Source organism: Pseudomonas sp. SCB32 (genome assembly GCF_009189165.1).
GTDB lineage: Bacteria > Pseudomonadota > Gammaproteobacteria > Pseudomonadales > Pseudomonadaceae > Pseudomonas.
In genome coordinates, this window is sequence record NZ_CP045118.1 from 167462 (window position 1) to 222741 (window position 55280).

A 55280-nucleotide genomic window follows, 5' to 3' on the forward strand; every position below is an offset into this window, starting at 1 on the left:
AACCTGTAGGAGCGCCCCATGGGCGCGAATCGCGGGCATGGCCCGCTCCTAAAGGTGAGCTCCGGAGAGGAATAAAAAAGGCCGCTCACCCCTGCCTGAGTAATGGGTGAGCGACCTTGAAGCTTGCCTTGTTGTGGAAGTCCCGTTGTACACCCGCTCTATTTCAAGGGTTTTACAGCCACCTCAGCGTGCGGTGATCACCGCCAGCCTGGTAATTCCCGCTTTCTCGATGGAGGCCATGGCCTTGGCCACCTGCCCATAGTTCACGCCCTCGTCGGCCTGCAGTTGCACGCGCAGCTCGGCGTCCTTCGCCTTGGCCGCCGCCAGGTTGGTCTGCAGCTGTTCCGGCTGGACCTCGTCCTTGTTGATGAACCACTTGCCGGCGCCGTCGATGCTGACCACCAACGGGTCCTTCTGCTCCGGCGGGGCGACTGCTTCGGTCTTGGGCAGGTTGATCGGAATGGCGTTGGTCAGCAGCGGCGCTGTGACGATGAACACCACCAGCAGCACCAGCATCACGTCCACCAGCGGGGTGACGTTGATCTCGGAGAGAACCTCGTCGCTGTCCTGGGTCGAGAAGGCCATGTCAGCTCGCCTCCTTCACGTTGGCGCCAGCGGCTGGTTTGCGCGCGGCGGTGGGCAGGGCGATGACGCGGAAGGCGCTCTTCTGCGCGAGGCTGTAGAAGTCGTGGGCGAAATCGTCGAGGTCAGCCGCGGTGAGCTTCAGGCGGCGGAGGAAGTAGTTGTAGACCAGCACCGCCGGCACGGCGACGGCGATGCCCACGCCGGTGGCGATCAGGGCGCTGCCGATGGGACCGGCGACGGTCTCCAGGCTCGCCGAGCCGGCCGCGCTGATGCCCTTGAGCGCTTCCATGATGCCCCACACAGTGCCGAACAGGCCGATGAAGGGCGAGGTGGAGCCGATCGAGGCGAGCACCGCCAGGCCCGATTCCAGGGAGCGCCGCTCGCGCTGGATCTGCTGGCGCAGGGCGCGCTCGAGACGGTCCTGGTGGTTGATCGACTGGGCAAGGTCCGGCTGGCCGTTGTCCTGCACCTGGATGGCGGCGAAGCCGGCCTGGGCGACGCGGGCGCCGGCGCCGGGCTTGCCGGCGGCCTGGTCACCGGCCGATTCGAGGCTGGTGGCGCTCCAGAACTGCTTCTGGAAGCGCTTGTCCTGGGATTTCTGGCGGGTGAACTGGACGCCCTTCACCAGGGCCAGGGCCCAGGTGGCGACGGAGAAGCCGACCAGCAGCCAGATGGCTGCGCCTTCGACGGATTCCAGGGGACTTACGGGCAGACTCATGGTTTTTCTCCTTCCGCGATTCTCGTGCGGCTGATCTGGGCAAGTTGAATCAATGCAATTTGAAATCGATGGGCACGCTGACCCAGCCGTCCTGGGCCACGTCGCCGCGCTTGGCCGGCACGAAGCTCCAGCGCTTCACCGTGCGGATCGCGGCTTCGTCCAGGGCGTCGCGGCCGCTGGTCTTCTGCACCTGGATCTCGCTCGGGCTGCCGCTGGCGAGAACGTGCACCCGTAGCAGCACGGTGCCTTCCCAGCCGCGGCGCTGGGCCAGTGGCGGGTATTCCGGTGCCGGGTTCTTCAGGTAGCCGGCGTTGGCCGAGGGCGCTGTCAGCGGTGCCGGAGCCGGGGCTACCGGGGCGGGCGGAACCGGTTGCGGCGGCGGGGTTTCGGCCTTGGGCGGCGTCGGTTGCTCAACCGGCTTGGACACGGGCTTGGGCTTGGCCACCGGTTTCGGCTTGGGTTTGGGGATCGGCTTGGGCGGCGGCGGTTGCACCGCGTTCTCGTCCACCACCGGAGGCGGCGGCTCCTGCACGATTGGCTCGGGGATCGGCTCGGGCGGCGGCGGCTCCACGACTGGCGGAGTCGGCGCGGTGAATTCGATGGTCATCGGCGGTACCTGTGGCGGCACCTCCGGCAGCTTCGGCGTGGGCTGCTGGCTCAGCCAGTAGATCACCGCGCCATGCAGCGTCAGGGCGAACAGGCCGAGCAGCACGGCTTCACGGCGGCTCAGCGCGCGGGCTTTCGCCGGCACATGGCGGCCCAGCTCCAGCGCGTGGCGCAGCGGACGGCCGAGATCGACCAGGTCGCCGCCGGGCACGTGGCGCAGGAAGGCATCCGGCGCGAGGGCATGCTGGGGTTGAGCCATGAACGATCTCCTTGCAGGTCTGCGCGGCTCTAAGTCGCGCTTGGAACGGACCTGCATGATTGGCGGAGCGTCTTAGCTCTTGAAGTGATTGTTTCTGTTATTTAAATAACTTTATGGACTATGTGATTTGACAGGATCGCTGCAGGCCACGGCGTACGCGGCTTTGCGCAACGCCGGGAAAGTCCGATGCCTTTGCGGCATGGAAAATATGCGGGGAAGGTTGCTGAGAAATTACCCAAAGTGCCGGAATAGAGCTTTCTGTAGGAGCGAGCTTGCTCGCGAACCCGCCCAGCTCCGGCGCGACCGTCGAAACTCTGTTCGCGAGCAAGGACTAGGCGTCCCCCTCGGTCCTACGAAGAGCGAAGAGCCGGAAACAAAAAAGCCCGGTCATTCGACCGGGCTTTTCCAGAGCGTCAGCTTCGCGGTGATCAGAACGCCGGAACCACGGCACCCTTGTACTTCTCGAGGATGAACTGCTTCACCTCGGGGCTGTGCAGGGCGGCGGCCAGCTTCTGCATGGCGGCGCTGTCCTTGTTGTCCGGGCGGGCAACCAGGATGTTCACGTAGGGCGAGTCGGAACCTTCGATGGCCAGGGCGTCCTTGGTCGGGTTCAGCTTGGCTTCCAGGGCGTAGTTGGTGTTGATCAGGGCCAGGTCGACCTGGGTCAGCACGCGCGGCAGGGTGGCCGCTTCCAGCTCACGCACCTTGATGTTCTTCGGGTTCAGGGCGATGTCCTTCGGGGTGGCGGTGATGGACTTGTTGTCCTTCAGCTTGATCACGCCAGCCTTGTCCAGCAGCAGCAGGGCGCGGCCGCCGTTGGTGGCGTCGTTGGGGATCACCACGGTGGCGCCCGAAGGCAGCTCTTCGAGCTTCTTGAACTTGGTGGAGTAGGCGCCCAGCGGCTCGATGTGCACGCCGGTCACGGCTACCAGGTGGGTGCCCTTGGTCTTGTTGAACTCATCCAGGTACGGCTGGTGCTGGAAGAAGTTGGCGTCCAGGCGCTTCTCGGCCACCTGGGTGTTGGGCTGCACGTAGTCGGTGAATTCCTTCACCTTCAGTTCGACCCCTTCCTTGGCCAGGATGGGTTTGACGAAGTTGAGGATCTCGGCGTGCGGCACCGGGGTCGCGGCGACGGTCAGGCTGTCGGCAGCCTGGGCCAGTGGGGCGGAGAGTGCTGCGGCGGCGGCGCAAGCGGCGAGCAGTTTTTTCATTGTTGGCTCCTGGAAAGGCCCGCGTCCGGCGGGCCGTGCGGTTACTTGCGGGAATAGTGGACCACCAGCTTGTCGCCGACGGTCTGGAGAATCTGTACGAGCACCAGCAGCATCACCACGGTGACCACCATGACGTCGGTCTGGAAGCGCTGGTAGCCGAAGCGGATGGCCAGGTCGCCCAGGCCGCCGGCACCGACCACGCCGGCCATCGCGGTGTAGGACACCAGGGTGATGGCGGTGACGGTAATGGCCGCGATGATGCCCGGACGGGCTTCGGGCAGCAGGGCGTTCCAGATGATCTGGCGGGTGCTGGCGCCCATCGCCTGGGTGGCTTCGATGATGCCCTTGTCCACCTCGCGCAGCGCGGTTTCCACCAGGCGCGCGAAGAACGGCGTGGCACCCACCACCAGCGGCGGAATGGCCCCGGCGACACCCAGCGAGGTGCCGGTGATCAGCACCGTGAAGGGGATCATCACGATCAGCAGGATGATGAACGGCAGCGAGCGCAGCACGTTCACCACGAAGGACAGCAGGGCGTAGACCGCGCGGTTCTCGAACATCTGCTTGGGGCCGGTGAGGAACAGCAGCACGCCCAGCGGCAAGCCCAGCACGATGGTGAACAGCAGCGAACCGCCAAGCATCCAGAAGGTGTCGATGCTGGCCTGGAGGATCTCGGACCAGTCGATATTGGAAAAGAACTCGTTCATGCGCGCAGCACCTCGACGTGGACTTCGGCGGCGTTCAGCTGCGCCATGGCGGCCTCGATGTCACCGCCCACCAGGGACAGGGTGAGCTGGCCGTAGGGCTGGTCCTTGATGCGGTCGATACGCCCCGCGAGGATGCTGTAGTCGACGCCGGTCTGGCGCGCCACGGTGCCCAGCAGCGGCGCGTAGGTCGCTTCGCCACGGAAGGTCAGCCGCAGGATGCGGCCCGGTACGTGGGCGAAGTCGTCGTGCTGTTCATCCTCGTCCACGCGCTCGGCCTCGAAGACGAAGCGGCGGGTGGTTTCGTGCTGCGGATGGAGGAACACGTCGGCGACGTCGCCCTGCTCGACGATGCGCCCGGCGTCCATCACTGCCACCTGGTCGCAGACGCGGCGGATCACGTCCATCTCGTGGGTGATCAGGACGATGGTCAGCTTCAGCTCGCGGTTGATTTCCGCCAGCAGCTGCAGGACCTGCCCGGTGGTCTGCGGGTCGAGGGCGCTGGTGGCCTCGTCGCAGAGCAGGATCTTCGGCCGGCAGGCGAGCGCACGGGCGATGCCGACGCGCTGCTTCTGGCCGCCGGAGAGCTGCGCCGGGTACTTGCGGGCGTGGTCCTTGAGGCCCACGCGATCGAGCAGTTCGTCCACCCGCGCGGTGACTTCGGCGGCGCTGTAGGTGCCGGCGAGCTTCATCGGCATGGCGATGTTGTCGGCCACGGTCTTGGAGGCCAGCAGGTTGAAGTGCTGGAAGATCATCCCGACGCGCTGGCGGAAGCGGCGCAGGCCGTCGGCGTCCAGGGCGGTGATGTCTTCGCCGTCGATGACGATGCGTCCGCCGCTGGGCTCTTCCAGGCGGTTGATCAGACGCAGCAGGGTGCTTTTACCGGCGCCGGAATGGCCGATCAGGCCGAAGACCTGGCCGCCTTCGATGGTCAGGCGGGTCGGCTGCAGGGCCGGGATATCGCGTCCGGCGACGCGATAGGTCTTGTGGACGTCGTGGAATTCGATCACGTAGCGAACCTTGTGGGTACGAGGAGACGCTGCCCGATGCCGGAGCTGTTTTATGAACGAGTGCTGGCAACGAGCGTAGGCGGTCAGCCAAAACCGCGCATTTTAACCTGCTTTTTTATGGCTGATTAATCTTTGTTCAGATAAGGGCAGAACAAAAGGTAATAAGGGGCGCCGCGAACGGGCGCCGCGAACGGGCGCCCGTGGGGGCTTACGGGGTGCAGGTCGGCTGGCTAGCCGGTGTGGCGGGCTTGCGCAGGCCACTGACATCGGCGGCGACGCCGGGGGCGCGCGGCATCAGCGAACGGGCGCGGCTCAGGTTCGCGCTGGCGCCGTTGACGTCGCCGTTCTGCAGCGCCTTGCGGCTGCGCTCGAGGTAGGCGTCGGCCAGGCGCTTGCGGCGCTCGGCGAGCTGGGCGGCGTCTTCGTGCTCGGAGCCCAGCGCGAGCTGCGCGGATTCCAGACGACCGGCGGCCAGTTCGGTTTCGAAGCCACTGCTGCTGGCCGGGGTACTCGCGGTGCTCTGGCAGGCCGTCAGGGCCAGTGCCAGTGCCATCAGCGAGAACAGGCGGATGACGAACGACTTCATGCGTCAGGGTCTCTTTTGATCAAAAAATCGCCAAAATTCTACACCGTCCGGCGCGGCAGGACAAAACTCAGCAGGAACAGGGCTGCCGCGCTGACCACGATGGAGGGACCGGCGGGGGTGTCCTTGAACCAGGACAGCGACAGCCCGGCGCACACCGCTATCAAACCGATCAGACTCGCGCCGAAGGCCATTTGTTCAGGACTGCGGGCATGCCGCTGGGCGGCGGCGGCGGGGATGATCAGCAGCGAGGTGATCAGCAGTACGCCGACGATCTTCATGGCCACGGCGATGACGATGGCGATCAGCAGCATCAGCGCCAGGCGGATGGCGGTCACCGGCAGGCCTTCGACCCGCGCCAGTTCCTCGTGCACGGTGATTGCCAGCAGCGGCCGCCATAGCCAGCAGATCAGGCCCAGTACCAGGGCGCTGCCGGCGACTATCCACAGCAGGTCAGTCTGGCTGACGGCGAGCAGGTCGCCGAACAGGTAGGCCATCAGGTCGACGCGCACTTCCTTCATGAAGCTCAGGGTCACCAGGCCCAGCGACAGTGTGCTGTGGGCGAGGATGCCCAGCAGGGTGTCGGCGGCCAGCGGCTGGCGCTGCTGCAGGGTTACCAGCAGCACGGCGAGCAGGATGCAGCCGACGGTCACCGCAAGCGTCGGGCTGACGTCCAGCAGGAAGCCGAGGGCCACCCCCAGCAGGGCGGCGTGGGACAGGGTGTCGCCGAAGTAGGCCATGCGTCGCCAGACGACGAACGAACCTAGGGGCCCGGCGACCAGCGCCAGGGCCAGCCCGGCGAGGAGGGCGTTGAGCAGGAAATCAGCCATGGTTGCAGTCGGGGCCGTGCTGGTGGACCGGAGTGAAGCGTGTGCCGGCGGGGAAGGCGGGTTTCACCACCTCGCCGTGCAGGTCGTGGGAATGGTCGTGGTGGTGGTGATAGACCGCTAGGCTGCGGGCGTCCTGGCCGAACAGCTCGACGAAGGCCGGGTCGCCGCTGACCTGTTCCGGGTGGCCGGAGCAGCAGACGTGGCGGTTCAGGCAGACCACCTTGTCGGTGGCGCTCATCACCAGGTGCAGGTCGTGGGAGACCATCAGCACGCCGCAACCGAGGCGGTCGCGCAGGCGGCCGATCAGGCGGTACAGCTCGGCCTGCCCGGCGACGTCGACGCCCTGCACGGGCTCGTCGAGCACCAGCAGTTCAGGCTTGCGCAGCAGGGCGCGGGCCAGCAGTACGCGCTGCAATTCGCCGCCGGAGACGCCTTGCAGGGGCTTGTCGATGACGTGGGCGGCGCCGACTTCCTTCAGTGCTTCCAGAGCCTGGGAGCGCTGCACACCGGGCACCAGGCGCAGGAAGCGCAGCACGGTGAGCGGCAGGGTGGGGTCGACGTGGAGCTTCTGCGGCATGTAGCCGATGGACAGCTTCGGCCGCCGCCAGACGCTGCCGCTGTCGGGCTTGAGCAGGCCGAGCACGCTGCGCACCAGGGTCGTCTTGCCGGCGCCGTTGGGGCCGATCAGGGTGACGATTTCGCCGGGGGCGATGGTCAGGTCGACGTTCAGCAGTACCGCCTGGCCGGCATAGCTGACACCGACGCCTTGCAGGCGGATCAGGGTGTCGCTCATCAGGCCTCCCGTTTGCCGGGGGCGCAGGCGCCGCAGAGGCCGACCACCTCGACTGTCTGGGTTTCCACCGAGAAGCCGACGCTCCTGGCGCCCGTGACGATGGCCTCGCTGATGGCCGGCTGCTCCAGCTCGATGGCGGTGTGGCAGGTACGGCAGATCAGGAACTGACCCTCATGGGCGTGCTCCGGATGGGCACAGCCGATAAAGGCGTTGAGCGAGGCGATGCGGTGTACCAGGCCGTTTTCCAGGAGGAAGTCCAGGGCGCGGTAGACGGTCGGCGGCGCCGCCTTGCGGCCGTCTTCCTCGCTCAGTACGGCGAGGATGTCGTAGGCGCCAAGCGGCCTGTGGCTCTGCCACACCAGCTCCAGCACGCGCCGGCGCAGTTCGGTCAGGCGCACGCCCTGACGCGCGCACAGCGCATCGGCGTCGGCTAGGGCGCTGGCCACGCAATTGGCGTGGTCATGCGGACGGCAGGCCAGCGGAGTTTTGGGGGCGATCTTGTACATGCGGCAGCGACGCTCGTGTATAGAGACGTTATTATATTACTCTTTCATCTCTCCACTGTGTGAGTGCCGCCGTGTCCTTCCGTCCCGCCGCTCTGCTGATCACTTGCTGCGCCCTGCTGCTCAGCCTCCCCGCCCGCGCCGAGGTCAGCGTGCTGACCAGCATCAAGCCGCTGCAGCTGATTGCCGCCGCCATCCAGGACGGCGAAGGCACCCCGGATGTGCTGCTGCCGCCGGGCGCCTCGCCGCACAGTTACTCGCTGCGTCCGTCGGATATCCGCCGGGTGCGTGATGCGCAGCTGTTCTACTGGGTCGGTCCGGACCTGGAGAACTTCCTGCCCAAGGTGCTGGAAAGCCGCAAAGGCCCGAGCGTGGCCGTGCAGGATCAGGCCGGCATGCACCTGCGCAAATTCGCCGACTTCAGCGAGTCCAACCATCCGGACCAGGGCGATGACACTGACCATGACCACGACCACCGCCCAGGGATGATCGATGCTCACCTCTGGCTGCTGCCGGCCAACGCCCAGGTGATCGCCGCGCGCATGGCCGAGGACCTGGCCATCGCCGATCCGACCAATGCCAGCCGCTACCAGGCCAACCTGAAGGCCTTCGACGAGCGCATGGAGCAGCTGGACGCGCGCCTGAAGCAGCGCATCGATCCGCTCAAGGGCAAACCGTACTTCGTCTTCCACGAGGCTTTCGACTATTTCGAGGAAGCCTACGGCCTGCGCCACACCGGGGTGTTCGCCGTGTCCGCCGACGTGCAGCCGGGCGCCCGTCACGTGGCGTCCATGCGTGCGCAGCTGCAGAAGGCCGGGCCTTCCTGCATCTTCAGCGAACCGCCGATTCGCCCGCGTCTGGCCGATACCCTCAGCCAGGGGCTGCCGGTGCGCCTGGCCGAGCTGGACGACCTGGGCGTGGGCGTGAAGGTGGATGCCCAGGGCTATGAGAACCTGCTGGGCAATCTGGCGGGTGAGTTCGCGGGGTGCCTGGAGAAGCTCTGATAGGGCCCATCCGCCCGGAGTCCCGCTGTAAGAGCAACTGTCTTTTGGGCTCCCGCGTTCGCGGGAGTGACGATGTTGTGCACCGCGCTCCGCAATCGTCTTCCCCGCGAATGCGGGGACCCAGAAAGCAAGGTAGAAGCGGGCCTATGAGGTGTCCAAGTATATGCGCCGATGCTTGGACGTAGGGCGTATAACGTTCGACGTTATACGCCGTTAAACCCTGCTATCAGGGCGCTCCGGCCCTGACCTCAACGCTGGCGACGTGCCAAGGTGCATCGGCGTACAACCGCGAACGGTTGTACGCCCTACGATGCGAAGACTCACGTTTCCCCGCGCCCGATCGTCGCATCACCTTCCTCCAGACGCGCCCGCTTCCCCCTCCCGATCCTGCCGATCGTCTGGAATTCCGGACCCGGCACGGCCGCCGCCGTCCAACCGTCTATTGTGTGTCTTTGTGGGTAGGTGGCACTACATATTGATGCTGGTCAGCTTTCGGCAGCTACATATTGGGTTTACTCGCGCTCCATTGCGCCTGCCAACCCAACCAACAGGAGGTTATTTCCCGGATGGCCAAGACCGATGCGCGCCCCCGTGGCGCCGACCAAGGAGTCCTTGCCCTGCAACCCGCCTCGCAGGATATCTGGGACAGCAAATACCGCTTGAAGCAAAAGAGCGGCAAGCCCATCGACGGCAGCGTCGACGAGACCTGGCAGCGCGTCGCCCGCGCCCTGGCGGACGTCGAGGCGGACAAGGCGTTGCGCGAGCACTGGTACGAACGCTTCCTCTGGGCCCTGCGCAATGGCGCAATCCCGGCCGGGCGGATCATCTCCAATGCCGGCGCCCAGGGGCACAAGCCGGCGACCTCGACCATCAATTGCACCGTCTCCGGGATCATCCGCGACTCCATGGACGACATCCTGCAGAAGGTCCACGAGGCCGGGCTGACGCTGAAGGCCGGCTGCGGCATCGGCTACGAATTCAGCACCCTGCGCCCGCGCGGCGCCTACGTTTCCGGTGCCGGCGCGCACACCAGCGGGCCGCTCTCGTTCATGGATATCTACGACAAGATGTGCTTCACCGTCAGCTCCGCCGGTGGGCGGCGCGGTGCGCAGATGGGCACCTTCGACGTCAGCCATCCGGACGTGCGCGAGTTCATCCGCGCCAAGCGCGAGGACGGCCGCCTGCGCCAGTTCAACCTCAGCCTGCTGATCACCGACGACTTCATGGCCGCAGTGGAGGTTGACGAGGACTGGCCGCTGATCTTCCCGGTCCACCAGAAGGAGCGCGACGAAGTCGATCTGGACGACGCCGAGCACGTGGTCTGGCGTGACTGGCCAGTGCACGACGAATACCTGGTGCGCGAAGACGGCCGCGTGGCCTGTCGGGTCTACGGTCGGGTCAAGGCGCGGCACCTGTGGGACATGATCATGGTCTCCACCTACGATTACGCCGAGCCGGGCTTCATCCTCATCGACCGGGTCAACGAGCTGAACAACAACTGGTGGTGCGAAGCCATCCGCGCGACCAATCCCTGTGGCGAGCAACCGCTTCCGCCCTATGGCTCCTGCCTGCTGGGCTCGGTGAACCTGACCTGCTTCGTGAACGACGCCTTCGGCGCGCACGCGCGCTTCGACTGGGAGCGCTTCCGCGAAGTGGTGCGCGTCTTCACCCGCATGCTCGACAACGTGGTGGAGATCAACGGCCTGCCGCTGGAGCAGCAGCGCGCGGAAATCCTCGGCAAGCGCCGCCACGGCATGGGTTTCCTCGGCTTGGGCTCGGCACTGACCCTGCTCAAGCTGCGCTATGGCAGCCCGGAGGCCTGCGTGTTCACCGAGGAAGTAGCACGGGAAATGGCCCTGGTGGGCTGGGAAGTGGCCCTGGAGCTGTCCCGCGAGAAAGGCCCGGCGCCGGTCTTGGCGCAGGACTACGACGTGACCGCCGAGATGCTGCGCAAACGCCCAGAGATGGTCGACGATGGCTACAAGGTCGGCGACAAGGTGGCCGGCCGGGTACTTCACGCCAAGTACTCGCGCTACATGCAGCGGGTCGCCGAATACGCGCCGCAGCTGGTGGAAGAGCTGGCCGAGCAGGGTGCGCGCTTCACCCACCACAGCTCCATCGCACCCACCGGGACCATCAGCCTGAGCCTGGCCAACAACGCCTCCAACGGCATCGAGCCAAGCTTTGCCCACCACTACTCGCGCAACCTGATCCGCGCCGGTCGCAAGACCAAGGAGAAGATCTCGGTCTACAGCTACGAACTGCTGGCCTACCGCGCCCTGGTGGACAACCACGCCGTGCCGGACGCGGAGGAGGAGAAGCACCGCCTGCCGGAGTATTTCATCACCGCCGACGACATCACCCCGCAGCAGCACGTGGACATCCAGGCGGCGGCGCAGAAGTGGATCGACTCGTCGATCTCCAAGACCGCCAACGTCCCCACCGACTACCCGTTCGAGGACTTCAAGGACATCTACCTCTACGCCTGGCGCCAGGGCCTGAAGGGGTGCACCACCTTCCGCTTCAACCCGGCGGCCTTCCAGGGTGTGCTGGTGAAGGAGTCGGACCTGGAGAAGACGGTGTACCGCTTCGAGCTGGAAGACGGCAGCGTGGTGGAGCTCAAGGGCAACGAGGAAGTGGAGTACGACGGCGAGATGCATACCGCCGCCAACCTCTTCGACGCCCTGAAAGAAGGCTATTACGGCAAGTACTGATACCCCTGGAGAGACGTGATGAGTGTCAAGATCAACCAGAAGATCAAAGGCTTCCAGGTGGTGGACGTGGCCGAGGAAAAGGCCCGCGCCGAAGCCGCCCAGGCGGCCGCGGTGGTGAAGATGGACGAAACCCTGCAGCGGCCGGAGATGCTGGTGGGCGCCACCTACAAGATCAAGTCGCCGCTGTTCGAGCACGCGCTGTACGTGACCATCAACGACATGGTGCTCAACCCGGACACGCCCTACGAGCAGCGCCGGCCCTTCGAGATCTTCATCAACTCGAAGAACATGGACCACTTCCAGTGGATCGTCGCACTCACCCGCATCATGTCGGCGGTGTTCCGCAAGGGCGGCGACTGTACCTTCCTGGTGGAGGAGATGAAGGCCGTGTTCGACCCGCGCGGCGGCTACCTCAAACGCGGGGGCGTCTACATGCCGTCGATAGTCGCCGAGATCGGCGCGGTGGTGGAGCGCCATCTGGTCGCCATCGGCCTGATGGAAGGTGCGCAAATCGACGAGGAACAGCGGCTGTACCTGGCCGAAAAGCGCGCCGCTTACGAGGCTGCCCAGGGCATCAACAAGGCCGAACCCGGCGAAGGCTTCCCCGCCGGCGCGCAGCTGTGTGGCAAGTGCAACACCATGGCCGTGGTGCAGATGGATGGCTGCGCCACCTGCCTGAACTGCGGGCATTCCAAGTGTGGGTGAGCGGGAGGCTCTGCGACGCATGCGTCGCCCCGCGAACGACTGGCCATGGATGGCCAGGCTGGGGTTGACCTTGAGCAGCGGAGCAACGGCAGGGATGCCGACTCCGGGTTAGATCTTCACTCCCGCATGCGTCGCGCCGAATTGCTCTCGTAGGAGCGGACTCCGTCCGCGATCCGGCCTGCAGGCCGGTGCCACGGCTATCGCGGACGGAGTCCGCGCCTACGTTGTTTTCTGGGTCCCCGCGTTCGCGGGGATGACGTGTGCGGAAGATTGTGCATAACACCGTCACTCCCGCGAACGCGGGAGCCCAATAGACAGTTGCTCCTACGGGATCAGCACAGCCGTCGCGTCACAGCGCAAACGGCAAACGAATCTCCACCTTCTGCCGCTTCTCCAGCCGCCGCTCGAACTCGCTCGGATCGTGGATCAGCACGTCCTGCCCGGCAAAGGCTTCGGCGGCGATCAGGCGCGACAGCCAGAAGCGCACGCAGGCCACCCGCAGCATTTCCGGCCACAGCTCGGCTTCCAGCGCGGTGAACGGCCGCTTGGCCGCATAGGCCGCCAGCAGCGCGCGGGCGCGCGGGCCGTCGAGGGCGCCGTCTTCGGTGGAGCACCAGTCGTTCACGGCGATCGCCAGGTCGTAGAGCATCCAGCCCGAGCAGGCGTTGTAGAAGTCGATCAGCCCGGCGAGGTGCGGGCCGTCGAACAGCACGTTGTCGCGGAACAGGTCGGCGTGCAGGTTGGCGCGCGGCAGCGCCGGCTGCTCGGCGAGCAGGCGGGCGATCTCTTCCAGCGCATCGGCCAGCAGCGTTGCGGCGGTGCCGGACAGGTGCGACTGGAAGGCTTGGCCTTCATGCAGCATCCAGCTCAGGCCGCGATCGCTGGGACGCTCGATGATACGTCCGCGGGTCGCCAGGTGCAGGCGGGCCAGCAGGTTGCCGACTTCCTGGCAATGGTGGTTGTTCGGTGTGCGTTCATGCCGGCCCGGAAGGCGCGGCTGCAGCAGTGCCGGCTTGCCTTCGAGCTGGCGCAGGGCTTCTCCGCCCTGGGTGCGCAGGGCATAGGGCACCGGCAGGTCGGCTTCGTGGAGCACGTCGAGCAGTTCGATGAAGAACGGCATTTCCTGCACCGGGCCGCGCTCCACCAGGGTCAGGACGAACTCGCCCTGTTCCAGGCTGACGAAGAAATTGCTGTTTTCCGACCCCTCGGCGATGCCACGGAAATCGTGCAGGCGACCGAGGCCGTAGGGGGCGAGGAACTCTTCGAGAACAGGACGTTCCAGAGGTGTGAATACCGACATGCTCAATCCTCTGGAGCGTCGTGGGTGGAAGGGTTTACCAGCTGAAGATCTGCCACTGCGGAATCAGCTTGTCCGGCTGGTCCGAGCGGATGAAGTTGCCGTCGCTGCCGTCCTGGCGCACCAGGAAGTATGGCTTGCCGTGCTTGGGGGTGACCTTGATGGCGTAGAGGAAACCGTTCACACGGTATTCCTGGATGGTCTTGTCGCTCTCCTGGCGGATGGTTACATCCGGCTCGGCGTTGGGGGCATCGTCCGCCGCCATCACGGAGTTCGCGCCCAGCCCCAGCACAGCGGCGAGCAACAGGCGGTTCAACGTACGCATGATAACCTTGTCCCTTTGTCGAATTGGCTACGGACAGTTTAGCCCGAGCCCTTCTGAAAAGGTTGATTCCCCTCATGAGCCAAGCACCTCTCGTCCTCGTGGACGGCTCGTCCTACCTGTATCGTGCCTTCCATGCCCTGCCGCCGCTGATGACCTCCACCGGCATGCCGACCGGCGCGGTGAAGGGCGTGCTGAACATGCTCAAGAGCCTGCGCAAGCAGTACCCGGACAGTCCCTTCGCCGTGGTCTTCGATGCCAAGGGCGGGACCTTCCGCGATGAGATGTTTGCCGAATACAAGGCCAATCGCCCCTCGATGCCGGACGAACTGCGCGTGCAGGTGGAGCCCCTGCACGCCAGTGTGCGTGCCCTCGGCCTGCCACTGCTCTGCGTGGAAGGCGTGGAAGCGGATGACGTGATCGGCACCCTGGCCCGACAGAGCGCGGCCGGTGGCCGCCCGGTGGTGATCTCCACCGGCGACAAGGACATGGCGCAGTTGGTCGACGGGCACATTACGCTGGTCAACACGATGACCGGTAGCGTGCTTGATCCCGATGGCGTTAAGGAGAAATTCGGTGTCGGTCCTGAGCTGATCATCGATTACCTGGCGCTGATGGGCGACAAGGTCGACAACATTCCGGGCGTGCCCGGTGTCGGCGAGAAGACCGCCCTTGGACTGCTCACTGGCGTTGGTGGTGGCCTGGATGTGCTGTACGCCAGCCTGAACAAGGTCCCCGAACTGCCTATCCGCGGCGCCAAGGGCCTGCCGGCCAAGCTCGAAGAGCACAAGGACATGGCCTACCTGTCCTACAAGCTCGCCACCATCAAATGCGATGTCGAACTGAACATCGAGATCGATGCCCTGCACCCCGGTGAACCGGACCGTGAGGCCCTGACCGAGCTGTATCGCACCCTGGAATTCAAGACGGGGCTGGATGATCTTCAACGCCAGGCGGCCAAGACCGGAAGCCCACAGCTGGCGCTGGAAGAGGCTCCGGCTGCTGCAGCGGAGAAGCTTTACGAGATCGTCCTGGAGCAGCCTCAGTTCGACGCCTGGCTGAAGAAGCTGGACGCCGCGGACCTGATCGCCTTCGACACCGAAACCACCAGCCTCGATCCGCAGCAGGCGCAGGTGGTGGGTGTGTCCTTCGCCGTCAAGGAAGGCGAAGCCGCCTACGTACCGCTGGCGCACAGTTATATGGGCGTACCGGCGCAGCTGGACCGTGACGCCGTGCTCAAGGCCCTCAAGCCGCTGCTGGAGGACCCGAAGAAGCGCAAGGTCGGCCAGCACGCCAAGTACGACATGAATGTCCTGGCCAACGCCTCGACGCCCATCGCCGTGCAGGGCATCGCCTTCGACACCATGCTCGAGTCCTACGTGCTGGACTCCACCGCCACCCGTCACGACATGGACAGCCTGGCGCTCAAGTACCTCGGCCACAGCACCATCCGCTTCGAGGACATCGCCGGCAAGGGCGCCAAGCAGCTGACCTTCGACCAGATCGCCCTCGAGCAGGCCGGCCCCTACGCGGCCGAGGATGCCGACGTGACGCTGCGCCTGCACCAGACCCTGTGGGCCAGGCTGCAGGCCATCCCCTCGCTGGAGAGGGTGCTGACCGAGATCGAGATGCCGCTGGTGCCGGTACTGGCGCGCATCGAGCGCAACGGCGCGCTGGTCGATGCCAACCTGCTGGGCAAGCAGAGTGTCGAGCTGGGCGAGAAAATGGTCGAGCTGGAGCGCAAGGCCTATGACCTGGGGGGGGAAGAGTTCAACCTCGGTTCGCCCAAGCAGCTCGGCGCCATCCTTTATGAAAAGCTGGGCCTGCCGGTACTGTCGAAGACCGCCACCGGCCAGCCGTCCACCGCCGAGAACGTCCTCGCCGAGCTGGCCGAGCAGGACTACGAGCTGCCCAAGGTGATCATGCAGTACCGCTCCCTGAGCAAGCTCAAGAGCACCTACACCGACAAGCTGCCGGAGCAGATCAATCCGCGCACCGGGCGTATCCACACCAGCTACCACCAGGCCGTGGCGGCCACCGGGCGCTTGTCTTCCAGCGACCCGAACCTGCAGAACATCCCGATCCGCACCGCCGAGGGCCGGCGCATCCGCCAGGCCTTCGTCGCACCCAAGGGCTACAAGCTGCTGGCGGCGGACTACTCGCAGATCGAGCTGCGCATCATGGCCCACCTGGCCAAGGACGAAGGGCTGCTGGACGCCTTCCGCCACGACCGCGACGTCCACCGCGCCACTGCTGCCGAGGTGTTCGGCGTGTCGTTGGAAGAGGTGACCTCCGACCAGCGCCGCAGCGCCAAGGCGATCAACTTCGGCCTGATCTACGGCATGAGCGCCTTCGGCCTGGCCAAGCAGATCGGCGTCGAGCGCAAGGAGGCCCAGGCCTACATCGATCGCTACTTCGCCCGTTATCCCGGCGTGTTGGCCTACATGGAGCGCACCCGCGCCCAGGCCGCCGAGCAGGGTTTCGTCGAGACGCTGTTCGGTCGCCGCCTGTACCTGCCGGAAATCGCCTCGAAGAACGCCGCCATGCGCAAGGCCGCCGAGCGCACCGCAATCAACGCGCCGATGCAGGGCACCGCCGCGGACATCATGAAACGCGCCATGGTGGCTGTGGATAACTGGTTGCAGGAGAGTGGGATCGACGCCCGCGTGATTCTCCAGGTGCACGACGAACTGGTGCTGGAGGTCCGCGAGGATCAGGTGCGGCAGGTCAGCGACGCGATCCGGCCGCTGATGAGCGGTGCTGCACAGCTGGATGTGCCGCTGGTGGTCGAGGCCGGTGTGGGTGCGAACTGGGACGAAGCACACTGACGAACGGTCGAGGGGCCCGTGTGGCGGGCCCTTCAGCCGACCTGTCAAGGTCCGTGCAGGGGGGCGTGAAAAATATTTTTGTGACCTGCTGAACTTTCCTGCAAAGGCCCCAGTCAGAACACGTGAATGGCTGGTGAAGCCCTTCGATGCTCCTTTGCAGTGTTTAGTGTTGGCAGATTACTGGACCCCGCCCTAGCGGTCCGGACTTAAACCCCGAACTTCCCCCTCCCCATACGAAGCTCGGGGTTTTTTTTGCCTGCGATTCAGCCTCAGGCTTCCTCGCCGGCCTCCTTTTCCTCGTCATCCAGCAGCCCCAGCCAGCCGGCCAGGACCATCTGTGCCTCTTCCACGCCCTGACGCTTGGGGGCGGAGAACAGCTGCAGGGTGGCGACGTCGCCCCAGCCCTGCTGGATTTCCTTGCGCACCTTGAGCAGCGCGTTCTTCGCCGCGCCGAAGGCGAGTTTGTCGGCCTTGGTCAGCAGCACGTGGATCGGCAACCGGCTGGCCTGGGCCCAGTCGAGCATCAGGCGGTCGAAATCGGTCAGCGGATGGCGGATGTCCATCAGCAGCACCACGCCGGCGAGGGCGTTGCGGCTGCTCAGGTAGGCCTCCAGGTGCTGCTGCCAGTGCAGTTTCAGCGGGATCGGCACCTTGGCGTAGCCATAGCCGGGCAGGTCGACCAGGCGGCGTTCGTCATCCAGGCGGAAGAAGTTCAGCAGCTGGGTGCGACCCGGGGTCTTGGAAGTGCGGGCCAGGTTCGCGTGGGTCAGCGCGTTCAGCGCGCTGGACTTGCCCGCGTTGGAGCGGCCGGCGAAGGCGACTTCCAGGCCGGTATCCTCCGGGCACTGGTTCACCTTGGCGGCGCTGATGAGGAACGTGGCCTGTTGGCACAGGCCGAGAATCGGGTTTTTCGCAGGGTTCATGGGGGACATTGGCATATTCGCAGAGGGGTGCGACCAGGTGTCGCGGGGAGCGGGCTCGTTTCCGTTTCGGCATTGGAAGTATATAATGCCGCGGATTTTGTGTGCGCTTTATCCCCCAGGGTCGGGCGCAACGGGAACCCCAGAAGTCTGCGCATCAGAACGCGGACGTTCCCATGACGATGAGGACAATCATGAAGAAACTGCTGTTCGCAGCCATCGTTGCCGCGCTGGCCTCCAGCGCCCAGGCGGCCCAGGATCCGGAAGCCGTGTTCAACCGAGCCTGTGGCGCCTGCCACAGTGGTCAGTTGCCGATGGCGCCGAAGAAGGGCGACGCCGCCGCGTGGAAACCGCGCCTGGACAAGGGCATGGACACGCTGGTGCAACATGTGACCAACGGTTTCAACGCGATGCCGCCTCGCGGCCTGTGCACCGACTGCAGCGCCGAGGATTACCAGGCCATCATCCAGTGGATGTCCAAGTAATCCCGGAAGCCCTACTCTTTCACCCTTAGCCGTTATTGGATTAGCTGATGAACAAATTGATCGTGAGTCTGCTGTTGACCCTGGGCCTTACCGGCGTTGCGCACGCCGCTGGCGATGCCAAGGCCGGTCAGGCGAAAGCTGCTGTATGTGGTGCCTGCCACGGCGCCGATGGCAACAGCATGGCGCCGAACTTCCCGAAACTGGCCGGCCAGGGTGAGCGTTACCTGCTCAAGCAGATGCACGACATCAAGGAAGGTCGCCGCACCGTGCTGGAAATGACCGGTATACTGGCCAACGTCAGCGATCAGGACATGGCCGACATCGCGGCCTACTTCTCCAGCCAGAACACCAGCATCGGCATGGCTGATCCGAAACTGGTCTCCCAGGGTGAAGCGCTGTTCCGTGGCGGCAAGCTCAGCGAAGGCATGCCGGCCTGCACCGGTTGCCACAACCCCAGCGGCCTGGGCAACGCCCAAGCGGGCTTCCCGCACCTGGGTGGCCAGCACTCGGCCTATACCGCCAAGCAGCTGACCGCCTTCCGCGAAGGCGATCGCACCAACGACGGCGACGCCATGATCATGCGCAGCATCGCCGCCAAGCTGTCCAACAAGGACATCGCCGCGATCTCCAGCTACATCGAAGGCCTGCACTAAGCGGCCCCTGGCGGAAATCGCTGGAATGAAAAAAGGGTGGCTTCGGCCGCCCTTTTTCGCATCCGCCGCCACTACAATGCTGGAACCGTGCCTGGTGCCCCAGGTCAAAACCGCTTCATCCCGCCGCGCCAGAGCGAGGCGGATCCGCTCAGCCAAGGAGTGAACCATGCGTAACCTGATTTTCACCGCCGCGCTTGCCTTTGCCGGCCTGTTCGCCCTCAACGCGAATGCCACCGAGTTCGAAGCCGGCAAGAGCTACACCGAGCTGAGCCAGGCCGTGCCGGTGTCCCAGCCGGGCAAGATCGAGGTGGTGGAGCTGTTCTGGTACGGTTGCCCGCACTGCTATGCCTTCGAGCCGACCATCAATCCGTGGATCGAGAAGCTGCCGGCCGACGTGCATTTCGTGCGCATCCCCGCCATGTTCGGCGGCCTGTGGAACATCCATGGCCAGCTGTACCTGACCCTGGAATCCATGGGCGTGGAGCAGAAGGTTCACCATGCGATCTTCGAAAAGCTGCACAACAACCCCAAGAGCCTGACCACTCCGGAAGAGATGGCCGCCTTCGTGGCTGAGCAGGGCCTGGACAAGGACAAGTTCCTCAGCACCTACAACTCCTTCGCCATCAAGGGCCAGATCGAGAAGGCCAAGAAACTGGCGATGGCCTACCAGATCAGTGGCGTACCGACCATGGTCGTCAACGGCAAGTACCGTTTCGACATCGGTTCGGCCGGCAGCCCGGACGCGGCCCTGGAGCTGGCTGACCAGCTGATCGCCAAGGAACGCGCCTCCGCCAAGGCCGCTCAGTAAGGAGCTGGCGATGCTGCGCCGGCGGACTCGTGATCGTGTCGCGGGAGCTTGTGTCCCGAAGGTGAATCCCGTCTACGGGAGCTCCTCCGGCTTGCCTGACGACGGCCGGCTCCGCCTGCTCAGCTTCAATATCCAGGTCGGCATCAGTACCGAACGCTACCGGCACTACCTGACCCGCGGCTGGCAGCACCTGCTGCCGACCGCGGGCCGTGCCAACAACCTGCAGCGCATTGGCGAGCTGCTCCACGACTACGACGTGGTTGCCCTGCAGGAAGCCGACGGCGGCAGCATCCGCTCCGGCAACATCAACCAGGTCGAACACCTGGCCCAGCTCGGTTCCTTCCCCTACTGGTACCAGCAGCTCAACCGTAATCTCGGGCGCATCGCCCAGCACAGCAACGGCTTGCTCAGCCGTCTGCAACCCACCGCCCTGGAAGATCATCCGTTGCCCGGCCCGCCCGGACGCGGAGCGATCCTCATGCGTTTCGGCGAAGGCGACGACGCCCTCGCGGTGGTGATGATGCACCTGGCCCTGGGCGCGCGAACCCGCACCCGCCAGCTCGCCTACATCCGCGAGCTGCTGCACGGTTATCGCCATCACGTGCTGATGGGCGACATGAACACCCACGCCGCCGATCTGCTGGAAAGCTCGCCCCTGCGCGACCTCGGGCTGATCGCGCCGCAAGTGGAAGCCACATTCCCCAGTTGGCGCCCGCAGCGCTGCCTGGACCATATCCTGCTCAGTTCCGAGCTGGCGCTGGAGCGCGTCAGCGTCCTGCCGCAACCGATTTCCGACCACCTGCCCGTGGCCGTGGAAATCCGCTTGCCGGATGCCTTGCGCACCTCCTCGTCGCTTGCCTTGCGCGGCGAGGCGCCTCAATGAGTCGCGAAGTCGAGCCACGCTGGAAACAAAAGTATCTCGATAACCTCGAGCAGCAGGAAAAGCTCGAACGGCGCTGGAACGCCCGCGTCGACCTGCTGCGCCGGGGTCTGGTGCGCAGCAGCCTGGCGGCCGAGGGCAGCGACAAGGCGGTGGACGCCTGCATGAAGGAGCTGCGCGAGGTTCTGCGCCGCGACGAAATGGACGCCGGCCTCGCTCGCCTGATTCCGCAGCTGGAACGCGCGGTGCTCGATTCCGAGCAGCGCCGCCAGCAACGCATCGAGCAGAATATCGCGGCGCTCTCCCAGCTCGCCCAGCAACTGCTGGCGCTCGAGCTGCCGGGGGAGGTGCGAAAGCCGCTCAAGCATTTCGCCAGGGACATCGCTGCGCGGGCCAGCAACTCCCGCGAGCTGCCAGCTCTGCTCAGTGAGCTGAGCGGCCTGCAGCGCCAAGTGATCGAGCATTTCGGCGCCGCCGGCAATGAACAGCGTCCCGGCCTGCTGCAACGCCTGTTCGGCGGGCGTGAGGCGGCCAGCGATGCGCCGGAGCTGCCGCAGGTCGTGGCTGCCGCTGTGGTCGAGACGCCGCCCGCTGAGACGCTGGTGCTGGCCGATACGATGGCTGTCCAGGCCGAATCCCTGGCACCCGCACCCGCACCCGCACCCGCACCCGCACCCGCACCCGCACTAGAGCCAGAGCCAGAGCCCGTAGCGGTTGCCCCCACCCTCGAGCCGGCCGTCGAGACCGCCGACCCGGTGGCGCCCGAAGCGCCAGTCGCACCTGCTGGCGTGGCGCCGGGCCCGGCCCTGCTCGACAGCCTGCCGTTGCCCGCCGGCCTGTTCGGCGAGCCGGCTGAAACAGCCGACCCCTATGCCCTGCCGCCGCGCCCGGAGCCGGGCTACAGCGCGGTTGCGCCGCATATCGAGGCCAGCCTGCTGCACCTGCTGGACGAAATGCGCCTGCCGATCACCCATCAGCCCCAGGCCGAGGCCCTGCGCTCGCGCATTCACGGCAGCCTGAACTGGTACGAACTGGTGCCGGTGCTGGATGACCTGGCGGTGCTGGTGCTGTCGCTCAACGATAGCGGCCAGCGCGAGTTCGAAGGCTACCTGTACCAGCTCAACGAGCGCCTGGGCGCGTTCCTCGATGGTCTGCAGGTGGTGCACGACAGCCACGCGGGCTCCAGCTCCAGTGCCCGCGACCTCGACGATACCCTGCGCGAGCAGGTCAGCGGCCTGAAGGAAAGCGTGCTGGAAGCCACCGACCTGGAGGGCCTCAAGCGCCACGTCGAAAGTCGTCTGCAAGGGCTGGTCGGCACCATGGACCAGTTCCGCGAGGAGCGCGAAGCCCGCGAGCGCGAGGTGGGCGAGCGCATCCAGTCGCTGATGACGCGGGTGGCGAGCATGGAGGAGGAGGCGCGGACCTTCAAAGCCAATATCGAGGACCAGCGCCAGAAGGCCATGACCGATGCCCTGACCGGCCTGCCCAACCGCGCCGCGCTGAACGAGCGTCTGGAGCAGGAAGTGGCGCGCTGGGAGCGCTTCGGCGACGACCTCCTGCTGGCGGTCCTGGATGTGGACCACTTCAAGCGCATCAACGACGACTTCGGCCATCTGGCTGGCGACAAGGTGCTGAAGATCATCGCCTCGGAGCTTTCCAAGCGCCTGCGTAAGACCGACTTCATCGCCCGCTACGGCGGCGAGGAGTTCGTCGTGCTGTTGCCGGCCACGCCGCTGGAAGGCGGGCAGCAAGTGCTCGACGTGCTGCGCGGCGCGGTGGAAGCCTGCCCCTTCCACTTCAAGGGCGAACGCCTGGTGATCACCTGCTCCGCAGGGCTCACCGCCTTCCGCTCAGGCGAGCTCAGCGACGCGGTCTTCGAGCGGGCCGACCAGGCGCTGTACCGCGCCAAGCGCGGCGGACGCAACCGCCTCGAAGTCGACTGACACCGCGTCTTCACCTGCAGGAGCGGGCCGTGCCCGTGATCGCGCGCATGGCGCGCTCCTACAACAACCCGATGCCCCGAATCTCGTGTAAGGCGGATAACGCCTACGGCGTTATCCGCCTTACGGCTGCCAGCTTTCGGTCGCCGAGAAATGACAGTTACTCCGACTTAAAGTCCTGCCCGAGCGCAGCAGCCCAAGGTAGGAGCGAGCTTGCTCGCGAACCGCGTCGCTGCCGATGATCATCGCGGACGAAGTCCGCTCCTACAGAAAAACACTTCCGTTCATGCGGGAAAATCTTGACAAACGAAAGAACATTGGTTTTGATTCGAGAAATTATCTTTCGAATCGAAACTTAATAGTTCATGTCGAAACGCAACACTCCCCAACGTCGCCACGACATCCTGGCGCTGCTCGCCGAACAGGGCGAGGTCAGCGTGGACGATCTCGCGCGCCGCTTCGCCACCTCCGAGGTGACCATCCGCAAGGACCTGGCTGCCCTCGAAGGCAACGGACTGTTGCTGCGCCGCTACGGTGGCGCGGTGCCGATGCCCCACGAACTGATCGCCGAACCGAGCCAGCCGCTGTCGCGCTATAAACAGGCCATCGCCCGCGCGGCGGCGGCCTGTATCCGCGAACACGCGCGGATCATCATCGACAGCGGCAGCACCACGGCAGCGCTGATTCCCGAGCTGGGGCGCAAGCCAGGTCTGGTGGTGATGACCAACTCGCTGAGCGTGGCCAACGCCCTGCGTGAGCTGGAGCGCGAGCCGGTCCTGTTGATGACCGGGGGAACCTGGGACCCGCACTCCGAGTCATTCCAGGGCCAGGTGGCCGAGCAGGTGCTGCGCTCCTACGATTTCGACCAGTTGTTCATCGGCGCCACCGGCCTTGATCTCGCGCGCGGTACTACCACGTTCAATGAATTGCTGGGGTTGAGCCGGGTGATGGCCGAGGTTGCTCGTGAGGTGATCGTAATGGCCGAGGCCGACAAGCTGGGCCGGCGCATCCCCAACCTGGAACTGCCGTGGAGCAGCGTCCAGATCCTGATAACCGACGAGCGCCTCAGCGATGAGGCGTACGAATTGATCCAGGCGCGTGGCGTGAGAGTGATCCGCGCGCGCTGCGAAGACTGAAAAGGAGAGCCATCCCATGTGTGGAATCGTTGGCGCCATCGCCGAACGTAATGTGACCCCGATTCTCGTCGAGGGCCTCAAGCGCCTTGAATACCGTGGCTACGACAGTGCCGGGGTGGCCGTGGTCGATGGCTCCGGCGCCCTGGGTCGCCGCCGCCGCGCCGGCAAGGTGTCCAGCCTGCAGCAGGCCATCGACGAGCAGCCGCTACTTGGCCGCCTGGGTATCGCCCATACCCGCTGGGCCACCCACGGTGCGCCTACCGAGGCCAACGCCCACCCGCACTTCTCCCATGGCGAACTGGCGGTGGTGCACAACGGCATCATCGAGAACCACGAGACACTGCGTGAAATGCTCAAGGCCCGTGGCTATGCGTTCACCTCGCAGACCGACACCGAGGTCATCGTCCACCTGCTGCACCTGCGACTGACCGAGATGGGTGATCTCACGGTCGCGCTCAAGGCCACGGTCAAGGAGCTGCACGGCGCCTATGGCCTGGCGGTGATCAGTGCCAGGCAACCGGACCGCATCCTCGCCGCGCGCAGTGGCAGTCCGCTGGTGGTCGGCCTGGGTCACGGCGAGAACTTCCTGGCTTCCGACCAGCTTGCCCTGCGCCAGGTGACCGACCGCTTCATCTACCTGGAAGAAGGCGATATCGCCGAGATCCGCCGCGACAGCGTCCAGCTGTGGGACGTGAAAGGCAATCCGGTACAGCGTGAGGCCGTGCGCTACCACGAGGGCGCCGAGGCTGCCGACAAGGGCGCCTACCGCCACTTCATGCTCAAGGAAATCCACGAGCAGCCGTCCGTGGTGCAACGCACCCTGGAGGCCCGCCTGGGCGCCGAGCAGGTGCTGGTGGACAACTTCGGCCCGCAGGCTCGCGAGCTGCTGGCCAAGGTGCGCACCGTGCAGATCGTCGCGTGCGGCACCAGCTACCACGCCGGCATGGTTGCCCGTTACTGGCTGGAAAGCCTGACCGGGATTCCCTGCCAGGTCGAAGTCGCCAGTGAGTTCCGTTATCGCAAGGTCGCCGTGCACCCGGATTCGCTGTTCGTCACCATCTCTCAGTCCGGCGAAACCGCCGATACCCTGGCCGCGCTGCGCTACGCCAAGGAGCTGGGCTTCCTCTCGAGCCTGGCGATCTGCAACGTCGCCACCAGTTCGCTGGTGCGCGAGTCGGACATGACCCTGCTGACCAACGCCGGCCCGGAAATAGGTGTTGCCTCGACCAAGGCCTTCACCACCCAGCTGGTGGCGCTGATGTTGCTGACTCTTGGCCTCGGCCAGGTGCAGAAGCGTCTTGGCGAAGGCGTCGAAGCGGAACTGGTGGCCGAACTGCGTCGCCTGCCGACCCGCCTGGAAGAAGCCCTGGCGATGGAAAAGGTGGTGGAGAAGGTCAGCGAGCTGTTCGCCGAGAAGCACCACACCCTGTTCCTCGGCCGTGGCGCGCAGTACCCGGTGGCGATGGAAGGTGCGCTCAAGCTCAAGGAAATCTCCTACATCCACGCCGAAGCCTACCCGGCCGGCGAGCTCAAGCACGGCCCGCTGGCCCTGGTGGACGCCGACATGCCGGTGGTCACCGTGGCGCCGAACAACGAGCTGCTGGAAAAACTCAAGTCCAACCTGCAGGAAGTGCGCGCTCGTGGTGGTGAGCTGGTGGTCTTCGCCGAGGGCGGCACCGGTATCAACAACGGCGCGGGCATCCATGTGGTGGGCATGCCGGCGATCCACGATTGCCTGGCGCCGATCCTCTATACCGTGCCGTTGCAGCTGTTGTCTTACTACGTCGCCGTGCTCAAGGGCACCGACGTCGACCAGCCGCGCAACCTCGCCAAGTCGGTGACCGTGGAGTAAATCGACCACCGTCCATTGGTTTCCAGAGGCCCCGGCGCGTTGCGCCGGGGCCTCGGTTTTTCTGTCTTCCGCAGCGGATGAGTGGGAAATTTCGCCTAAGCTTCGTCACGTTTTCTCTACAAAAGTTTCACAAATTCTTCTCACTTCTGCCAAGACGATAAGTCAGCCTTTGCGCAGCGTCCCTGATGGGTGCACTGCGTAACCGAGGCCCTTGCGGCCCGGACGAACAAGACCAGGTACCGGCCTTGGCCGGTCACTACAAAAACACACTGGCTCGGGCGACCCATGGCGATTACAGCGTTCCTGCTGACACGGGACACCTCTGCCCCCGGCTTGAGCTGGGGGCGCTGTTCGTGAAGTTTCTGGTCACCGGCGCCGCCGGTTTCATCGGCTTTCACATCGCCCAGCGGCTATGCCGCGACGGCCACGACGTGGTCGGTATCGACAATCTCAACGACTACTACTGCGTCGAGCTCAAACAGGCTCGCCTGGCCTTGCTGTGCCAGGAGCGCAACTTCCGCTTCGAGCACCTGGACATCGCCAATGCACCGGCCCTGGCAGCCCTGTTCCAGGCGGAAAGCTTCGATCGGGTGATCCACCTGGCCGCTCAGGCCGGGGTGCGCTATTCGCTGGAAAACCCGCAGGCCTACGCCGATGCCAACCTGACGGGCTTCGTCAACCTGCTTGAAGGCTGCCGCCATTCGCGGGTTGGCCATCTGGTATACGCCTCCAGCAGCTCGGTTTACGGCATGAACAGTGCCATGCCATTCAGTACCGACGCCGTGGTGGACCAGCCGGTGTCGCTGTATGCCGCCACCAAGCGCGCCAACGAGCTGATGGCGCACACCTACGCGCACCTTTACCGACTGCCGGTCACCGGCCTGCGCTTCTTCACCGTGTACGGCCCCTGGGGGCGTCCGGACATGGCGCTGTTCAGGTTCACCCGCTCGATCCTCGAGGGGCGCGCCATCGATATCTACAACAACGGCGAGATGTCCCGCGACTTCACCTACATCGACGATGTGGTCGAGGGCGTGGTGCGCATCCAGGACTACCCGCCGCACAAGGGCGAGCACGGCGAGGCGCCGGTGGCGCTCTACAACGTCGGCCGTGGTGAGCCGGTGCGCCTGCTCGACATGGTGGAGTACGTGGAGCAGGCGCTCGGGCGCCGGGCTGCCCGCAACTATTTGCCGCTGCAGCCGGGTGACGTGCTGCAGACCTGGGCCGACGTCGAGGCGCTGGCATGGCGCACCGGCTTCCGTCCGGCGACTTCGCTGCAGTACGGGGTCGAGCGATTCGTTCATTGGTACCGCGAGTTCTACGCGATTGAAGAGCCCTGCGTCGGTGCGGCGTGAAGGGCCACGGAGTAAAAGTCCAAGCATGTCCAACAGCCCTTATGTGTCGGTGCTGATTCCGGCGAAGAATGAAGCCGAGAACCTTCCCGAGCTTCTCGAGGAAGTCCGCCAGGCCCTGGCCGGCGAGGTGTTCGAAGTCCTGGTGGTGGATGACGGCAGTACCGACGCGACCCGCGCCGTGCTGCAGAACCTGCAGCAGGGTGGCTACACCCAGCTCAGGGTGCTGACCCACGAGCGTTCGCTGGGCCAGAGCACCTCCATCTACCACGCCGCCGAGGCTGCCCGTGGCCACTGGCTGGCGACCCTGGACGGTGACGGCCAGAACGATCCGGCGGACATCCCCGGCATGCTCGCCATGGTCCGCGCCGCCGATTGCCCGGCGGACCTCAAGCTGATTGCCGGACACCGGGTGAAGCGCCAGGACAGCGCCAGCAAACGCTGGGCTTCGCGCTTTGCCAACCGCCTTCGCGGGCGCCTGCTCAACGACCACACCCCGGATACCGGGTGCGGACTCAAGCTGATCGAGCGCGACGCCTTCCTGCGCCTGCCGTACTTCGATCATATGCACCGCTTCATTCCGGCGCTGATCCAGCGCCACCAGGGCAAGATGCGTGTGCATCCGGTGAACCACCGGCCGCGTAACGCCGGGGTGTCCAAGTACGGCAACCTGGACCGCGCGCTGGTGGGCATCCTCGATCTGTTCGGTGTCTGGTGGTTGATCCGGCGTACGCGTCTGGATGCCGTTCCCCGCGAGCTGGGGCGCTGACCCATGGCGAACCGGGGCGAGTCCGGCAATTCCTTCTCCAGCCCGGCGCCACTGCGCATGGGGCCTGGCGCGCAGTATTCATGGTGGTGGCGTTTCGCTGAGCGACCCTGGTTGCTGCTGATCCTGGCGGCCTTGCTGCTGGGCGCCGGGCTGGGGTTGCGCCAGCCAGGTAACGTTGACGAGGAGCGTTTCCTGGGCGTGGCCCTGGAGATGCTGCAGAACGGCGACTGGTTGATCCCCCATCGCGCTGCGCAGATCTATCCGGACAAGCCGCCGCTGTTCATGTGGCTGGTAGCGGTGCTGGTGCGCCTGGGGCTGGCGCCGAACCTGGCGCTGTTCCTGCCGGCCTTCGGTTCCGGGCTGGTGGCGACCGCTTGCCTCTACGACCTCGGCCGGCGCCTGTGGAACCGCCGCATCGGCCTCATCGCCGGGCTGCTGTTCCTGGCCACGTACCAGACCTACGCGGTGCTGCGCGATGGCGGCATCGACGGTTTCCTCTGCCTGTGGATCAGCCTGGGCGTCTATGGCCTGTGCCGCCACCTGCTGCTCGGCCCTGCGTGGCGCTGGTTCTACCTGGCCTGCGTGGCGATGGGCCTGGGCATCATCAGCAAGGGCGTGGGCTTCCTGCCCGCGCTGATGCTGATCCCCTATGCCTACGCGGCGCGCAAGGGTTGGTCCGGCGTGGTGCGCATGCCCGGCCAGGCACGTGCCTGGTGGTTGGGCCTACTGGTGGTCCTGGGCGCCATCTCGCTGTGGCTGGTGCCCGTGCTGCTGCACGTGCTCCTGAACGGCAGCGCCGACGGCCGTGCCTACCTCGACAACATCCTCCTGCACCAGACCGCCCAGCGCTATGCCAGCGCCTGGCAGCACCAGGAGCCGTTCTGGTACTTCTTCGTCAAGGTCATCCCGCAGTACTGGCTGCCGTTGCTCCTGGCCCTGCCGTGGATGGTGCCGGCCTGGCGCCGACAACTGGCCCGCCATGACGGCCGCCTGCTGGTGCTGCTCGGTTGGGTAGCGCTGGTACTGCTGTTCTTCAGCCTGAGCTCAGGCAAGCGCAAGCTCTACATCTTCCCTGCGCTGCCCGGGTTGGTGCTGGCCATGGCGCCGCTGGTGCCCTGGCTGCTGCACCGCTGGTTCGCCCAGCGGCCGAGGGCGCGCAAGGTCTTCCAGGTCATCGCGCTGGTCTGGTTCGCCGCCTGGTTCGCCCGTGGCGTCATCGAGCCGCTGCGCGACCCCGGCGACGACCGTCGCCCGCTGATGGCGGAGGTGGCGCGCCTGAGCGGTGGCGCCGAACTGGTGCTGACCAACTGGCGCGAAGGCCACTGGCTCTATGCCCGCCAGCCGCTGGTGCATTTCGGCCTGGATACCCCGGACCCATCGACCAAGGCGCTGACCTGGCTGCGCGGTCATCCGCAGGCGGTGGCCATGGTTCGTGCCGAAGACCTCGAACGCTGCTTCCGTCGCGAACGTGCCCGCGAGGTGACGGGCGACTACGAGGAACACTGGTTCCTGGTCGGCGCCGATGCCGACAACAGCCAGTGCGCTGACGACGCTTCCGCGCCGGCCTATCGTTTTGCCTGGAAGCAGCCGCTTTTCTGATTTTCCACTTGCCTGGGAGTCCGAACGTGAACAGAGCCGCTGACAGCCTGGAAGTCATTCAGCCGCACCCTCTGCGCCACCGTTTCAGCTGGCGCGCCTGGGCGTGGCTGGCCCTGGTCCTGGTACTGCTCCTGCCAGCCGTGACGCTGGCGCTGCTCAAACACTGGCCGCAACGGGCCTACTTCTATTTCAGCAGCCAGCTGCACGCCGCCGACTGGGCGGGGCGCAGTGTCTGGCTGCCCGACTACAAGGTGGTGATCGATGCGCTGCCGGTGAAGGGCATCGAGTCCGACCTGTCCGCCATCAGCTTCGACTTCGACCATGACCGCCTGATTGCGGTGACCAATTCCGGAGCCATGAAGCTGGCGGTGCTGAGCAAGAGCGGCGAGATGTTGGCGCAGTACCCCTTGGTCGGATTCGAGGATGTGGAGGGGGTGGCCTACCTGGGCGATGGCCTGGTGGCGGTGTCCGACGAGAACCTGCAGCAGATCGATTTCTTCGCGCTGCCGGAGCAGCCCGGCCAGAGCATCGATGCCCGCGACGTGCAGTCGATCGCCCTGGCGATCAATCCAAGTGTCCACAACAAGGGCTTCGAAGGCCTGACCTACGATGCCGAGCATGACCGCCTGTTCATCGGCAAGGAACGCGGCCCGCGGCAGATCTACGAGATCACTGGCGTGCGTGCGAGCCTGGCCGGCAAGCTGCAACTGAAGGTGATCGACCATACGGCCTGGGTGAAGCGCAGCGTATTCGGCACCGATATCTCCGACCTCCACTACGACCACAAGAGCGGCCACCTGCTGGTGCTCAGCGAGGAGTCGCGGCTGATCATGGAGCTGGACGGGCAGGGCGAGCTGGTCAGTTTCCGTTCGCTGGGCGGGTTTGGCGACCTGAAGCGGGCGGCCCCCCAGGCCGAAGGGCTGACCATGGATGCCGACGGCAACCTCTACGTGGTCAGCGAGCCGAATCTCTTCTACCGCTTCGAGAAGCAGCGCTAAGCGCTATCGGGAGCCGCCTGGGGCTCAGTTGCTCTGCGCGCCGGCGCCCTCGGTCTCGGCCTGGCGCCGGATCAGCGACAGGTTGCGCAGGTAGACCACGATGCCGAACGACTGGCCGAGGATGATGATCGGATCGCGCTGCGCCACGGCGTAGCTGAACAGCAACACGCTGCCGGCCATCGACAGGTACCAGAAATGGATGGGGTTGACCGGGCGCCCGGCGCGCTCGGAGAACCAGAGCTGCAGGACGAAGCGTCCGGTGAAGAGTACCTGGCCGACCATGCCGATAGCGGTCCAGAGCGGGTCGGCGCCGGTGATGACCTTGAGGATCGGCTCAGGCTTCGATATCCAGCCCAATGCGATCGCCACTGCCGCCCAGGTCAGCCAGGGCCAGGCGAAGAACAGCGGTCGGCCCCCGCCGTGGCGGCGATCCAGCTCAAGATTGCGCAGATAGATCGCCAGGCCCGCAAGCTGTCCCAGGCTGATCACCAGGTCGCGCTGGTGCGTGGCGTAGGCCAGCAGCAGCACCGCGCCGGCACAGCTGAAATACCAGAAATGCACCGGCATCAGGCTCATGCGCGCGCGCTCGGACAATACCCATTGGACCAGAAAGCGGGCCGAGAAAGCCGCCTGCGCAGTCAGTCCGATGGCAAACCACAGTGGATTGGCTGCGTTCAAGCAAAGCCCCCTGGTCGGATCGTCGAGAGCCGCGACGGGCGCGGCCGATAGCACTGCCGGGAGTATACACACGGCAGATGTCTCTTCAGTGGCTGTGACGAATGGTCGGGTGAAATGGCCGAGCGGAGGAGGGGATCAACATTCCCCCGGTGCCTGCACGTCCGGGGGTGTGGACGGGGCACCGAGGCCAGGCGGCAGGAGCCGCAACACGAGGGGAATGGAAATCGACCTTGTCTTGTGGACAAGGTCGGACCCCAACCCTCCGAGGGGTACCTGACAAGTCTCCCGAAGGGTGCGAGGCGGGCCAACGATAGAAGCTGGCCACTGGCCGGTCAATCGAAAACGACAAACGCGTGTTGGGCCTGTCCGATATTCGAACCAAAAGGGCGATGGAAAGCCGCGGACTTCGTTAGCCGGCTATCGGAGGTGTCTATACTGTTTCCGAATGTGTCAGCGAATCTGCGCCGGGACGGGCTGGCGATGCGTCTGATACGGGGTGGCGAGGGACTTCCGCCCAGAGACCCGGGAAGCCGTCCACCCAACCAGAGAAGCCCCATGAACGCACCGTCCTCTGCACCGCAGTACTCCGCCCACGAGCGCCGTACGCGCATCCTCGCCATCGTCGGCGCCTCCTCGGGCAACCTGGTGGAGTGGTTCGACTTCTACGTCTACGCCTTCACCGCCCTGTACTTCGCCCACGCCTTCTTCCCCTCGGACAACCCGACGGTGCAGTTGCTCAACACCGCCGGGGTGTTCGCCGCCGGCTTCCTGATGCGCCCCATTGGCGGCTGGATGTTTGGCCGCATCGCTGACAAGAAGGGCCGCAAGACGGCGATGATGATCTCGGTGCTGATGATGTGCGGCGGATCGCTGGCGATTGCCGTGATGCCGACCTACTCCAGCATCGGCGTCGCCGCGCCCGCCCTGTTGCTGCTCGCGCGACTGTTCCAGGGCCTCTCGGTGGGTGGCGAGTACGGCACCAGTGCCACCTACATGAGCGAGGTGGCGCTCAAGGGCCAGCGCGGCTTCTTCGCCTCCTTCCAGTACGTCACCCTGATCGGCGGCCAGTTGCTGGCGGTGCTGGTGGTGGTGGTCCTGCAGCAATTGCTGACCACCGACGAGCTGAAGTCGTGGGGCTGGCGGATTCCCTTCGTGGTTGGCGCGATCACCGCGGTGATCGCCTTCTACCTGCGCCGTTCGCTGAGCGAGACGGCCAAGGCGTCCAACCTGCAGCGCAAGGAGTCGGGCACGCTCACCGAGCTGTTCGCCAACCACAAGCGCGCCTTCTTCACCGTGCTCGGCTTCACCGCCGGCGGCTCGCTGATCTTCTACACCTTCACCACCTACATGCAGAAATACCTGGTGAACACCGCCGGTATGGACGCCAAGGTGGCCAGCGGCGTGATGACCTTCGCGCTGTTCGTCTACATGTGCATGCAGCCGCTGTTCGGCGCGCTGTCCGACCGCATCGGGCGCAAGACCTCGATGCTCTGGTTCGGCATCCTGGGGATGATCTTCACCTGGCCGATCCTCTCCGCGCTGAAGGCGGTGAGCAGCCCCTACATGGCCTTCGTGCTGATTATCGCGGCGCTGGCCATCGTCAGCCTGTACACCTCGATCAGCGGGCTGATCAAGGCGGAGATGTTCCCGCCGGAGATCCGCGCCCTAGGCGTGGGCCTGTCCTACGCGATTGGCAACGCCATCTTCGGCGGTTCGGCGGAGTACGTCGCCCTGGGCCTGAAGACCATGGGCGTGGAGGGGTACTTCTACATCTACGTCTCGGTCATGTGCGGCGTGGCGCTGGTGGTCTGCCTGCTGCTGCCGGACCTGCGCAAGGTCAGTTACCTCAACGACGAGGACTGACCCTGCCGCGAGCCGCTAGTCGCTACCCCGGCCACGCAGGGCGTGGTCGGGCAGCGCCAGTGCAATCAACAGGGCCAGGGCGCCGAAGCCGGCATTGATCAGGAACAGGTGCCTGAACACGCCATCCAGCGTCTGCCGTTGCGCCTCGTGACCTGGGCCGCCCAGGCTCGCCAGCAATGCGCTGGCCGACAGGCCGTGGCCGGCGTTACCCGCCAGCGGCTGCAGCATGGCCAGGAGCAGGGCCGACATCAATGCGATGCCCACCGCCCCGCCGAGGGAGCGGAACAGCGTGATATTGCTGGTGGCCACGCCCAGGTAGCGGCTGTCCACCGCGCTCTGCGCCGCCACCAGGCTGGTGGGGAACTGGGTGCCGGCGGCGATGCCGGTCAGCAGCATGCACAGGCCCGAGAGCAGGTAGGCGCCCGGCGAGGCCAGCGCCAGGCCGGCGATGGCACAGGGCGTCAACAGTGCGCCGGCGACTATCTGCGGCTTGTAGCGGCCGAGGATCGCGGTCAGTCGGCCGCAGCAGTAGGCGCCGATCGGCACGCCCATGGCCAGTGGCAGCAGGTGCAGCGCGGCGCTGTCCGCGCCGGCGCCAGTGACCGACTGGAAACGCAGCGGCACCAGCACCGACAGCGAGATGACCTGGAAGCTGGCGAAGAAGCTGATCAGCCAGCTCAGCGTCGCCGCGCGGATGCGGAACAGGTGCATCGGCACCAGCGGCTCCGGCGCCTGGCGTTCCTGCATTACGAACAGCGCGATCAGCGCCAGTGCGGCGGCGAACAGCCCGAGCATCTGCGGATCGCTCCAGCGCGCGCCCTGGCCGACTTCGGTGATCGCCAGCAGCAGGCTGCCCAGGCCCGCGATCATCAGCGCGGTGCCCAGGTAGTCGATCACCGGCTTGCGCCCCGGCACCGGTAGGCCGCGCAGGGTGCGGCGCGAGACGGCAAGCGCGACCAGGCCCACCGGCAGGTTGATCAGGAACACCCAGCGCCAGGACAGGTACTCCGTCAGCAGCCCGCCCAGCACAGGACCGGCGATGCTGGCGATGGCGTACATGCTGCTGAAGTAGCCCTGGTAGCGGCCGCGTTCGCGGGGCGGGACGATCTCGCCGATGATCGCCTGGCTCACCGACATCATGCCGCCGGCGCCGATGCCTTGCAGCACGCGGGCGAGCACCAGCTGCTCCATGTTCTGCGCGGCGCCGCAGAGCAGGGATGCGGCGGTGAACAGGGCGATGGCGAACAGCATCAGCACGCGGCGCCCGTAGAGGTCGCCGAGCTTGCCGTAGATCGGCATGGAGATGGTCATCGCCACCATGTAGCCGGAGATGACCCAGGCAAGCAGGTCGAAGTCGCCGAAGCCGGCAGAGATCGCCGGCAGCGAAACGGCGACGATGGTCTGGTCCAGCGCACCGAGGAAGATCGCCAGCATCAGTCCCACCAGCACGGTGCGGACCGCCGGACGCGGTGCGGAGAAGGTACTCAAGGCGGCCCCCTTTACTGCAGAGGTCCTTCGGTCGGAAAGCGCCGAAGGGCGGCACAGTGTAGCCCAGGCCGGGGTCCAATGATCACGGGGTCTGCAGCCCGCGAGCTATTCTTTCCATTACGCAGAGGCTCTATCTCAGGCCTGATAAGGATGCATCCCGGACCGACTGCTACGCTTGCATGGCGAACTATCAATCCGGGGAAGTCGGCTGGCGCTGCCGGGCGAACTCAGCGCCCGATGGATTTGCGCGGGCCAGGCCATAGGGACTGACTATGGAGGAACTGGTCTATAGTTCTTCAGCCCTGTGACCAGGAGGTATGCATGAAAGCCAATCTGCCCTCTGAGTTGCTGTCCCTGCAGTTGCCGTTGCGCATCCGCATCGGCGAGGCCCAGGCCTTCGACCTGGGGCCGGACCCGCAGGTAACTCTTGTCGTGCGTGACCCGACGCTGCTGACCGAGATCAGCCGGCCCAGTCTCGATGTACTGGGGCGCGCCTATGTCGAGAAGCGCATGGACATCGAAGGCCCGATCGGCGAGGTGATCGCCATGGGCGATGCCCTGAGCGCCGCGCTCGGCGACGACGACGACTCGGGCGAGCACGTGCGCGAAAGCCACGACAAGGCCACCGATGCCGAGGCGATCCACTACCACTACGACCTCTCCAATGAGTTCTACCAGCTGTGGCTGGACCCGGAGATGGTGTACTCCTGCGCCTATTTCGAGACTGGCAGCGAGGGCCTGGCCACCGCGCAGCTGGCCAAGCTGCGCCACCTGTGCCGCAAGCTGCGTCTGCAGCCGGGTGACAGCCTGCTCGACGTGGGTTGTGGCTGGGGTGGCCTGGCGCGTCTGGCGGCGAAGGAATTTGGCGCCAAGGTGCTGGGCATCACCCTGAGCGAGGAGCAGCTCAGGCTTGGTCGCGAGCGGGTCAAGGCCGATGGCCTGCAAGGCCAGGTCCGGCTGGAGCGCATGGACTACCGCGACCTGCCGCGCGACGGCCGTTTCGACAAGGTGGTCAGCGTCGGTATGTTCGAGCACGTCGGCCACGCCAACCTCGGCATGTACTTCCAGCACCTGTTCGACGTGGTGCGCCCGGGCGGGCTGGTGATGAACCATGGCATCACCTCGCGCTTCACCGATGGCCGGCCAGTGGGGCGTGGCGCTGGCGACTTCATCGACCGCTATGTCTTCCCCCACGGCGAGTTGCCACACCTGTCGCTGGCGGTGGCGCGGATGAGCGAAGCCGGGCTGGAAGTGGTCGATGTCGAAGGGCTGCGCCTGCATTACGCGCGCACCCTGGACTTCTGGAGCGCGAGCCTCGAAGCGAAGCTGGCTGAAGCCGCGAAGCTGGTGCCCGAACAGGCCCTGCGCATCTGGCGCCTGTACCTGGCCGGTTGCGCCTACGGCTTCAAGAAGGGCTGGATCAACCTGCACCAGATCCTCGCCAGCAGGCCGCACGCCGATGGCTCCCATGAGGTGCCGTGGAACCGGCGCGATATCTACGCCTGATGCTCAGAAGCGGTCGGCGGCCAGCCAGCCTTCGGGGCTGGTCGCAGGCGGTACACCGCGCTCGCGCAAGCCCGCTTCGAATGCCTTTTTCCAGATGCGCTCGGCGCAGTACTGACTGTATTCGCCCGCCAGCCTGTCCACCCGCGCATACGCCGAGTCGGTCGCCACGCCGGCGGGTGGCGTCGGGCCGAGGCGTTCCAGGGCCTGGCGCGCTTCCAGCGTATCGCGGGATATCTTCAGGCAGTAGGTAAAGTGCGCATCGGACATGCCCGGATAGGGCGAATCATGCTGGCGCAGGTAATTGGCCAATTGCATGAGCGCAATGATGATCCCGATCCCTGCCGCGAAGACCAGGCCGAAGAACCCCAGGATCAGCACCGGCACGGCGTCGAACAGGTCACGCTGCAGAGAGCGGGGGATTTGCTTCCAGACGTAGAGCCATTCCTTGGGCGACATGACCATCCCTGTCATGAAAGTGGGCACAATGGCGACCACTCTAGGGACTTGAGGTGAACAGTGCCATGACGGCTTCTCTGACTCTGCGTGAACTCGACGTCGACCAGGCACCCTGGCCGCTGTTGCTGCTGGCCGATCCCAGCCGCGAGCAGGTGCAGTGCTACCTGCGAGAGTCCTGCCTGCTGGCGCTTTTGGCAGGAGGACGCACGCTGGGGGTGGTGGTGATCACGCCCCGCTCCGAAGGCGCGGCGGAAATCACCAACCTCGCGGTGGATGAAGCCTGGCAAGGGCGCGGCCTCGGCCGTCGCCTGCTGGAGTCGGCCATCGCGCGGGCCAGGGTGGACGGGCTGCAGCGGCTGCTCATCGCCACCGGCAACTCCAGCCTCGCCCAGCTCGGGCTATACCAGCGGGCGGGGTTCCGCATCGTCGGGATCGAGCCGGACTACTTCGTCCGGCATTACCCCGAGCCGATCTTCGAGAACGGCATCCAGTGCCGCGACCAGATCCGCCTGGCGTTGGCGCTCAATCCCTAGCCGCGCCGCCAGCGGCTGACCGCCACCGCATCATGGGCGTGCAGGCTTTCCGCGTGGACGACCCGCACGTCGAACCCGATTAATTCCTCGCGCTGCATCAAGGCCCGGTGCAGCCGGCGCGCGGCATCCTCGCAGAACATCAGGTTCTGCCCGTTGGCGAGGGCGAAGGCCTGCTCGTCGGCGCGCTTCACCGCCGTCTGCACGGCGGTGCCGAGGGCCGCTTCGGCGTGGTCGATCAATTCGTTCAATAGAAAACCAGTGGCCGCCGGATCGAGCCGCAGGCGAAGTCGCGCCTCGCTGCGCTGGCTGTGCGGCGCGGCAACTATGCCCTGCGTGCTGCCGAGCCAGTCGCGGACTTCATCGGCGTGCAGCGCCCGCCCGGCGAAGTCACAGTCGAAGCGCTCCTAGATCAACTGGCGGGCAAGGGCGGCGGAGCAGGGGCAGGTGGAGGAGTAGGGCAGCGACAGGCACAGCTCCAGTTGCAGCAGGCCAGCTTCCCTGTGGGCGTGGATTTCGCAGGGATAGCGCTTCCAGCCGCTCAACGGGCTGACCAGCGCCGGACGGCGCAGCATCAATTCGAAGCGCAGGACCAGGCTGGCCTGGTGGGAAAGCTGCGCATGGCTTTCAAGAAATTGCCCAAGGGTATCGCGCAGCAGGGCGGGCGAGAGCTCTGCATCGGCCAGCGCTTCCAGCGCCAGGTACAGGCGCGACATGTGGATGCCGCGCGCCCCGGCGTCATCGAGGCTGACGCCGGCGTCGGCGAAGGCGGCAACCCGCTCACCGGTGATCCTCAGTGGCACGGCAATGCCCTGCATGCCAACCCAGTCGAGGGGAATTGGCAGGTGGGTGGACTGGCGGGCGATGTCGGGAAGGGCGGCGGTCATGGCAAGGGTCGCTGGTTGCAATTGTTATAATATAACGTAGTTGCTTCCGTACGATCCCGCAATGGGTCGATGCGCTCCCGTGGCTCAGCGCGCCTGCTGCTTGCAGCCGCTCACTCGCCCGCAGGTCAGGCGGGTGCTGTCGCCGGAGGAGCTGCTGAAGTGGCTGATGTTGGTCCAGCCGATGCCGCGACTGGTGCCGACCCACACTTGCCCGTCGCTGGCGACGCCGCTGAAAAAGGTCAGGCTGCCAAAGCGCGTGCCGGTTTGCGCCCATTGCCTGCCGCTGGCGGCATCGAAGCCGCGCAGGTAGGTGTCGTGGCCCTGGGTGGCGACGCTGTAGAGGTTGCCCGCGTCGTCCATGCAGGCCATGACCTGCGCCGACCAGGCGCAGCGCGCCGGCTCCTCGCCGGGGAAGGGCAGTGGCGCCTGGCCGCTGGCGCAGGCGAGTGGGGCGAACAGGCAGAGCGGCAGGGCGCGGCGCAGCATCGGGCATCCGGAATTCAGCTGGGGCGGGGCATTGGTATCGCACGTCGTCGGTCGGTTGTCGATTCTCGATTGTAGAACATGAATTGTTATAATATAACATTAAAAGATCACTCCGACCCGGAGACGGCCATGACCGAACAGGAACTGCTCGCCCAGCCCGGCGAGGCCTACATGAGCGAGGCGCAACAGGGTTACTTCCGCAACCTCCTGCTGAACCAGCGTGGAGAGTTGCAGGTGCGCATCGACGAACAATTCCACGCCCTGCAGGACGGCGAGCGCCCCAGCGACGACGCCGATATCGCCAGCCGCGAGGAAGCGCGCCAATGGCAACTGCGCGTGCTTGAGCGCGAGAAGAAGCTGCTGGACAAGATCGACCAGGCCCTGGCGCGCCTGGTGCGGGGCGATTACGGCTGGTGCGCGGAAACCGGTGAACCGATCGGCCTGCGCCGCCTGCTGCTGCGCCCCACCGCCTCGTTGTGCATCGAGGCCAAGGAGCGCCAGGAACGGCGCGAACTGCATGTCCGTGAAGCCTGATCCCCTGGAGTCCATTGCCTTGAATGCCCCCATGAACCAGCCACTCCCCGTCACCGTACTGTCCGGCTTTCTCGGCGCGGGCAAGAGCACCCTGCTCAACCATGTGCTGAAGAACCGCGAGAACCTGAAGGTCGCGGTGATCGTCAACGACATGAGTGAAATCAACATCGACGGCCGCGAGGTGCAGCGCGATGTCAGCCTCAACCGCGGCCAGGAACGCCTGGTGGAGATGAGCAACGGCTGCATCTGCTGCACCCTTCGCGAGGACTTGCTGGAGGAGGTCAGCCGCCTCGCCCGCGAAGGACGCTTCGACTACCTGCTGATCGAGTCCACCGGCATCTCCGAACCGCTGCCGGTGGCCGAGACCTTCACCTTCCGCGACGAGCAGGGCCGCAGCCTGTCGGACCTGGCGCGGTTGGATACGCTGGTCACGGTGGTCGACGGGCTGAACTTCCTCGCCGATTACGAGGGCGCCGAGAGCCTGGCCGAGCGCGGAGAAACCCTAGGTGAGGACGACGAGCGATCGCTCAGTGACCTGCTGGTGGAGCAGGTGGAGTTCGCTGACGTGATCCTGGTGAGCAAGATCGACCTGATCGGCAACGCCGAGCGGGACGAACTGCTGGCGATCCTGCGCAAGCTCAATCCGGATGCCTACATCCAGCCCATGGTGATGGGCCAGGTGCCGCTGGCGCGCATTCTCGACACCGGCCGCTTCGACTTCCAGCGCGCCGCCCGCGCGCCCGGCTGGCTCAAGGAGCTGCGCGACGAGCACCTGCCGGAGACCGAGGCCTATGGCATCGCCTCCACCGTCTACCGCGCACGGCGGCCCTTCCATCCACGACGTTTCCATGACTTCCTCGCCCAGCCCTGGAGCAACGGCCGGCTGCTGCGCTCCAAGGGCTTTTTCTGGCTGGCCAGCCGCTACCGCGAGGCGGGCAGCTGGTCCCAGGCCGGCGGCCTGATGCGCCATGGCCTGGCCGGTCGCTGGTGGCGCTTCGTCCCGCGTGAATCCTGGCCGCAGGACACCACCGAGTTGCAGGCCGTGCTCAAGCACTGGGACGGCGACAGCGGCGACTGCCGCCAGGAGCTGGTTTTCATCGGCCAGAACCTGGACTTCGGCCGGCTGTTCGCCGAGCTGGACCGCTGCCTGCTGGATGACGCCGAAATGGCCGCCGGCGCCTCTGCCTGGAAGCAGCTGCCGGATCCGTTCGAGCCCTGGGAGGTGCAGGCCTGATGGGGGCTCTCGATTCGCCAGCCGGGCCGCGCCAGGTGCTGGGGGATGACCCGCAGGTGCTGGCCGAGGTGCTGAAGGAAGACGTCAACCTGGCCATCTGGCAACGCACGCTCTACCCGGAAATCAGCGCTTTCGCCGATCGGTTGGGCAGCCGGCCGCTGGACCTGAAACAGAGTCTGGACGTGCAGGGAGAGCGCGTCGTGTTGCGTGAGCTGCTGCCTGAGCACGCGCGACTCGACGGCTTCTCGCTGTTTCGCGCCGACCTTGAGTGGTTGCTGGAAGCCTTTGCCTGCCTCACGGGCGCACGACGCATCGGCCTGCGCCTGCGCAGTCTGGACCGCGCCATGTGCCCGCGTTTTCACGTCGATCATGTGCCGCTACGGCTGGTCACCACGTATATCGGGCCGGCCAGCCAGTGGCTGGAAGAGTGGGCGATGGCGCGTACGCGGTTGGCCGATCCGACGGCGGAGCCCAACGACGCTGTGCAGATACGTCAGATGGCGGCCGGCGACGTGGGTCTGTTCAAGGGCGAGAAATGGGCCGGCAATCTCGGCGGCGGCATCGTCCACCGCTCGTCGCAACCGGCGTCTGGCGAACGGCGCCTGCTGCTGACGCTGGACTGGCTGCGCTGATTCCCGCATCGGCAGGGAGGTGCCGGGCGGGCAAAAAAATGGGCCGCCAGGGGATGGCGACCCAATTCACCAAGATCATGTTCGGCGTGGGGTGCCGAGAGGGTGTGAGGTACCCAGCGACAGTAAGCCTGAGCTGTATGACGGGCCGATGACCGTACCTCAGGGCTTGCGCCACTGGCCGTTGCTCTGCCCCTCGCAGAACGGCTGGAGGATGCGCGCATCGCTGGCCACGCCGTAGTAATGGATGTCCTGGCGGTAGGGCATGCCCTGTACCTGGGCGTTTTCGCAGACCCCGAAGGCGCCGCTCGGGCAACTATCGGCATAGGTGACCTGGACCTTCTGGTCCTTGAGCTGCGGCTGGCAGAAGCCTTCGCGGAACAGCTTGGCGGGAATGCTGCGGTTCTGCTGGCAGACCTTCACGTCGAGGTTGGCACCCTGGCTGTGCACCACGCAGGCTTCGCCGTGGGCGAACAGCGGCAGGCAGGCGAGGGCGAAGGGCAGGAGCTGGCGCATGGTCGATCCGGGGGGTGCGATAAGAAGCCGCGACTCTAGCGCTTTTCCCGGCGAGCGTCAGGCGGCACCATGGGCGAATGTTGAAGCAGATCCCGACTTATCTCATCGCCGGCCCTCTCGGGGCGGGCAAGACCAGCCTGCTGCGCGACCTGCTGGGCCAGCGCCCAGCGGACGAGCGCTGGGCTGTACTGGTCAACGAATTCGGCCAGGTTGGCCTGGACGCCGCGCTGCTCAGCCGCGACGAGGATGGCGTCGCCCTCGGCGAGGTCGCCGGCGGCTGCCTGTGCTGCGTGAATGGCGCGCCCTTCCAGGTCGGGCTGGGGCGGCTGTTGCGCAAGGCCAGGCCGCAGCGACTGTTCATCGAGCCCTCCGGCCTCGGCCATCCGTCGCAGCTGCTGGCGCAACTGCGTGCCGCGCCCTGGCAGGGCGTGCTGGCGGTGCAGCCGCTGGTCATGGTACTGGATGCCGCGGCGCTGGCGGCCGGGCAGCCGCTGCCCGAGGCCCAGCAGAATGCCCTGGCGCAGGCCGGGCTGTTGCTGCTGAACAAGAGCGAGGACCTCGATGACGCGGCCCGTGCCGCGCTATTGGCCGGCTTGCCGGCGCTGCCGACACGCTGGACCACCCAGGGCCATCTGGCGCTCCCCGAATTGCCCACCGTGCCCCTGACCGAGCCCGCGGCCGAATTACCCGTGCTGCCCAGGGGCGTGGAAGGTGCTGTGCTGCTGCACCGCGACCAGCCCTTGCGGCAGGAGCGCATCGAAGACGGTCGGCAGGCGATTGGCTGGCGCTTCCATCCGGACTGGCGTTTCCGTATCGGTGAGCTGGATGCGTGGCTGGCCACGCTGCCCGGCTTGCTGCGGGCCAAGGCGGTCCTGCATGGCGAGGCCGGGTGGATGGCGTGCAACCGCACCGATCGGCCAGTGGCCTGGACGGACAGTGCGTGGCGTCGCGATAGTCGGATCGAGTTGATCCTGGCCACGGAAGTCGACGCGCAACCGCTTCAGAATGCGCTTCTGCGCTGTGCCATAGCGCCGGTCTGACGGTCGAGGTTGCCCTTGCGGGTTGAGTGAATGATAATAATTATCAGAAGATAGTGCTTCCTGAACTCTTTCCGCAGGAATTCTCATGTCGTTACCCCAACTGCGCGAAGCGGCCGACACCCGTCTTGCCGACTCCGCCGAGGCCCCGCTGTTTCCCGCAGCGGTGGCGGAAGACAGCGCCGTACTGCCCAGCGTGAACGCCCAGCGCGTCAACGAGGCCAACCTGCGCCTGGTCAGTTGCGAGGGTGAGCGGCGGGATGCGGAAGTGATCCCCGAAGAGGTGCTGATCCCCTACGCCCTGCCCGTGGAAGGCGTGGAAGAGGGCGAGGAGCCGCCGCGCCCGGGGGGCTGGTGGAAGTCCTCGGGCCTGGCGATTGGCATGCACGTCGCCATAGTCGCTGCGCTGTTCTGGGTCGTGCCCTCGCCGGCGGAGCTGAACCTGGGGCAGGGCGAAACGCCCAAGGCGATGCAGGTCAGTGTCGTTACCCTGCCGCCCAAGCCGGAGCCGGTGCAGCAACCGCCGGCGGCCGCGCCGGTTCCGACGCCGCCTGAACCGGAGCCGCCCAAGCCGGTCGAGCCGCCCAAGCCTGTGGAAAAGCCCAAGCCGAAACCCAAGCCGGTGGAAAGGGCCATCCCCAAGGTCGCGCCCAAGCCCAAGCCGAAACCCAAGCCCGAGCCTGAGGCCGAAGCGGCGCCTGAAACCACCGCGCCACCGACCCCGGCTGCGCCGCCACCCCCCGCGGCACCGACCGTAGGCCAGTCCACCCCCGGCGCGCAATCGGCGCCCACCGGCTCCCAGGGCCCCGCCGGCCTGCCGACCGGCAGCCTCAACGACAGCGATATCAAGCCGCTGCGCATGGACCCGCCGGCCTATCCGCGCCTGGCCCAGTCCAAGCAGATCGAAGGACACGTGAAGGTGCTGTTCACCATCACCAGTGATGGCCGGATCACCGACATCCAGTTCCTCGAGTCGACCCCACCGCGCGTCTTCGAGCGCAGCGTGCGCGATGCCATGGAAAGATGGCGCTTCGAGCCCCGCACCGTCGGCGGCCGGATCGTCGCGCGTCAGGCGACCAAGGTGTTCAATTTCGAGTTGAAGAAGGCTCGTTGAGTCCTTTCCGCAGCCAATAAAAAACGCGCCCCAGGGCGCGTTTTTTGGTGCCGGCAATCCGTGTCGAGGGGCTCTCCGCAAGGCCGAGGGGACACCAGGTTCTTGCTTGCGGTTCGCCCCCGGCGTGGCCTGAAGCATTGATCGCGGGCATGGCCCGCTCCTACGAGAGAGGCACCGGCCCCAACCTGTAGGAGCGGGCCATGCCCGCGATGTTCTTGCTCTTCGCAGGGTGCCGGGCAGCTTTCTGTAGGAGCGAGCTTGCTCGCGAACCGCCTGACGCCGGCCTTGCCGGCGGATCGCGGAGAAGCTCCGCTCCTACGAAAGGCGACTCATTCCTCCTGGAACAACTCCGCCTTCAGCAGCTCCAGCGCTTCCCTCGCCCCACCCACGGCGATCTGCACCGGCACGCCGAGCATCAGGTTCAGCGGCAGGCCGAAGGCCTCCACCTGGTTGCCGTCGCGGTCGCGGCCCGGCTCCTGGCCCTTCCACTCGCAGGGCAGGCGCTCGGCGCAGCTCCCGCCCTCGCGGATGTAGCCGTACAGTGGCTTGCCCAGGGCGGCGGCATAGCCCAGTTCGAAGGCGGTGCCGCTGTCCGGTTCAGTGCCGCGGAAGGGATTGAGATTGGCGACCACCGCGTCGGCCTCGGCGATCAGCGCGAGATTGGCCTGGTAGATCCACAGCGCCTGGTCCTGTGGCTGATCGATCCCCTCGGGCACCTGGTGATCCAGCGGATAGAGGCCCTGCAGGCCGAACTCGGCGCACAGGGTCTTGAGCCGTTCGCCCTGTTCGAAGGCGTCGGGGCGGAACACATCGGGGCCGGCGAGGTAGATCTTGAGCATGGTCAGAGTCCCATCAGCGACAACATCAGGAAGGTGGCAAACAGCACGAAGTGGGTCATGCCTTCGATGGCGTTGGTCTTGCCGTCATGCAGGTTGAAGCCGGCGACCATCAGGGTGATGAACATCATGCCGGTCTGCAGCGGCGTCATCGCCATCTGGATCGGCTGGCCCTTGAACAGCGCCAGGGCCTCGATCACCGGTACGGTGAGGATCACGGTGGACAGCGAGGCGCCCAGGGCGATGTTGACCACCGGCTGCATGCGGTTGGCCAGCGCGGCGCGCAGGGCGGTGAGGATTTCCGGGCTGGCGGAGATTGCCGCCACCAGCAGCGCCGGCACGATCGGCGGCACGCCGCTGCCTTCCAGGCCGACGTCCAGGGCCTTGGACATCACCTCCGCCAGCGCGCCGATCAGCACCACGCCGACCACCAGCAGGCCCATGGACTGCTTGCTGTTGCCGGCTGCCTCGTGGCCTTCGGCGTGTTCGCCGTGGGCGGCGTAGTTGTAGCTGAAGAAGTAGCTGTGCTGGCCGGTCTGCATGCGCAGGAACAGCGCGTAGAGCATGACCATGCAGCCGATGGTGAAGAACGAGTAGAGCTTCCACTGCTCGGCCGGGATCAGCTCCGGCACCACCATGGAGATGCCCACGGCGGTGAGGATCATGGTCACGTAGGTCTTGCCCGAATCGTCGTTGTACGACTGCTCGCCGTGCTTCAGGCCGCCGAGCAGCGCGGCCAGGCCGAGGATGCCGTTCATGTCCAGCATCACCGCGGCGTAGATGGTGTCGCGGGCCAGGGTCGGCGAATGGTTGTGGCCCATCATGATCGCCAGGATCACCACTTCCACCAGCACCGCCGCCAGGGTCAGAATCATGGTGCCGTAGGGCTCGCCGACCTTCTCCGCGAGGATTTCGGCGTGGTGCGCCACGCGCAGCGAGACGCCGATGATCACGGCCAGCAGGGCCGTGGCGGTGATCCCTGCGAGCATCTTGCCGCCGCCCAGCAGGCTGTGCTCCAGCGGGTACACCGCGATCGCCACCAGCAGGGCGAGGAGGAGGAATTTTTCGTCTTTGAGCGCGCGCAGCATCGAGGGCTATCCATTTCCGGCAGGAGCAAGTGCGCCATCTTAGGCAATGCCCGGAAGGCACACCAGGGGCGTGCCTGCGAGACCTGGGTACAGATCACGGCGGCGGGAGGTGCCCGTCATCGGCATCTTCATCTGCACCTTCTCCGGGCCGTGCGATAATTTCCCCGACCGCCTGATAACGAGATCTCACCATGTACGACTGGCTCAACGCCCTGCCCAAGGCTGAACTGCACCTGCACCTGGAGGGCTCGCTGGAGCCCGAGCTGCTCTTCGCCCTGGCCGAGCGCAACAAGATCGCGCTGCCATGGGGAGATGTCGAGAGCCTGCGCCGGGCCTATGCCTTCAACAACCTGCAGGAATTCCTCGACCTCTACTACGCCGGCGCCGACGTGCTGCGCACCGAGCAGGACTTCTACGACCTGACCTGGGCCTACCTTCAGAAGTGCAAGGCGCAGAACGTCATCCACGTCGAGCCGTTCTTCGACCCGCAGACTCATACTGACCGCGGCATTCCCTTCGAGGTGGTGCTGCGCGGCATCCAGGGCGCGCTGAAAGACGGCGAGAAGCAACTGGGCATCCGCCACGGGCTGATCCTCAGCTTCCTCCGCCACCTGTCCGAGGAGGAAGCGTTCAAGACGCTTGAGCAGGCCCTGCCGTTCCGCGACGCCTTCATCGCCGTCGGCCTGGACAGCTCCGAGGTCGGCCATCCGCCAAGCAAGTTCCAGCGCGTGTTCGACCGCGCCCGCGCCGAAGGCTTCCTCACCGTCGCCCACGCCGGCGAGGAAGGCCCGCCGGAGTACATCTGGGAAGCCCTGGACCTGCTCAAGATCCAGCGTATCGACCACGGCGTGCGCGCCATAGAGGACGAGCGGCTGATGCAGCGCATTATCGACGAGCAGATCCCGCTGACCGTCTGCCCGCTGTCCAACACCAAGCTCTGCGTGTTCGACCACATGCGCGAGCACAACATCCTCGACATGCTCGAACGCGGGGTGAAGGTGACGGTGAACTCGGACGACCCGGCTTACTTCGGCGGCTACGTCACCGAGAACTTCCAGGCCCTGCATGAGCACCTGGGCATGACGAAGGAACAGGCGCAGCGGCTGGCGCAGAACAGCCTGGATGCGCGTCTGGTGAAGTAACGCGTCAGAGCGAGGGCGGCGCCAGCAGGCCCAGGCCGTCCAGCAGGCGGCCCAGTTCGCGCATGTCCTTCGCCCGCGCGAACTCGCCGCCGAGCCCGCTGAAATCCAGTTCGCCGAAGCCGACTACCCGCGCACCGGCCGCCAGACCGGCGCGCAGGCCCGGAAGGCTGTCGTCCACCACCAGGCAGCGTTCGGCCGCCACGCCCAACTGCCGGGCGGCGTGGCGGATCAGTTCGGGGTCGGGTTTCCAGGCGCCGACGTCATAGGCGCTGATCACGCGCCCGCGAAAGTCATCCAGCAACCCCGCGCAGTCCAGGCTGGTCTCGATCTTGTCGCGCGGGCCGTTGGAGGCCACGCACTTTGCCACCCGCAGCCGGCGCACCAGCGCCACCGCACCGGGCATCGGCCGCAACCGGGCGCGCAGCCAGGGCAGGCTGCGCTGACGGTAGTTGGCAAGGAAGTCGGATGGCGCCACCTGTGGATAAAGTCGCCCCAGGTGCTCCACCACGTCCTGGAAGCGTTCGCCCCGGTAGATCGGCAGGATGGCCTCCACCGAGGTGTGCACGCCGCGCTCGCCGAGCAGCCGGACGATCAGTTCGGCGGACAGCTGCTCGCTGTCCACCAGCGTGCCGTCGCAGTCGAAGATCAGCGCGTCGATCCGACCGGCCATGTCAGGCTCCGGCCACCGTGGCCGCCAGCGCGGTGGGGAAATCGGGGTGATAGCCCGCCGCTCTGGGCGCGTCGAGTATCCCGGTCTTGCGCAGCTTGCCCAGCACCCGCGCGTTGGCCTCGCACAGGCGCACTTCGATGCCGCGCCGCTGGAGGTCTTCGATCACTTCCTGCAGCGTCTGCAGGCCGGTGATGTCCATGAAAGGGACGCGGCGCAGGCGGATGATCAGCACCTTGGGATCGGTGTGGGTCTGGGCCAGGGCGCGCTCGAACGTCTCCACCGCGCCGAAGAACAGCGGTCCCTCGATGCTGTACACCAGCACGCCGGGTGGCAGCTCGGCGAGACCCCGGCCGCGCAGCTCCACGTCCAGCTCCGGGCCTTCGTCAGCGTGCACTTCCACCGACGACGCCATGCGCCGCATGAAGTGCAGCATGGCGAGGATCACGCCGATGTTCACCGCGATCACCAGGTCGCTGAACACCGTGAGCAGGAAGGTGATCAGCAGGATCGCCACGTCGGCGCGTGGCGCGCGCCTGACCATGAACAGGAAGTGCCGCGCCTCGCTCATGTTCCAGGCCACTACGAAGAGGATCGCCGCCAGCGCGCAAAGCGGAATGTTCGAGGCCAGCGGGGCGAGGAACAGCAGGATCAGCACCAGGGTCACGGCGTGGGTGACCCCGGCCAATGGGCTGCTGCCGCCGTTGCGGATATTGGTGGCCGTGCGGGCGATGGCGCCAGTGGCGGCGATTCCGCCGAACAGCGGAGTGACCAGGTTGGCGATGCCCTGGCCGATCAGCTCCTGGTTGGAGTCGTGGCGGGTGCCGGCCATGCCGTCGGCGACCACCGCCGAGAGCAGCGATTCGATGGCGCCCAGCATGGCGATGGCGAAAGCCGGGCCGATCAGCTCCAGTACGCGCGGCAGGGTCACCTCCGGCAGGCTGAAGCTTGGCAGGCCCTGGGGAATACCGCCGAAGGCGCTGCCGATGGTGGCGACGCCGTCGAAGTGGAACAGCGACTGGATGGCCGTCACCACTACCATGGCGACCAGTGGGCCGGGCACCCGGTGCAAGGCTTTGATGCGCGGCGTGAAGAGCACCAGAGCCAGGCCCAGCAGCGCCAGAACGGTAGTCGCGAGATGCAGCTGTGGCAGCGCCTGCAAGAGGTGCCAGAGCTTCTGGTGGAAGTGCTCACCGCTGACGGCGGGCAGGCCGAAGAAGTCCTTCCACTGGCCGACCCAGATGATCACCCCGATGCCGGCGGTGAATCCGACAATCACCGGTGCCGGGATGAAACGGATGATGGTGCCGAGCCGGCTCACCCCGAGCAGCACGAGAATGGCGCCAGCCATCAGCGTGGCGATCTGCAGGCCGTCGACACCGTACCTGGCGGTGATCCCGGCAAGGATGACGATGAAGGCGCCGGTGGGACCGGCGATCTGCACCCGGCTGCCGCCCAGCAGCGACACCAGCGCACCGGCCAGGATCGCCGTATAGATGCCCTGTTCCGGCTTCACTCCACTGGCGATGGCAAAGGCCATGGCCAGCGGCAGCGCCACCACCCCGACTATCACCCCGGCCACCAGGTTGCGTGTCCAGTGCTCGCGGCCGAACAGGCCGGCCTTCCAGGCGTCTCGCAGGGCGATCATTGCAGTCTCCGACAGGGTCCTGGCTGTTGATACTAACAGGCCGGCGCGTGGCCGGGCGCTGGCGCAGGTCATGGCCGCGGCGTGCTGTCGCAGGCTGAGTCGGGTGAACAGAATATTGCACGACCCCTGATGGCGCGCGGTGTCCGGCCTACTCTCTGGACGCCTATATATGGGCATTCATACCTGAAATTGACGGCGTCGATTTGCCAGTCGCCCCGAAAATTGGCACAATGTGTTCATTATGTTGAACATCAAGGCTCTACCTCTCCCCACTTCCCGCCTGGTTTCGCGCGAGCGTTACTGGACCGGCGACCTCTAGCCCCTCCCAACGGCAGCTACCTGTTGGTGGCGCCAAGCGCGGCGAACCTCGCCGCCCGAGTCGGCGCCACCGAACCCGAACCGAAACCGCCGCAAGGATGCTCCTCGCGAGATTGCGATTGCGCGCGGCCGCCCGTGGGAGGGCTTGCACCATGCGTTCCTGGATCTATCTGTTTGCCGCCATCGGCTTTGAAGTCGTTGGCACCACTTCGATGAAACTGACCCATGCGCTGTACCCGGTTGCGGGTCTGCTGCTGATGTACCTGATGGTCGGCCTGTCGTACTACTTCCTGTCCCTGGCCATCAAGCATGTGCCGGTGGGTGTGGCCTACGCCCTTTGGGAAGGCATCGGCATCGTGCTGATCTCGCTGGTCAGTGCCGCCTGGCTGGGCGAGGACCTGACCCTGGAGAAGGCTCTGGGCCTGGTCGTGATGATCGCCGGCATCCTGCTGGTGAAGTCCGGCACCCGCAAGAGCGAGCGTGAGACCGGCATGGAGGCCGCAACATGCTGAACCATGACCTGATTCCGATGGCCTGGCTGGGCCTGGCCATCGTCCTGGAAGTGATCGCCAACCTGCTGCTGAAGTACTCCGACGGCTTCCGCAAGCGCATCCTGGGCGTCACCTCGATTCTCTTCGTGCTGGGCGCGTTCACCGCACTGTCCCAGGCGGTGCGTGGCATCGAGTTGTCGGTGGCCTATGCGGTGTGGGGTGGCTTCGGCATCCTCGCCACCGTGGCCATGGGCTGGGCCCTGTTCGGTCAGCGCCTGGCCTGGCGCGGCTGGCTGGGCCTGGTGATGCTGATCGTGGGCATGGGCCTGCTGAAGCTGGCCTGATCCCCTTGCAGTGACCCAAAGGCGGAGCCTCCGAAAGGGGGCTTCGCCTTTTTCATGGCTGTCGTTCTGGCGTCGCGAGGGTCGCGCACTGGTCCAGGTACGCCCCGCTTAAGCAATCCCTCGCCCCGGTCGCCCTATCTCTGCAGCGAAGGCTGCGCGTCCAGGCGGAAACACCGCTTCCCGGTACGTGCGACGAACGTCCGGGCGGAAGCCGAGCTTCTGCATGGATTTCTCGCAAAGCCCCGTGGATAGGGGCTCCGGCCATTGGCATCGATATTGCTCTCGGGCAGCAAAGGGGTGTTTTCAGATGTCCACGATAGATTCCGACTACGTCAAACAGATGGCCCAGCAACTGGCCACCTATGAGGTCCAGAACGGGCTGAGCAAGGCCGATCGCAACAAGGCCTCGTACCAGTCGCAGCTCACGGCGGTGACCTCGCTGGAGTCCGCGCTCAAGACCTTCGCCTCGGCGGTGAAAGGCCTCAACAAGGCCACCGACGCCAGCATGCTGGTCAACAGCGCCACGATGAGCAAGGACGGCTACCTCACCGCGACGGTGGGCAGTACCGCGGTGGCCGGCAAGTACGATTTCTTCGTCGAACAGCTGGCCACCTCGCACCAGCTGTCCTTCTCCGGGCTGCAAGCGGGCGACATCGACACCCAGGGCACCCTGACCCTGAGCCAGAACGGCAAGTCCTTCGACATCGACCTGAGCAAGATCGACAGCGATGGCGACGGCAGCAACTCCCTGGACGAGCTGGCGGCGGCGATCAACAAGGCCACCGACAACACCGGTGTGAAAGCCACCCTGGTGCGCAGCAATGGCCAGGTTTCGCTGGTGCTGGGCGCGGATAAGAGCGGCGCGGCCAATGCCATCGGCCTCTCGCTCAGCGGTACCTCTACCGCCAACAGCGCCTTCGAGAACGCGCTGGCCAATCCGCAGGAACTGTCCAAGGCGCAGGATGCCCGCGTCCGCCTGGGCGGCGAGAGCGGCATGCTGATGACCAACGCCAGCAATAGCTTCGACAACATCATCGATGGTGTGAGCGTGACCTTCACCCAGGCGCAGAAGTCCGGCGAGCAGCCGATCTCCATGACCATCGCCCAGGACAAGAGCGCCACCACCAAGAAGCTGCAGGGCTTCATCGACGCCTACAACGCCCTGGCCAGCCAGATCGACACCCTGACCGCCAGCGGTGACCAGAACGGCAACGCCCGTGGCGCGCTGGCTGGCGACTCCAGCGTGCGCGCCATCGACAACAGCCTCAACCAGCTGCTGCGCACCACCTTCGGCGGCACCAACCTGATCAATCTCGGTGTCAGCGCCGACCGTAACGGCAAGCTGACGCTCGATACCAAACGCTTCGAAAAGGCCGTTGCCAGCGACCCGCAGGGCCTGGACAAGCTGTTCCTCGGCAAGGGCAACCTGCTCGACAGCCTGGACAAGAACATCGCGCTCTACACCAACAGCGCAAACGGCGTGATGAAGTCCCGCAAGGACACGCTGAACAACGGCCTGCGCCGCGTGAACGATGACTACGACACGCTGCAGAAGCAGTACGACAGCTACTACGCGCGTTACCTCAAGCAATACACCTCGATGATGCAGACGATGCAGTCGATGAGTCAGACCAGTGGGATGTTCGGATGAGCGGCTACGCAATGAACGAGAGCTACGACAGCTACCGGATGGTCGACCTGGAGGCCAAGGCCGCCGCCTCGTCGCCCTATGAACTGGTCCTGGTGCTGTTCGATGGCCTGCTCGATGAGCTGGCCCGCGCGCGCGGGCACATCGAGCACAAGCGCTACCAGCAGAAGGGGCGCTCCCTGGAAAAGTGCCTGAACATCCTCAATGGCTTGAGCGGCGCGCTCGACTACGAGAATGGCGGCGAAGTGGTCCAGGGGCTGGCGAGGCTCTACGACTACTGCATCTATCGCCTCTCCGACGTCAGCGTTTCGCTGGACGTTGTCGGCATCGATGAAGTGGTGCGCCTGCTGGGCATCCTGCGCGAAGGCTGGGAGGGCGTGAGTGCCACACGTGGATGATCGCCAGCGCCTGCTCGAGCTGTACGAACAGCTCGGCGCAGCGCTGCAGCGCAAGGACTGGAGCGCCATGGGTCAGATCGACCTGGCGATCCGCGCGCAATTGGTGGCGATGGCGTCGCAGCCGGGCCTGGCGGCCGATGTGCTGCTGGCCAAGAAACGCCTGAAACACCTGCATGAAGACGCGTCGCAGGCCTGCGCGGCGGAGTGCGAGCGCCTGCGCCGCCTGCTGTTGTCGCACCTGGAGTACGCCGAAGGCCGTTCGGCGTACATGCAGGTGGATATGCTCCCGGAGGGGCGATAGACCGTGATCCAGCTGATGACCCAGCCCATCCCCGTCGTCGCCGCTGGTGGCGACCGCCCGGTGGCCGACGCCCGCGCGGCGGGTTCCGCCGTTGCTGCGAACGTCTCCGGCTCCCGCGCGCAGCAGGGACAGGCGAACGCCGAGGCGCGGACGATCACGGTGCAATCCTTCCTCACCCAGTTCGACACCGCGCAGACCGACGACTCGGCGCAGCCGGCGAGCAGCGCGCAACCGGTCCTGCCCGAAGCCGTGACGCCGGAAAGTGCCGATGCCGACGCCTCCACCCCGCCAGCGCAGGAGGCGTCTCCCTCCGGTGCGGAAAACTGGCTGGCCGGGATGCTCAGCCAGGCCGGGTTGATCGTGCAGGCGCGCGACAATCCGCCGGCAGAGACTTCCGCGCGTGTTGCCGGTTTCGCCACTCAGGCCACCCAGGCCGTCGAGTCCCGCGCACAGCCCGCGCCGTCCGCGGTGCCGCCGGAAGACGTCCTGCTGCCGCCCGCCGAACCGCAGGACGATGCCGGCAAACCCACGGCTCCCGCTCCACGTGAGACCACCCAGAGCCAGGCGCAGACGCTGCTGCAGCAGCACCTCGCCGCCGCGTCGGCCACGCCGGACGCCACTGCGCCGCAACTGCCCAGCGCTGCCGTCGATGTGCGGTTGCCGGGCAGCGACGGCAGCGCGCCGGCCAATGCGCAGGCAAGCACGACGCCGCTGTTCGACAAGCTGCTGCACCTCAAGGGCGACGATGCCCACTGGGGCGAGCAGATGGTCACGGCGCTGCGCGACAACGTCGAGCTGCAGCTTGGCCAGCGCGTGCAGAACGCCACGATCCGCCTCGACCCGCCGGAGCTGGGCGCGATGGAAATCCTCGTGCGCCATGAGGCGGGTCAGCTCAACGTGCAGATCTCCGCCTCCCACGGCGAGGTGGTGCGCATGCTCCAGCAGACCAGCGAGCGCCTGCGCCAGGAGCTGGTCGGGCACAACTTCCTGCAGGTCAACGTGCAGGTGTCCGCCGACTCGGGCCAGAACGGCCAGCAGAACCGCCAGCGCTTCGAGCAGGAACAGCTCGCGGTTTCCGCCAATCCGCGCGACGCGCAGGTCGGCGAACGCGCCGCGCCGCGTGGCGACAGCGATGTACTGATCACCGTGTAGGCCGCGCGCGGCCCGCACTCCCACAGGATTTTTCGAGATACCCCATGTCCACGTCGCGCCTCGTTGTACTGATGCTCATCGTGAATATCGCCGTCGTGCTGGGTGGCGTGTTCGTCAATTACAAGATGATCAAGTCCGCCAGCCTCGCCCCGGCGGCCGCCGCTGAAGCCGGCAAGGAGGACGCCAAGCCGGAGGAAGAGAGTGCCGAGTACCTCTTCGTGCCGGTGGAGAAGATCATCGTGAGTTCGCGCGGCGATGACCGCGAGCACTACTTCGTGATCGACCTGGTGCTGCAGGCCACGGCCGACCAGGACCGCAAGAAGCTGGAAAGCGTGGCGCCCATGGTGCGCAGCTCGGTGGTGTCCAACCTGACCCCGGAGAAGTTCGAGACCCTGCGCGCCATGCCCATCGGCGAGGTGCAGGCGCGCCTGGAAAAGGCGGTGATCGACGACTTCTCCGCGCGCAAGGTGGTGGTGCCCTTCGAGCACGTGCTGCTCAGCAAGATGATCGTCCAGTAAGCCGCCATGCACGCCCTTCGCGATCCCGCCTACGACTACGGCAGCGCCTACGCTGGCGACCACGGGGGGGGCCATGCGCGCCTGTCCCCGGTTGCCGAGCAGCGCTGGATGATGCAGTACCTGCCGCTGGTGCGGCGCATCGTCAGCCAGCTGTCGCTGCAGGCCAACCAGGTGCTGGATCGCGAGGACATGGAACAGATCGGCCTGATGGGCCTGCTCGAAGGCCTGCGCCGCTATGGCGAGCCGGACGAGCAGTTCGGCCGCTTCGCCGCGTTGCGTATCCGTGGCGCGATTCTCGACGAGCTGCGCCGCCAGGACTGGCGCCCGCGCCAGGTTCGCCAGCAGGCGCACAAGGTGCGCGACACCATCCGCGCCCTGGCACGAAAGCTCGGCCGCGTGCCGAGCGACGAGGAAGTGCTGGCCGCCACCGGCCTCGACGAGGCGGGCTACCAGGACTACCTGCGCGCCGAATCCTCCGAGGCCATCGAGAGCTTCGATGCGCTGCTGCAGAGCGGCCATGAAGGCGTTCAGGGCAGCGGCGATGCGCTGGAAGAGCGGGTGTTCAAGGAGCGCCTGCTGGCCCAGGCGCTGGAGCGCCTCAACGAGCGCGAGCGGCTGATCCTCAACCTGTACTACCAGCACGAGCTGAACCTCAAGGAAATCGCCCTGGTACTGGAGCTGACCGATGCGCGCATCTGCCAGCTGATGAAGCAGGCGATCGGCAAATGCAGCCGTTTCCTCAACGACCCCGACACCCCCTGAAGAACCCAGACCTATGCAGAAAATCATCGGTGCCCTGATCATCATCGCCTGCGTCCTCGGCGGCTACGCCATGGCCCATGGCGACATGCGCGCACTCTGGCAGCCGGCGGAGATCGTCATCATCCTCGGCGCCGGCCTGGGCACCCTTGTCGTCGCCAACCCGCGCGAAGTGCTGCTGGAAATGTGCTCGCAGATCAAGGGCGTGTTCGTCTTCAAACGCCGTGGCGAGGAATTCCAGCGCCAGTTGCTGATGCTGCTCTACGAACTGCTGGAGATGGTCGACGTCGGTGGCCTGAAGGTGCTCGACGCGCACATCGAGGAGCCGGAGCAAAGCGAGCTGTTCGCCAAGTACCCGCTGATCCTCCAGGAAAAGAACCTGATGGCGTTCATCGCCGACAACTTCCGCCTCATGGCCATGGGCAAGATCAGCGCCCACGAACTCGAAGGCTTCCTCGAACAGGAGCTGGATGCCATGGAACACGCCCTGCTGCAGCCGTCCAAGTCGCTGCACAAGGTCGGTGAGGCGATGCCGGGCTTCGGCATTCTCGCGGCGATCATGGGCATCATCATCACCATGGGCAACATCGGCGGCTCGGTGGCGGAGATCGGCGCCCACGTGGCCGCCGCCCTGGTCGGCACCTTCTTCGGCATCTTCGTCTGCTACTGCCTTATGGACCCGCTGTCCAACGCCATGTCGCAGCGCGTGAAGACCGAGCTGTCGGCGCTGGAGTGCGTGCGGACCACGCTGGTCGCCCATGTCGCCGGCAAGCCCACGCTGCTGGCGGTGGACGCCGGGCGAAAGCTGATCGAGCAGGATGTGAAACCGGCCTTCAAGCAGCTGGAGACCTGGGTTACCCGCTATGAGGAAGAGCGGGACGTCGCATGAAGAAACGCGCCGACAAGCATGGCGAGATCATCGTCAAACGCCGCAGCAAGAAGGGCCAC

56 protein-coding genes and 1 pseudogene (1 of these 57 cut by a window edge) are annotated in these 55280 nt (G+C 65.9%); 34 read left to right on the top strand and 23 right to left on the bottom strand.

The annotated features are described in order from the left end of the window. Nucleotides 1-183: 183 nt before the first annotated feature. From GA645_RS00780 to zur, 10 genes are all read right to left on the bottom strand, one after another. Complete coding sequence (locus GA645_RS00780; protein WP_152219031.1) at nt 184-585, bottom strand: biopolymer transporter ExbD; 402 nt, start codon at nt 583-585, stop codon at nt 184-186. A gap of 1 nt (nt 586) precedes the next feature. After that, a complete protein-coding gene (locus GA645_RS00785; RefSeq protein ID WP_152219033.1) occupies nt 587-1303 on the bottom strand; it encodes a MotA/TolQ/ExbB proton channel family protein in 717 nt (238 codons plus the stop codon). A 49-nt stretch (nt 1304-1352) separates the two neighbouring features. Next, nucleotides 1353-2168 (bottom strand): energy transducer TonB, encoded by an 816-nt coding sequence (locus tag GA645_RS00790; protein ID WP_152219035.1) that lies wholly within the window; start codon nt 2166-2168, stop codon nt 1353-1355. 428 nt (nt 2169-2596) lie between these two features. Then, the gene (locus GA645_RS00795) at nt 2597-3379 is read right to left on the bottom strand and encodes a MetQ/NlpA family ABC transporter substrate-binding protein (protein ID WP_152219037.1); all 783 of its coding nucleotides are present in this window, start codon (nt 3377-3379) and stop codon (nt 2597-2599) included. A 41-nt stretch (nt 3380-3420) separates the two neighbouring features. Continuing rightward, a complete protein-coding gene (locus GA645_RS00800; RefSeq protein ID WP_152219039.1) occupies nt 3421-4086 on the bottom strand; it encodes a methionine ABC transporter permease in 666 nt (221 codons plus the stop codon). Next, nucleotides 4083-5093, bottom strand: coding sequence for a methionine ABC transporter ATP-binding protein (locus GA645_RS00805; RefSeq protein WP_152219041.1), 1011 nt, complete (start codon nt 5091-5093; stop codon nt 4083-4085). Before GA645_RS00805 ends, GA645_RS00800 begins: the two co-directional genes overlap by 4 nt. A 208-nt stretch (nt 5094-5301) precedes the next feature. Next, nucleotides 5302-5679, bottom strand: coding sequence for a hypothetical protein (locus GA645_RS00810; protein ID WP_152219044.1), 378 nt, complete (start codon nt 5677-5679; stop codon nt 5302-5304). A 38-nt stretch (nt 5680-5717) separates the two neighbouring features. Further along, on the bottom strand, nt 5718-6506 hold the full coding sequence (znuB, locus tag GA645_RS00815; RefSeq protein ID WP_152219047.1) for a zinc ABC transporter permease subunit ZnuB: 789 nt from the start codon (nt 6504-6506) through the stop codon (nt 5718-5720). Beyond that, entirely contained in the window at nt 6499-7299 is an 801-nt protein-coding gene (gene znuC / locus GA645_RS00820) for a zinc ABC transporter ATP-binding protein ZnuC (protein ID WP_152219049.1), read from the bottom strand. Before znuC ends, znuB begins: the two co-directional genes overlap by 8 nt. Next, entirely contained in the window at nt 7299-7805 is a 507-nt protein-coding gene (zur, locus tag GA645_RS00825) for a zinc uptake transcriptional repressor Zur (protein ID WP_152219051.1), read from the bottom strand. Before zur ends, znuC begins: the two co-directional genes overlap by 1 nt. A gap of 71 nt (nt 7806-7876) precedes the next feature. On the opposite strand from zur, the gene GA645_RS00830 reads away from it, so the two are divergent. From GA645_RS00830 to GA645_RS00840, 3 genes are all read left to right on the top strand, one after another. Continuing rightward, nucleotides 7877-8806 (top strand): zinc ABC transporter substrate-binding protein, encoded by a 930-nt coding sequence (locus GA645_RS00830; protein WP_152219053.1) that lies wholly within the window; start codon nt 7877-7879, stop codon nt 8804-8806. 566 nt (nt 8807-9372) lie between these two features. Further along, nucleotides 9373-11520, top strand: a complete 2148-nt coding sequence (locus GA645_RS00835) for an adenosylcobalamin-dependent ribonucleoside-diphosphate reductase (protein ID WP_152219055.1) — start codon at nt 9373-9375, stop codon at nt 11518-11520. Between the two features lie 15 nt (nt 11521-11535). Continuing rightward, entirely contained in the window at nt 11536-12225 is a 690-nt protein-coding gene (locus GA645_RS00840; RefSeq protein WP_178119466.1) for an NrdJb, read from the top strand. A 349-nt stretch (nt 12226-12574) separates the two neighbouring features. On the opposite strand, the gene GA645_RS00845 is transcribed toward GA645_RS00840, so the two are convergent. Both GA645_RS00845 and GA645_RS00850 read right to left on the bottom strand, forming a co-directional pair. Continuing rightward, complete coding sequence (locus GA645_RS00845; protein WP_152219057.1) at nt 12575-13525, bottom strand: homoserine kinase; 951 nt, start codon at nt 13523-13525, stop codon at nt 12575-12577. Nucleotides 13526-13559: 34 nt separating this feature from the next. Further along, nucleotides 13560-13847 carry a DUF2782 domain-containing protein gene (locus GA645_RS00850; RefSeq protein ID WP_152219058.1) on the bottom strand — a complete coding sequence of 96 codons (288 nt, stop codon included), beginning with the start codon at nt 13845-13847 and terminating at the stop codon, nt 13560-13562. A gap of 74 nt (nt 13848-13921) precedes the next feature. Here GA645_RS00850 and polA point away from each other — a divergent pair, with 74 nt between their 5' ends. After that, a complete protein-coding gene (gene polA, locus GA645_RS00855; RefSeq protein ID WP_152219059.1) occupies nt 13922-16672 on the top strand; it encodes a DNA polymerase I in 2751 nt (916 codons plus the stop codon). Nucleotides 16673-16941: 269 nt separating this feature from the next. On the opposite strand, the gene yihA is transcribed toward polA, so the two are convergent. Continuing rightward, nucleotides 16942-17595 (bottom strand): ribosome biogenesis GTP-binding protein YihA/YsxC, encoded by a 654-nt coding sequence (gene yihA, locus GA645_RS00860; RefSeq protein ID WP_152219060.1) that lies wholly within the window; start codon nt 17593-17595, stop codon nt 16942-16944. A gap of 191 nt (nt 17596-17786) precedes the next feature. On the opposite strand from yihA, the gene GA645_RS00865 reads away from it, so the two are divergent. The 11 genes from GA645_RS00865 to GA645_RS00915 all read left to right on the top strand — a co-directional run bounded on the left by GA645_RS00865 (nt 17787) and on the right by GA645_RS00915 (nt 30064). Further along, nucleotides 17787-18077 carry a cytochrome c5 family protein gene (locus tag GA645_RS00865; RefSeq protein WP_152219061.1) on the top strand — a complete coding sequence of 97 codons (291 nt, stop codon included), beginning with the start codon at nt 17787-17789 and terminating at the stop codon, nt 18075-18077. Between the two features lie 47 nt (nt 18078-18124). After that, nucleotides 18125-18730, top strand: a complete 606-nt coding sequence (locus GA645_RS00870; RefSeq protein WP_152219062.1) for a cytochrome c — start codon at nt 18125-18127, stop codon at nt 18728-18730. A 166-nt stretch (nt 18731-18896) separates the two neighbouring features. Further along, nucleotides 18897-19538, top strand: a complete 642-nt coding sequence (locus GA645_RS00875) for a thiol:disulfide interchange protein DsbA/DsbL (protein WP_152219063.1) — start codon at nt 18897-18899, stop codon at nt 19536-19538. A gap of 10 nt (nt 19539-19548) precedes the next feature. Further along, nucleotides 19549-20421, top strand: a complete 873-nt coding sequence (locus GA645_RS00880) for an endonuclease/exonuclease/phosphatase family protein (RefSeq protein ID WP_152219064.1) — start codon at nt 19549-19551, stop codon at nt 20419-20421. Next, on the top strand, nt 20418-22361 hold the full coding sequence (locus GA645_RS00885; protein ID WP_152219065.1) for a GGDEF domain-containing protein: 1944 nt from the start codon (nt 20418-20420) through the stop codon (nt 22359-22361). The genes GA645_RS00880 and GA645_RS00885 overlap by 4 nt, the downstream gene beginning before the upstream one ends. A 362-nt stretch (nt 22362-22723) precedes the next feature. Beyond that, entirely contained in the window at nt 22724-23494 is a 771-nt protein-coding gene (locus GA645_RS00890; RefSeq protein WP_152219066.1) for a DeoR/GlpR family DNA-binding transcription regulator, read from the top strand. 16 nt (nt 23495-23510) lie between these two features. Beyond that, entirely contained in the window at nt 23511-25346 is a 1836-nt protein-coding gene (glmS, locus tag GA645_RS00895; protein WP_152219067.1) for a glutamine--fructose-6-phosphate transaminase (isomerizing), read from the top strand. 353 nt (nt 25347-25699) lie between these two features. After that, nucleotides 25700-26701, top strand: a complete 1002-nt coding sequence (locus GA645_RS00900) for an NAD-dependent epimerase (protein WP_152219069.1) — start codon at nt 25700-25702, stop codon at nt 26699-26701. A 25-nt stretch (nt 26702-26726) separates the two neighbouring features. Next, nucleotides 26727-27467 (top strand): glycosyltransferase family 2 protein, encoded by a 741-nt coding sequence (locus GA645_RS00905; RefSeq protein ID WP_152219070.1) that lies wholly within the window; start codon nt 26727-26729, stop codon nt 27465-27467. A 57-nt stretch (nt 27468-27524) separates the two neighbouring features. After that, nucleotides 27525-29066: a glycosyltransferase family 39 protein gene (locus GA645_RS00910; protein WP_256676220.1), complete on the top strand. Its 1542-nt coding sequence runs from the start codon at nt 27525-27527 to the stop codon at nt 29064-29066. A gap of 26 nt (nt 29067-29092) precedes the next feature. Beyond that, nucleotides 29093-30064 (top strand): SdiA-regulated domain-containing protein, encoded by a 972-nt coding sequence (locus tag GA645_RS00915; RefSeq protein ID WP_152219075.1) that lies wholly within the window; start codon nt 29093-29095, stop codon nt 30062-30064. Between the two features lie 24 nt (nt 30065-30088). Here GA645_RS00915 and GA645_RS29215 read toward each other — a convergent pair whose 3' ends face one another. Continuing rightward, nucleotides 30089-30814 carry a lipid-A-disaccharide synthase N-terminal domain-containing protein gene (locus tag GA645_RS29215; RefSeq protein ID WP_152219077.1) on the bottom strand — a complete coding sequence of 242 codons (726 nt, stop codon included), beginning with the start codon at nt 30812-30814 and terminating at the stop codon, nt 30089-30091. A gap of 483 nt (nt 30815-31297) precedes the next feature. Between GA645_RS29215 and GA645_RS00925 the strand changes: the two genes are divergently transcribed. After that, a complete protein-coding gene (locus GA645_RS00925; protein WP_152219079.1) occupies nt 31298-32605 on the top strand; it encodes an MFS family transporter in 1308 nt (435 codons plus the stop codon). Nucleotides 32606-32620: 15 nt separating this feature from the next. On the opposite strand, the gene GA645_RS00930 is transcribed toward GA645_RS00925, so the two are convergent. Further along, nucleotides 32621-34039: an MDR family MFS transporter gene (locus tag GA645_RS00930; protein ID WP_152227840.1), complete on the bottom strand. Its 1419-nt coding sequence runs from the start codon at nt 34037-34039 to the stop codon at nt 32621-32623. Between the two features lie 375 nt (nt 34040-34414). On the opposite strand from GA645_RS00930, the gene cfaB reads away from it, so the two are divergent. Further along, nucleotides 34415-35599 (top strand): C17 cyclopropane fatty acid synthase CfaB, encoded by a 1185-nt coding sequence (gene cfaB, locus GA645_RS00935; protein WP_152219081.1) that lies wholly within the window; start codon nt 34415-34417, stop codon nt 35597-35599. A 3-nt stretch (nt 35600-35602) separates the two neighbouring features. Here cfaB and GA645_RS00940 read toward each other — a convergent pair whose 3' ends face one another. Next, nucleotides 35603-36055 carry a hypothetical protein gene (locus GA645_RS00940; protein WP_152219083.1) on the bottom strand — a complete coding sequence of 151 codons (453 nt, stop codon included), beginning with the start codon at nt 36053-36055 and terminating at the stop codon, nt 35603-35605. Between the two features lie 65 nt (nt 36056-36120). Here GA645_RS00940 and GA645_RS00945 point away from each other — a divergent pair, with 65 nt between their 5' ends. Beyond that, a complete protein-coding gene (locus tag GA645_RS00945; RefSeq protein WP_178119468.1) occupies nt 36121-36588 on the top strand; it encodes an N-acetyltransferase in 468 nt (155 codons plus the stop codon). On the opposite strand, the pseudogene folE2 reads toward GA645_RS00945, so the two are convergent. Both folE2 and GA645_RS00955 read right to left on the bottom strand, forming a co-directional pair. Continuing rightward, nucleotides 36585-37472: pseudogene (folE2, locus tag GA645_RS00950) on the bottom strand (GTP cyclohydrolase FolE2). The gene GA645_RS00945 and the pseudogene folE2 sit on opposite strands and share 4 nt — an antisense overlap. A gap of 84 nt (nt 37473-37556) precedes the next feature. Beyond that, nucleotides 37557-37955 carry a hypothetical protein gene (locus tag GA645_RS00955; protein ID WP_372239825.1) on the bottom strand — a complete coding sequence of 133 codons (399 nt, stop codon included), beginning with the start codon at nt 37953-37955 and terminating at the stop codon, nt 37557-37559. A 132-nt stretch (nt 37956-38087) separates the two neighbouring features. Here GA645_RS00955 and dksA point away from each other — a divergent pair, with 132 nt between their 5' ends. Genes dksA through GA645_RS00970 form a run of 3 tightly spaced genes read left to right on the top strand, consistent with a single transcriptional unit; the run spans nt 38088 to nt 40358 of the window. Beyond that, entirely contained in the window at nt 38088-38492 is a 405-nt protein-coding gene (gene dksA, locus GA645_RS00960) for an RNA polymerase-binding protein DksA (protein ID WP_152219087.1), read from the top strand. A 31-nt stretch (nt 38493-38523) separates the two neighbouring features. Next, nucleotides 38524-39726, top strand: coding sequence for a zinc metallochaperone GTPase ZigA (gene zigA / locus GA645_RS00965; protein WP_152219089.1), 1203 nt, complete (start codon nt 38524-38526; stop codon nt 39724-39726). Then, nucleotides 39726-40358: a DUF1826 domain-containing protein gene (locus tag GA645_RS00970; protein WP_152219091.1), complete on the top strand. Its 633-nt coding sequence runs from the start codon at nt 39726-39728 to the stop codon at nt 40356-40358. Before zigA ends, GA645_RS00970 begins: the two co-directional genes overlap by 1 nt. 159 nt (nt 40359-40517) lie before the next feature. On the opposite strand, the gene GA645_RS00975 is transcribed toward GA645_RS00970, so the two are convergent. Beyond that, entirely contained in the window at nt 40518-40871 is a 354-nt protein-coding gene (locus tag GA645_RS00975; protein ID WP_152219093.1) for an NADH:ubiquinone oxidoreductase, read from the bottom strand. Nucleotides 40872-40948: 77 nt separating this feature from the next. Between GA645_RS00975 and GA645_RS00980 the strand changes: the two genes are divergently transcribed. Next, nucleotides 40949-41911 (top strand): GTP-binding protein, encoded by a 963-nt coding sequence (locus GA645_RS00980; protein WP_152219095.1) that lies wholly within the window; start codon nt 40949-40951, stop codon nt 41909-41911. Nucleotides 41912-41996: 85 nt separating this feature from the next. Further along, nucleotides 41997-43022, top strand: a complete 1026-nt coding sequence (locus tag GA645_RS00985) for an energy transducer TonB (protein WP_152219097.1) — start codon at nt 41997-41999, stop codon at nt 43020-43022. Between the two features lie 329 nt (nt 43023-43351). Here the strand turns inward: GA645_RS00985 and GA645_RS00990 are convergent, their stop codons facing one another. Both GA645_RS00990 and GA645_RS00995 read right to left on the bottom strand, forming a co-directional pair. Further along, nucleotides 43352-43861 (bottom strand): nucleoside 2-deoxyribosyltransferase, encoded by a 510-nt coding sequence (locus GA645_RS00990; RefSeq protein ID WP_152219099.1) that lies wholly within the window; start codon nt 43859-43861, stop codon nt 43352-43354. A gap of 2 nt (nt 43862-43863) precedes the next feature. Further along, nucleotides 43864-44946, bottom strand: a complete 1083-nt coding sequence (locus GA645_RS00995) for a calcium:proton antiporter (protein WP_152219101.1) — start codon at nt 44944-44946, stop codon at nt 43864-43866. 191 nt (nt 44947-45137) lie between these two features. Between GA645_RS00995 and GA645_RS01000 the strand changes: the two genes are divergently transcribed. Then, complete coding sequence (locus tag GA645_RS01000) at nt 45138-46088, top strand: adenosine deaminase (protein WP_152219103.1); 951 nt, start codon at nt 45138-45140, stop codon at nt 46086-46088. A 4-nt stretch (nt 46089-46092) separates the two neighbouring features. Here GA645_RS01000 and GA645_RS01005 read toward each other — a convergent pair whose 3' ends face one another. Both GA645_RS01005 and GA645_RS01010 read right to left on the bottom strand, forming a co-directional pair. After that, nucleotides 46093-46758 carry an HAD family hydrolase gene (locus GA645_RS01005; protein WP_152219105.1) on the bottom strand — a complete coding sequence of 222 codons (666 nt, stop codon included), beginning with the start codon at nt 46756-46758 and terminating at the stop codon, nt 46093-46095. Between the two features lies 1 nt (nt 46759). Continuing rightward, nucleotides 46760-48403 carry a SulP family inorganic anion transporter gene (locus tag GA645_RS01010; protein ID WP_152219107.1) on the bottom strand — a complete coding sequence of 548 codons (1644 nt, stop codon included), beginning with the start codon at nt 48401-48403 and terminating at the stop codon, nt 46760-46762. Nucleotides 48404-48933: 530 nt separating this feature from the next. Here GA645_RS01010 and GA645_RS01015 point away from each other — a divergent pair. The 10 genes from GA645_RS01015 to GA645_RS01060 form a co-directional block, all read left to right on the top strand. Then, entirely contained in the window at nt 48934-49233 is a 300-nt protein-coding gene (locus GA645_RS01015) for an SMR family transporter (RefSeq protein ID WP_372239826.1), read from the top strand. Then, complete coding sequence (gene mdtI / locus GA645_RS01020; RefSeq protein ID WP_152219111.1) at nt 49227-49556, top strand: multidrug/spermidine efflux SMR transporter subunit MdtI; 330 nt, start codon at nt 49227-49229, stop codon at nt 49554-49556. Before GA645_RS01015 ends, mdtI begins: the two co-directional genes overlap by 7 nt. Nucleotides 49557-49863: 307 nt before the next feature. Beyond that, the gene (fliD, locus tag GA645_RS01025) at nt 49864-51207 is read left to right on the top strand and encodes a flagellar filament capping protein FliD (RefSeq protein ID WP_152219114.1); all 1344 of its coding nucleotides are present in this window, start codon (nt 49864-49866) and stop codon (nt 51205-51207) included. Then, nucleotides 51204-51602, top strand: coding sequence for a flagellar export chaperone FliS (fliS, locus tag GA645_RS01030; protein WP_152219115.1), 399 nt, complete (start codon nt 51204-51206; stop codon nt 51600-51602). The genes fliD and fliS overlap by 4 nt, the downstream gene beginning before the upstream one ends. After that, the gene (locus tag GA645_RS01035; RefSeq protein ID WP_152219118.1) at nt 51586-51903 is read left to right on the top strand and encodes a hypothetical protein; all 318 of its coding nucleotides are present in this window, start codon (nt 51586-51588) and stop codon (nt 51901-51903) included. Before fliS ends, GA645_RS01035 begins: the two co-directional genes overlap by 17 nt. A gap of 15 nt (nt 51904-51918) precedes the next feature. Next, nucleotides 51919-53055, top strand: a complete 1137-nt coding sequence (locus GA645_RS01040) for a flagellar hook-length control protein FliK (protein ID WP_152219120.1) — start codon at nt 51919-51921, stop codon at nt 53053-53055. Nucleotides 53056-53099: 44 nt separating this feature from the next. Further along, nucleotides 53100-53573 carry a flagellar basal body-associated FliL family protein gene (locus GA645_RS01045; RefSeq protein ID WP_152219122.1) on the top strand — a complete coding sequence of 158 codons (474 nt, stop codon included), beginning with the start codon at nt 53100-53102 and terminating at the stop codon, nt 53571-53573. A gap of 6 nt (nt 53574-53579) precedes the next feature. Continuing rightward, nucleotides 53580-54335 carry a FliA/WhiG family RNA polymerase sigma factor gene (locus tag GA645_RS01050; RefSeq protein ID WP_152219124.1) on the top strand — a complete coding sequence of 252 codons (756 nt, stop codon included), beginning with the start codon at nt 53580-53582 and terminating at the stop codon, nt 54333-54335. A 13-nt stretch (nt 54336-54348) separates the two neighbouring features. Continuing rightward, nucleotides 54349-55221: a flagellar motor stator protein MotA gene (gene motA / locus GA645_RS01055; RefSeq protein ID WP_152219126.1), complete on the top strand. Its 873-nt coding sequence runs from the start codon at nt 54349-54351 to the stop codon at nt 55219-55221. Then, a protein-coding gene (locus GA645_RS01060; protein ID WP_152219128.1) for an OmpA family protein crosses the window boundary here: on the top strand, nt 55218-55280 show its 5' end (the start). Its footprint extends 936 nt past the window's final position; 63 of the gene's 999 nt are visible here — the first part of the coding sequence; the start codon lies at nt 55218-55220; its stop codon lies off the right edge, out of view. Before motA ends, GA645_RS01060 begins: the two co-directional genes overlap by 4 nt.

What these genes read in the sequence shown, in the direction of transcription:
- GA645_RS01050 (WP_152219124.1), top strand. Translation starts at nt 53,580, where the DNA reads ATGCACGCCCTTCGCGATCCCGCCTACGACTACGGCAGCGCCTACGCT.
- znuC (WP_152219049.1), bottom strand. Translation starts at nt 7,299, where the DNA reads ATGAGCGACACCCTGATCCGCCTGCAAGGCGTCGGTGTCAGCTATGCC.
- GA645_RS00800 (WP_152219039.1), bottom strand. Translation starts at nt 4,086, where the DNA reads ATGAACGAGTTCTTTTCCAATATCGACTGGTCCGAGATCCTCCAGGCC.
- GA645_RS00780 (WP_152219031.1), bottom strand. Translation starts at nt 585, where the DNA reads ATGGCCTTCTCGACCCAGGACAGCGACGAGGTTCTCTCCGAGATCAAC.
- GA645_RS00940 (WP_152219083.1), bottom strand. Translation starts at nt 36,055, where the DNA reads ATGTCGCCCAAGGAATGGCTCTACGTCTGGAAGCAAATCCCCCGCTCT.
- znuB (WP_152219047.1), bottom strand. Translation starts at nt 6,506, where the DNA reads ATGGCTGATTTCCTGCTCAACGCCCTCCTCGCCGGGCTGGCCCTGGCG.
- GA645_RS01005 (WP_152219105.1), bottom strand. Translation starts at nt 46,758, where the DNA reads ATGGCCGGTCGGATCGACGCGCTGATCTTCGACTGCGACGGCACGCTG.
- zur (WP_152219051.1), bottom strand. Translation starts at nt 7,805, where the DNA reads ATGTACAAGATCGCCCCCAAAACTCCGCTGGCCTGCCGTCCGCATGAC.
- GA645_RS00810 (WP_152219044.1), bottom strand. Translation starts at nt 5,679, where the DNA reads ATGAAGTCGTTCGTCATCCGCCTGTTCTCGCTGATGGCACTGGCACTG.
- GA645_RS01010 (WP_152219107.1), bottom strand. Translation starts at nt 48,403, where the DNA reads ATGATCGCCCTGCGAGACGCCTGGAAGGCCGGCCTGTTCGGCCGCGAG.
- GA645_RS00985 (WP_152219097.1), top strand. Translation starts at nt 41,997, where the DNA reads ATGTCGTTACCCCAACTGCGCGAAGCGGCCGACACCCGTCTTGCCGAC.
- GA645_RS00785 (WP_152219033.1), bottom strand. Translation starts at nt 1,303, where the DNA reads ATGAGTCTGCCCGTAAGTCCCCTGGAATCCGTCGAAGGCGCAGCCATC.
- GA645_RS00875 (WP_152219063.1), top strand. Translation starts at nt 18,897, where the DNA reads ATGCGTAACCTGATTTTCACCGCCGCGCTTGCCTTTGCCGGCCTGTTC.
- GA645_RS00790 (WP_152219035.1), bottom strand. Translation starts at nt 2,168, where the DNA reads ATGGCTCAACCCCAGCATGCCCTCGCGCCGGATGCCTTCCTGCGCCAC.
- fliD (WP_152219114.1), top strand. Translation starts at nt 49,864, where the DNA reads ATGTCCACGATAGATTCCGACTACGTCAAACAGATGGCCCAGCAACTG.
- motA (WP_152219126.1), top strand. Translation starts at nt 54,349, where the DNA reads ATGCAGAAAATCATCGGTGCCCTGATCATCATCGCCTGCGTCCTCGGC.
- polA (WP_152219059.1), top strand. Translation starts at nt 13,922, where the DNA reads ATGAGCCAAGCACCTCTCGTCCTCGTGGACGGCTCGTCCTACCTGTAT.
- GA645_RS00910 (WP_256676220.1), top strand. Translation starts at nt 27,525, where the DNA reads ATGGGGCCTGGCGCGCAGTATTCATGGTGGTGGCGTTTCGCTGAGCGA.
- GA645_RS00970 (WP_152219091.1), top strand. Translation starts at nt 39,726, where the DNA reads ATGGGGGCTCTCGATTCGCCAGCCGGGCCGCGCCAGGTGCTGGGGGAT.
- yihA (WP_152219060.1), bottom strand. Translation starts at nt 17,595, where the DNA reads ATGAACCCTGCGAAAAACCCGATTCTCGGCCTGTGCCAACAGGCCACG.
- glmS (WP_152219067.1), top strand. Translation starts at nt 23,511, where the DNA reads ATGTGTGGAATCGTTGGCGCCATCGCCGAACGTAATGTGACCCCGATT.
- GA645_RS00880 (WP_152219064.1), top strand. Translation starts at nt 19,549, where the DNA reads ATGCTGCGCCGGCGGACTCGTGATCGTGTCGCGGGAGCTTGTGTCCCG.
- GA645_RS00850 (WP_152219058.1), bottom strand. Translation starts at nt 13,847, where the DNA reads ATGCGTACGTTGAACCGCCTGTTGCTCGCCGCTGTGCTGGGGCTGGGC.
- GA645_RS00905 (WP_152219070.1), top strand. Translation starts at nt 26,727, where the DNA reads ATGTCCAACAGCCCTTATGTGTCGGTGCTGATTCCGGCGAAGAATGAA.
- GA645_RS00975 (WP_152219093.1), bottom strand. Translation starts at nt 40,871, where the DNA reads ATGCGCCAGCTCCTGCCCTTCGCCCTCGCCTGCCTGCCGCTGTTCGCC.
- cfaB (WP_152219081.1), top strand. Translation starts at nt 34,415, where the DNA reads ATGAAAGCCAATCTGCCCTCTGAGTTGCTGTCCCTGCAGTTGCCGTTG.
- GA645_RS00990 (WP_152219099.1), bottom strand. Translation starts at nt 43,861, where the DNA reads ATGCTCAAGATCTACCTCGCCGGCCCCGATGTGTTCCGCCCCGACGCC.
- GA645_RS01000 (WP_152219103.1), top strand. Translation starts at nt 45,138, where the DNA reads ATGTACGACTGGCTCAACGCCCTGCCCAAGGCTGAACTGCACCTGCAC.
- GA645_RS01045 (WP_152219122.1), top strand. Translation starts at nt 53,100, where the DNA reads ATGTCCACGTCGCGCCTCGTTGTACTGATGCTCATCGTGAATATCGCC.
- GA645_RS00890 (WP_152219066.1), top strand. Translation starts at nt 22,724, where the DNA reads ATGTCGAAACGCAACACTCCCCAACGTCGCCACGACATCCTGGCGCTG.
- GA645_RS00945 (WP_178119468.1), top strand. Translation starts at nt 36,121, where the DNA reads ATGACGGCTTCTCTGACTCTGCGTGAACTCGACGTCGACCAGGCACCC.
- fliS (WP_152219115.1), top strand. Translation starts at nt 51,204, where the DNA reads ATGAGCGGCTACGCAATGAACGAGAGCTACGACAGCTACCGGATGGTC.
- GA645_RS01040 (WP_152219120.1), top strand. Translation starts at nt 51,919, where the DNA reads ATGACCCAGCCCATCCCCGTCGTCGCCGCTGGTGGCGACCGCCCGGTG.
- mdtI (WP_152219111.1), top strand. Translation starts at nt 49,227, where the DNA reads ATGCTGAACCATGACCTGATTCCGATGGCCTGGCTGGGCCTGGCCATC.
- dksA (WP_152219087.1), top strand. Translation starts at nt 38,088, where the DNA reads ATGACCGAACAGGAACTGCTCGCCCAGCCCGGCGAGGCCTACATGAGC.
- GA645_RS00795 (WP_152219037.1), bottom strand. Translation starts at nt 3,379, where the DNA reads ATGAAAAAACTGCTCGCCGCTTGCGCCGCCGCCGCAGCACTCTCCGCC.
- GA645_RS00925 (WP_152219079.1), top strand. Translation starts at nt 31,298, where the DNA reads ATGAACGCACCGTCCTCTGCACCGCAGTACTCCGCCCACGAGCGCCGT.
- GA645_RS00870 (WP_152219062.1), top strand. Translation starts at nt 18,125, where the DNA reads ATGAACAAATTGATCGTGAGTCTGCTGTTGACCCTGGGCCTTACCGGC.
- GA645_RS00845 (WP_152219057.1), bottom strand. Translation starts at nt 13,525, where the DNA reads ATGTCGGTATTCACACCTCTGGAACGTCCTGTTCTCGAAGAGTTCCTC.
- GA645_RS00930 (WP_152227840.1), bottom strand. Translation starts at nt 34,039, where the DNA reads ATGCTGGCGATCTTCCTCGGTGCGCTGGACCAGACCATCGTCGCCGTT.
- GA645_RS01015 (WP_372239826.1), top strand. Translation starts at nt 48,934, where the DNA reads ATGAAACTGACCCATGCGCTGTACCCGGTTGCGGGTCTGCTGCTGATG.
- zigA (WP_152219089.1), top strand. Translation starts at nt 38,524, where the DNA reads ATGAACCAGCCACTCCCCGTCACCGTACTGTCCGGCTTTCTCGGCGCG.
- GA645_RS00995 (WP_152219101.1), bottom strand. Translation starts at nt 44,946, where the DNA reads ATGCTGCGCGCGCTCAAAGACGAAAAATTCCTCCTCCTCGCCCTGCTG.
- GA645_RS00980 (WP_152219095.1), top strand. Translation starts at nt 40,949, where the DNA reads ATGTTGAAGCAGATCCCGACTTATCTCATCGCCGGCCCTCTCGGGGCG.
- GA645_RS00885 (WP_152219065.1), top strand. Translation starts at nt 20,418, where the DNA reads ATGAGTCGCGAAGTCGAGCCACGCTGGAAACAAAAGTATCTCGATAAC.
- GA645_RS00835 (WP_152219055.1), top strand. Translation starts at nt 9,373, where the DNA reads ATGGCCAAGACCGATGCGCGCCCCCGTGGCGCCGACCAAGGAGTCCTT.
- GA645_RS00865 (WP_152219061.1), top strand. Translation starts at nt 17,787, where the DNA reads ATGAAGAAACTGCTGTTCGCAGCCATCGTTGCCGCGCTGGCCTCCAGC.